The organism is Streptomyces sp. NPDC034043 (genome assembly GCF_055575675.1).
This window is the reverse complement of record NZ_JBVISF010000013.1, coordinates 55805-109696: the sequence shown is the minus strand read 5'-3', so window position 1 is coordinate 109696 and position 53892 is coordinate 55805. Positions and strand designations below refer to the sequence as shown.

At 69.8% G+C, this 53892-nt stretch carries 59 protein-coding genes and 5 pseudogenes (2 of these 64 only partly in view); 39 read left to right on the top strand and 25 right to left on the bottom strand.

What is annotated here, in order from left to right:
- The 5 genes from ACZ51S_RS27235 to ACZ51S_RS27215 all read left to right on the top strand — a co-directional run.
- Positions 1-221, top strand: partial view of a transposase gene (locus ACZ51S_RS27235; protein WP_468962233.1) — the final stretch only. It extends 433 nt beyond the left edge of the window; the window shows 221 of its 654 coding nt (coding positions 434-654); the start codon falls outside the window, past its left edge; its stop codon occupies positions 219-221.
- The gene (locus ACZ51S_RS27230) at positions 167-490 is read left to right on the top strand and encodes a hypothetical protein (RefSeq protein ID WP_468962326.1); all 324 of its coding nucleotides are present in this window, start codon (positions 167-169) and stop codon (positions 488-490) included. Before ACZ51S_RS27235 ends, ACZ51S_RS27230 begins: the two co-directional genes overlap by 55 nt.
- A 230-nt stretch (positions 491-720) precedes the next feature.
- On the top strand, positions 721-1365 hold the full coding sequence (locus ACZ51S_RS27225) for a ribonuclease FAU-1 family protein (RefSeq protein WP_468962231.1): 645 nt from the start codon (positions 721-723) through the stop codon (positions 1363-1365).
- Positions 1366-2412: 1047 nt separating this feature from the next.
- Complete coding sequence (locus ACZ51S_RS27220) at positions 2413-2556, top strand: hypothetical protein (protein WP_468962229.1); 144 nt, start codon at positions 2413-2415, stop codon at positions 2554-2556.
- Positions 2557-2596: 40 nt separating this feature from the next.
- Positions 2597-3271 carry a hypothetical protein gene (locus ACZ51S_RS27215; protein WP_468962228.1) on the top strand — a complete coding sequence of 225 codons (675 nt, stop codon included), beginning with the start codon at positions 2597-2599 and terminating at the stop codon, positions 3269-3271.
- Between the two features lie 157 nt (positions 3272-3428).
- On the opposite strand, the gene ACZ51S_RS27210 is transcribed toward ACZ51S_RS27215, so the two are convergent.
- Positions 3429-3734, bottom strand: a complete 306-nt coding sequence (locus ACZ51S_RS27210; protein ID WP_468962226.1) for a hypothetical protein — start codon at positions 3732-3734, stop codon at positions 3429-3431.
- A gap of 871 nt (positions 3735-4605) precedes the next feature.
- On the opposite strand from ACZ51S_RS27210, the gene ACZ51S_RS27205 reads away from it, so the two are divergent.
- From ACZ51S_RS27205 to ACZ51S_RS27150, 12 genes are all read left to right on the top strand, one after another.
- Positions 4606-6000: an alanine racemase gene (locus tag ACZ51S_RS27205; RefSeq protein ID WP_468962225.1), complete on the top strand. Its 1395-nt coding sequence runs from the start codon at positions 4606-4608 to the stop codon at positions 5998-6000.
- Between the two features lie 50 nt (positions 6001-6050).
- Entirely contained in the window at positions 6051-7031 is a 981-nt protein-coding gene (locus ACZ51S_RS27200; RefSeq protein ID WP_468962223.1) for an ornithine cyclodeaminase, read from the top strand.
- On the top strand, positions 7028-8491 hold the full coding sequence (locus ACZ51S_RS27195) for an MATE family efflux transporter (RefSeq protein WP_468962221.1): 1464 nt from the start codon (positions 7028-7030) through the stop codon (positions 8489-8491). The genes ACZ51S_RS27200 and ACZ51S_RS27195 overlap by 4 nt, the downstream gene beginning before the upstream one ends.
- 92 nt (positions 8492-8583) lie before the next feature.
- Positions 8584-9630, top strand: coding sequence for a histidinol-phosphate transaminase (gene hisC / locus ACZ51S_RS27190; protein WP_468962219.1), 1047 nt, complete (start codon positions 8584-8586; stop codon positions 9628-9630).
- Positions 9627-10610: a PLP-dependent cysteine synthase family protein gene (locus ACZ51S_RS27185; RefSeq protein ID WP_468478556.1), complete on the top strand. Its 984-nt coding sequence runs from the start codon at positions 9627-9629 to the stop codon at positions 10608-10610. Before hisC ends, ACZ51S_RS27185 begins: the two co-directional genes overlap by 4 nt.
- A 211-nt stretch (positions 10611-10821) precedes the next feature.
- Positions 10822-11829, top strand: coding sequence for an ABC transporter substrate-binding protein (locus ACZ51S_RS27180; protein WP_468478555.1), 1008 nt, complete (start codon positions 10822-10824; stop codon positions 11827-11829).
- 83 nt (positions 11830-11912) lie between these two features.
- The gene (locus ACZ51S_RS27175) at positions 11913-12941 is read left to right on the top strand and encodes a FecCD family ABC transporter permease (protein WP_468478597.1); all 1029 of its coding nucleotides are present in this window, start codon (positions 11913-11915) and stop codon (positions 12939-12941) included.
- Positions 12941-13756 carry an ABC transporter ATP-binding protein gene (locus ACZ51S_RS27170; RefSeq protein ID WP_468478554.1) on the top strand — a complete coding sequence of 272 codons (816 nt, stop codon included), beginning with the start codon at positions 12941-12943 and terminating at the stop codon, positions 13754-13756. Before ACZ51S_RS27175 ends, ACZ51S_RS27170 begins: the two co-directional genes overlap by 1 nt.
- 228 nt (positions 13757-13984) lie before the next feature.
- Complete coding sequence (locus ACZ51S_RS27165) at positions 13985-14377, top strand: hypothetical protein (RefSeq protein WP_468478553.1); 393 nt, start codon at positions 13985-13987, stop codon at positions 14375-14377.
- A gap of 368 nt (positions 14378-14745) precedes the next feature.
- Positions 14746-15003: a hypothetical protein gene (locus tag ACZ51S_RS27160; protein WP_468889470.1), complete on the top strand. Its 258-nt coding sequence runs from the start codon at positions 14746-14748 to the stop codon at positions 15001-15003.
- Positions 15004-15773: 770 nt separating this feature from the next.
- Positions 15774-16352 (top strand): TetR/AcrR family transcriptional regulator, encoded by a 579-nt coding sequence (locus ACZ51S_RS27155; protein ID WP_468478551.1) that lies wholly within the window; start codon positions 15774-15776, stop codon positions 16350-16352.
- Between the two features lie 80 nt (positions 16353-16432).
- Positions 16433-17215 carry an SDR family oxidoreductase gene (locus tag ACZ51S_RS27150; protein WP_468962217.1) on the top strand — a complete coding sequence of 261 codons (783 nt, stop codon included), beginning with the start codon at positions 16433-16435 and terminating at the stop codon, positions 17213-17215.
- 126 nt (positions 17216-17341) lie between these two features.
- Here ACZ51S_RS27150 and ACZ51S_RS27145 read toward each other — a convergent pair.
- Positions 17342-17541, bottom strand: a pseudogene (locus ACZ51S_RS27145) (helix-turn-helix domain-containing protein); the annotation flags it as partial.
- A 133-nt stretch (positions 17542-17674) separates the two neighbouring features.
- Here ACZ51S_RS27145 and ACZ51S_RS27140 point away from each other — a divergent pair.
- From ACZ51S_RS27140 to ACZ51S_RS27130, 3 genes are all read left to right on the top strand, one after another.
- The gene (locus ACZ51S_RS27140; RefSeq protein ID WP_468803448.1) at positions 17675-17962 is read left to right on the top strand and encodes a hypothetical protein; all 288 of its coding nucleotides are present in this window, start codon (positions 17675-17677) and stop codon (positions 17960-17962) included.
- A 1085-nt stretch (positions 17963-19047) separates the two neighbouring features.
- A complete protein-coding gene (locus ACZ51S_RS27135; protein ID WP_468478547.1) occupies positions 19048-19416 on the top strand; it encodes a hypothetical protein in 369 nt (122 codons plus the stop codon).
- Between the two features lie 14 nt (positions 19417-19430).
- Positions 19431-19604 (top strand): hypothetical protein, encoded by a 174-nt coding sequence (locus ACZ51S_RS27130; protein WP_468478546.1) that lies wholly within the window; start codon positions 19431-19433, stop codon positions 19602-19604.
- 692 nt (positions 19605-20296) lie between these two features.
- Here the strand turns inward: ACZ51S_RS27130 and ACZ51S_RS27125 are convergent.
- On the bottom strand, positions 20297-20470 hold the full coding sequence (locus ACZ51S_RS27125) for a CsbD family protein (RefSeq protein ID WP_468173606.1): 174 nt from the start codon (positions 20468-20470) through the stop codon (positions 20297-20299).
- 171 nt (positions 20471-20641) lie between these two features.
- Between ACZ51S_RS27125 and ACZ51S_RS27120 the strand changes: the two genes are divergently transcribed.
- A complete protein-coding gene (locus ACZ51S_RS27120) occupies positions 20642-20827 on the top strand; it encodes a hypothetical protein (protein ID WP_468478956.1) in 186 nt (61 codons plus the stop codon).
- 27 nt (positions 20828-20854) lie between these two features.
- On the opposite strand, the gene ACZ51S_RS27115 is transcribed toward ACZ51S_RS27120, so the two are convergent.
- From ACZ51S_RS27115 to ACZ51S_RS27105, 3 genes are all read right to left on the bottom strand, one after another.
- A complete protein-coding gene (locus ACZ51S_RS27115) occupies positions 20855-21142 on the bottom strand; it encodes a hypothetical protein (RefSeq protein WP_468962215.1) in 288 nt (95 codons plus the stop codon).
- A 524-nt stretch (positions 21143-21666) separates the two neighbouring features.
- Positions 21667-22215: a DM13 domain-containing protein gene (locus ACZ51S_RS27110; RefSeq protein ID WP_468962213.1), complete on the bottom strand. Its 549-nt coding sequence runs from the start codon at positions 22213-22215 to the stop codon at positions 21667-21669.
- Positions 22216-22406: 191 nt separating this feature from the next.
- On the bottom strand, positions 22407-22592 hold the full coding sequence (locus ACZ51S_RS27105) for a hypothetical protein (RefSeq protein WP_468962212.1): 186 nt from the start codon (positions 22590-22592) through the stop codon (positions 22407-22409).
- A 561-nt stretch (positions 22593-23153) separates the two neighbouring features.
- Here ACZ51S_RS27105 and ACZ51S_RS27100 point away from each other — a divergent pair.
- On the top strand, positions 23154-23342 hold the full coding sequence (locus ACZ51S_RS27100; protein WP_468803537.1) for a hypothetical protein: 189 nt from the start codon (positions 23154-23156) through the stop codon (positions 23340-23342).
- On the opposite strand, the gene ACZ51S_RS27095 is transcribed toward ACZ51S_RS27100, so the two are convergent.
- From ACZ51S_RS27095 to ACZ51S_RS27080, 4 genes are all read right to left on the bottom strand, one after another.
- The gene (locus tag ACZ51S_RS27095; RefSeq protein WP_468478541.1) at positions 23296-23523 is read right to left on the bottom strand and encodes a hypothetical protein; all 228 of its coding nucleotides are present in this window, start codon (positions 23521-23523) and stop codon (positions 23296-23298) included. The genes ACZ51S_RS27100 and ACZ51S_RS27095 overlap by 47 nt on opposite strands.
- Positions 23524-23525: 2 nt before the next feature.
- Complete coding sequence (locus ACZ51S_RS27090; protein WP_468803453.1) at positions 23526-24188, bottom strand: aminotransferase class V-fold PLP-dependent enzyme; 663 nt, start codon at positions 24186-24188, stop codon at positions 23526-23528.
- 416 nt (positions 24189-24604) lie between these two features.
- On the bottom strand, positions 24605-25261 hold the full coding sequence (locus ACZ51S_RS27085) for an ankyrin repeat domain-containing protein (protein WP_468962210.1): 657 nt from the start codon (positions 25259-25261) through the stop codon (positions 24605-24607).
- Positions 25262-25873: 612 nt separating this feature from the next.
- Entirely contained in the window at positions 25874-26797 is a 924-nt protein-coding gene (locus ACZ51S_RS27080) for a TetR/AcrR family transcriptional regulator C-terminal domain-containing protein (RefSeq protein WP_468478538.1), read from the bottom strand.
- Between the two features lie 127 nt (positions 26798-26924).
- On the opposite strand from ACZ51S_RS27080, the gene ACZ51S_RS27075 reads away from it, so the two are divergent.
- Positions 26925-28103, top strand: a complete 1179-nt coding sequence (locus tag ACZ51S_RS27075; protein WP_468962208.1) for an FAD-dependent monooxygenase — start codon at positions 26925-26927, stop codon at positions 28101-28103.
- Positions 28104-28689: 586 nt separating this feature from the next.
- On the opposite strand, the gene ACZ51S_RS27070 is transcribed toward ACZ51S_RS27075, so the two are convergent.
- The 3 genes from ACZ51S_RS27070 to ACZ51S_RS27060 all read right to left on the bottom strand — a co-directional run bounded on the left by ACZ51S_RS27070 (position 28690) and on the right by ACZ51S_RS27060 (position 30927).
- The gene (locus tag ACZ51S_RS27070; RefSeq protein ID WP_468478536.1) at positions 28690-28851 is read right to left on the bottom strand and encodes a hypothetical protein; all 162 of its coding nucleotides are present in this window, start codon (positions 28849-28851) and stop codon (positions 28690-28692) included.
- 369 nt (positions 28852-29220) lie between these two features.
- A complete protein-coding gene (locus tag ACZ51S_RS27065) occupies positions 29221-29556 on the bottom strand; it encodes a hypothetical protein (RefSeq protein ID WP_468962206.1) in 336 nt (111 codons plus the stop codon).
- 777 nt (positions 29557-30333) lie between these two features.
- Complete coding sequence (locus tag ACZ51S_RS27060; RefSeq protein ID WP_468962205.1) at positions 30334-30927, bottom strand: GNAT family N-acetyltransferase; 594 nt, start codon at positions 30925-30927, stop codon at positions 30334-30336.
- 112 nt (positions 30928-31039) lie between these two features.
- Here ACZ51S_RS27060 and ACZ51S_RS27055 point away from each other — a divergent pair, with 112 nt between their 5' ends.
- The 4 genes from ACZ51S_RS27055 (at position 31040) to ACZ51S_RS27040 (ending at position 35564) form a co-directional block, all read left to right on the top strand.
- Positions 31040-31459 carry a hypothetical protein gene (locus tag ACZ51S_RS27055; protein ID WP_468962203.1) on the top strand — a complete coding sequence of 140 codons (420 nt, stop codon included), beginning with the start codon at positions 31040-31042 and terminating at the stop codon, positions 31457-31459.
- Positions 31460-32170: 711 nt separating this feature from the next.
- Positions 32171-32968 (top strand): ABC transporter ATP-binding protein, encoded by a 798-nt coding sequence (locus ACZ51S_RS27050; protein ID WP_468478532.1) that lies wholly within the window; start codon positions 32171-32173, stop codon positions 32966-32968.
- Positions 32944-34521 (top strand): transporter, encoded by a 1578-nt coding sequence (locus ACZ51S_RS27045; RefSeq protein ID WP_468888601.1) that lies wholly within the window; start codon positions 32944-32946, stop codon positions 34519-34521. Before ACZ51S_RS27050 ends, ACZ51S_RS27045 begins: the two co-directional genes overlap by 25 nt.
- Positions 34522-35429: 908 nt before the next feature.
- On the top strand, positions 35430-35564 hold the full coding sequence (locus ACZ51S_RS27040) for a hypothetical protein (RefSeq protein ID WP_468888598.1): 135 nt from the start codon (positions 35430-35432) through the stop codon (positions 35562-35564).
- A gap of 79 nt (positions 35565-35643) precedes the next feature.
- Here ACZ51S_RS27040 and ACZ51S_RS27035 read toward each other — a convergent pair whose 3' ends face one another.
- The 4 genes from ACZ51S_RS27035 to ACZ51S_RS27020 all read right to left on the bottom strand — a co-directional run bounded on the left by ACZ51S_RS27035 (position 35644) and on the right by ACZ51S_RS27020 (position 37055).
- Entirely contained in the window at positions 35644-35877 is a 234-nt protein-coding gene (locus ACZ51S_RS27035; RefSeq protein WP_468478529.1) for a hypothetical protein, read from the bottom strand.
- Between the two features lie 99 nt (positions 35878-35976).
- Positions 35977-36174, bottom strand: coding sequence for a hypothetical protein (locus tag ACZ51S_RS27030; RefSeq protein ID WP_468478528.1), 198 nt, complete (start codon positions 36172-36174; stop codon positions 35977-35979).
- A 131-nt stretch (positions 36175-36305) separates the two neighbouring features.
- A complete protein-coding gene (locus ACZ51S_RS27025) occupies positions 36306-36656 on the bottom strand; it encodes a hypothetical protein (RefSeq protein WP_468962201.1) in 351 nt (116 codons plus the stop codon).
- A 123-nt stretch (positions 36657-36779) separates the two neighbouring features.
- Positions 36780-37055: an isoamylase early set domain-containing protein gene (locus ACZ51S_RS27020; protein ID WP_468478526.1), complete on the bottom strand. Its 276-nt coding sequence runs from the start codon at positions 37053-37055 to the stop codon at positions 36780-36782.
- A 206-nt stretch (positions 37056-37261) separates the two neighbouring features.
- Between ACZ51S_RS27020 and ACZ51S_RS27015 the strand changes: the two genes are divergently transcribed.
- Positions 37262-37456: a hypothetical protein gene (locus ACZ51S_RS27015; protein WP_468478525.1), complete on the top strand. Its 195-nt coding sequence runs from the start codon at positions 37262-37264 to the stop codon at positions 37454-37456.
- A gap of 362 nt (positions 37457-37818) precedes the next feature.
- Entirely contained in the window at positions 37819-38235 is a 417-nt protein-coding gene (locus ACZ51S_RS27010; RefSeq protein ID WP_468962199.1) for a CBS domain-containing protein, read from the top strand.
- A 111-nt stretch (positions 38236-38346) separates the two neighbouring features.
- Here the strand turns inward: ACZ51S_RS27010 and ACZ51S_RS27005 are convergent, their stop codons facing one another.
- On the bottom strand, positions 38347-39093 hold the full coding sequence (locus ACZ51S_RS27005; RefSeq protein ID WP_468474669.1) for a 3-keto-5-aminohexanoate cleavage protein: 747 nt from the start codon (positions 39091-39093) through the stop codon (positions 38347-38349).
- Positions 39094-39768: 675 nt separating this feature from the next.
- On the opposite strand from ACZ51S_RS27005, the gene ACZ51S_RS27000 reads away from it, so the two are divergent.
- Positions 39769-40047, top strand: coding sequence for a hypothetical protein (locus ACZ51S_RS27000; RefSeq protein WP_468474465.1), 279 nt, complete (start codon positions 39769-39771; stop codon positions 40045-40047).
- A gap of 14 nt (positions 40048-40061) precedes the next feature.
- On the opposite strand, the pseudogene ACZ51S_RS26995 reads toward ACZ51S_RS27000, so the two are convergent.
- Positions 40062-40906 (bottom strand): annotated as a pseudogene (locus tag ACZ51S_RS26995) (IS5 family transposase).
- Positions 40907-41087: 181 nt separating this feature from the next.
- On the opposite strand from ACZ51S_RS26995, the gene ACZ51S_RS26990 reads away from it, so the two are divergent.
- Both ACZ51S_RS26990 and ACZ51S_RS26985 read left to right on the top strand, forming a co-directional pair.
- The gene (locus ACZ51S_RS26990) at positions 41088-41609 is read left to right on the top strand and encodes a MarR family winged helix-turn-helix transcriptional regulator (RefSeq protein ID WP_468474464.1); all 522 of its coding nucleotides are present in this window, start codon (positions 41088-41090) and stop codon (positions 41607-41609) included.
- A gap of 194 nt (positions 41610-41803) precedes the next feature.
- Complete coding sequence (locus ACZ51S_RS26985) at positions 41804-42220, top strand: hypothetical protein (protein WP_468962197.1); 417 nt, start codon at positions 41804-41806, stop codon at positions 42218-42220.
- Between the two features lie 525 nt (positions 42221-42745).
- Here ACZ51S_RS26985 and ACZ51S_RS26980 read toward each other — a convergent pair.
- A complete protein-coding gene (locus ACZ51S_RS26980) occupies positions 42746-43621 on the bottom strand; it encodes a polysaccharide deacetylase family protein (protein ID WP_468474462.1) in 876 nt (291 codons plus the stop codon).
- A 176-nt stretch (positions 43622-43797) separates the two neighbouring features.
- On the opposite strand from ACZ51S_RS26980, the gene ACZ51S_RS26975 reads away from it, so the two are divergent.
- From ACZ51S_RS26975 to ACZ51S_RS26965, 3 genes are all read left to right on the top strand, one after another.
- A complete protein-coding gene (locus ACZ51S_RS26975; RefSeq protein ID WP_468474461.1) occupies positions 43798-44412 on the top strand; it encodes a TetR/AcrR family transcriptional regulator in 615 nt (204 codons plus the stop codon).
- A gap of 518 nt (positions 44413-44930) precedes the next feature.
- Complete coding sequence (locus tag ACZ51S_RS26970) at positions 44931-45335, top strand: STAS domain-containing protein (protein WP_468474460.1); 405 nt, start codon at positions 44931-44933, stop codon at positions 45333-45335.
- A gap of 321 nt (positions 45336-45656) precedes the next feature.
- A complete protein-coding gene (locus ACZ51S_RS26965; RefSeq protein ID WP_468474458.1) occupies positions 45657-46391 on the top strand; it encodes a hypothetical protein in 735 nt (244 codons plus the stop codon).
- 17 nt (positions 46392-46408) lie between these two features.
- Here ACZ51S_RS26965 and ACZ51S_RS26960 read toward each other — a convergent pair.
- Positions 46409-46886 (bottom strand): annotated as a pseudogene (locus ACZ51S_RS26960) (IS5 family transposase); the annotation flags it as partial.
- Between the two features lie 1137 nt (positions 46887-48023).
- Complete coding sequence (locus ACZ51S_RS26955; RefSeq protein ID WP_468888579.1) at positions 48024-48758, bottom strand: dienelactone hydrolase family protein; 735 nt, start codon at positions 48756-48758, stop codon at positions 48024-48026.
- Between the two features lie 1150 nt (positions 48759-49908).
- Between ACZ51S_RS26955 and ACZ51S_RS26950 the strand changes: the two genes are divergently transcribed.
- Positions 49909-50082, top strand: a complete 174-nt coding sequence (locus ACZ51S_RS26950) for a hypothetical protein (protein ID WP_468962195.1) — start codon at positions 49909-49911, stop codon at positions 50080-50082.
- A gap of 132 nt (positions 50083-50214) precedes the next feature.
- Here ACZ51S_RS26950 and ACZ51S_RS26945 read toward each other — a convergent pair.
- Positions 50215-50671 (bottom strand): annotated as a pseudogene (locus ACZ51S_RS26945) (transposase); the annotation flags it as partial.
- Between the two features lie 35 nt (positions 50672-50706).
- Here ACZ51S_RS26945 and ACZ51S_RS26940 point away from each other — a divergent pair.
- A complete protein-coding gene (locus ACZ51S_RS26940) occupies positions 50707-51117 on the top strand; it encodes a VOC family protein (protein WP_468474455.1) in 411 nt (136 codons plus the stop codon).
- Between the two features lie 59 nt (positions 51118-51176).
- On the opposite strand, the pseudogene ACZ51S_RS26935 reads toward ACZ51S_RS26940, so the two are convergent.
- A pseudogene (locus ACZ51S_RS26935) lies at positions 51177-51476 on the bottom strand (transposase family protein); the annotation flags it as partial.
- 376 nt (positions 51477-51852) lie between these two features.
- Positions 51853-52731 carry a LysR family transcriptional regulator gene (locus tag ACZ51S_RS26930; protein WP_468803490.1) on the bottom strand — a complete coding sequence of 293 codons (879 nt, stop codon included), beginning with the start codon at positions 52729-52731 and terminating at the stop codon, positions 51853-51855.
- 267 nt (positions 52732-52998) lie between these two features.
- Here ACZ51S_RS26930 and ACZ51S_RS26925 point away from each other — a divergent pair, with 267 nt between their 5' ends.
- Together ACZ51S_RS26925 and ACZ51S_RS26920 are read left to right on the top strand one after the other, a co-directional pair.
- Positions 52999-53640 carry a mycothiol-dependent nitroreductase Rv2466c family protein gene (locus tag ACZ51S_RS26925; protein WP_468962194.1) on the top strand — a complete coding sequence of 214 codons (642 nt, stop codon included), beginning with the start codon at positions 52999-53001 and terminating at the stop codon, positions 53638-53640.
- Positions 53641-53699: 59 nt separating this feature from the next.
- Positions 53700-53892 carry the start of an EamA family transporter gene (locus ACZ51S_RS26920; protein ID WP_468962192.1) on the top strand. It continues 761 nt past the right edge of the window, so only the first 193 of its 954 coding nucleotides appear in the window; it begins with the start codon at positions 53700-53702; its stop codon lies off the right edge, out of view.

Here is a 53892-nt window from a genome sequence, read left to right as displayed (position 1 = left end):
GGCTGCCGGGCCCGGCCGAACTGCGTGCGGGGGACGCCTATGAGCGGAAGTTCGATGTACTGGACGCTGCTGTTCACCCCGGCCGGCCGCGGCGTGGATCGGGGACTGCCGGGCGTACGGCTGGCGGGAGAGCGCCGGGCTCACCCTCTGGAGCGATGACGAGACCATGGGCAACCGGCTGCGCAGGAACGGCGGTGCGGCAGTGCAGCTCGTGGCCGTGAGACGCGACAACTGGTTCCGGCTGGGGCTGGCGCAGGCCTCGTGCGCGACGTGCCGGCAGGTACAGGTCCCCGCGGAGGTTCCGTTGGTGCTGCTGGTGTCCGACGGGGTCTCCGACCAGGTGCCCGCGAAGATGCTCGCCCGGCTCTGCCGCGAGCACGCGGCTGACCCGCAGGCTGCTCGCGGACGCCTTGGTCGCGGTAGCCGGGCAGGACGAGAGGGGGACCGCGACGACGCCACCGTGATCGTCCTATTCCGGGCAGAGGGCTGAGGGCCGCCCTGTCCGGGACGCGGCCGCCCGGTAGATGGGCCGTGGCGGCCGATCCTCCGCCCACCGCTGCGGCGTGTTCGGGATCGGTTGGCGCCGGTAGCCGTGGGTAAGCCCGGAGGAAGCCCGGGCAAGCGGTGCTCGCCCGCGGCTTGCCCCCACCTCCGACGCCGCGCTGGGGTGGATATGCCCGGGTTGGAGGTTCCGGCGGGGGACCTGTGAGGGAGGGCTTGATGCGCAGCTTCGAGACGGGCCAGACGGTCGTGCGGCGCGATGTGCACCGTATGGGCCGAGTGTGGAGCGAGCACGCGCTGCGGGTCATCGCCGACACGAGCGAGGCCTTGGTGGCCGCGTGCGCGCCGGGAGCGGAGACCCGCTGGCCGGCCCTGTACGTCAAGGCCCGTACCGAGGGTGACCGGTCGGTGCGGACGGAGGCGTTCGACGCGATGGCGGCCGGCGTGTGGGAGCTCGCGGACGCGGTGTGGCAGGAGACGGAGCTGCTGCTGTGGAAGCCCCCGAAGGCGTGGTTCAGCGTCAACGCCTTCTACGTCCCGGACGGGGACGGGCGGCGGCTGCGGAACTGGTACGTGAACTTCGAGCACCCCACCCGCCGGACGCCGGACGGCTTCGACACCTTCGACCTCACCGTGGACCTGGTCGTAGACCCCGACCTCACCCGCTGGGAGTGGAAGGACGAAGACGAGTACGCGCACGTGCGGCGGCTCGGCATCGTCACCGACACCGAGCACCAGGCCGTGGATGAGGCCCGAGACCAGGTCCTCGCCATGCTCACGGAACGCTCCGGCCTGTTCGCGCACGCGCAGCGGTGGGCAGCCTGGCGCTGGGAGCCGGCCTGGCCCGCACCGCGCCTGCCGTAGCCCGCTGCGAGCGAGCAGAGGGTCGCACCGAAACATGGAGCGGACCGCCGCGGGGCCGGCACGGTACGGCTTCCGCGGCCCTGTCGATCGTGCTCGCGGACCGGAGGTCGCTTCTGCGCTTGCTCGCGCTGCTGTTCCTTGATCCGGCGCTGGGGCCGGTGGTGGTCAGCGCGGACGTCCGAGCGCAGGAGCGTTTCGGCGTGAATCGGAAAACCCGCGGGAGTGAACTACCGCTTCCGGTCCTGTCACCGGTGTGAGGGTGGCCGGTAGAACCGCCGCATGATGATCTTGATGAGGGCCGCGGCAGCGGCCGCTCTCGCTCTGTCCTTCCCCGCGACGACCGCGCTCGCCACCGAGCAGCCGGCCGCCGTGCCGCAGGTGCTGCTGATGGGGGTGGCGGTCTCCGCACGACCAGGATCCGGCCCAGTGGCTGCCGCCGTCGCCGGATGCGCTGTGCCGGTACGGCGCGGAGGGGACCGCGACGAAGCTGCGCTGGGGCCTGGCAGTCGACGAACTGGAGCGGGAGCGACTGCGGGACATCGCGGCGCGCTGCGGCGGCACGGTGGAATTCACACCTGCGCCGTGACCGTGGGCCCGGGCCAGCCGAATGCTCCTGCCCGCGTTACGCCGGACTCGAGCCGGCCGCGCCCTGCGCGGCCTGGCTCGGACTGCACATGCCTGACGAGCCCAGAAGGAGCATCCATGCCTGTTATGACCTGCCGCGCGTTGACGGTGGTGGCCGCGGTGGTCTGTTCGTCGATCCTGCTGTGCGAGGGGCCGGCCGCGCATGCTGGGGACCCGAGCCCGCACGACGACGGGGACCTACTGGTCTATTCCCTGGCACAAGGTGAACTGGTCCGTTCGGGACTGGGACGGCAACGACATCCCCACCCGGCACGGGACCAGCGACTTCGGCTGGCTGCACGCGTCCTCCAAACACGATATGCGCAGCGAGAAGGCCATCGATGCCCCGTACCGCGGAACCGCCGACAAGGTGACGGGCACGCGGGCCGAGTACTGGGGGTGGTGGCCACCAACAGTGGGCAAGTGCGCATGCGCACCGTCTCCGTCGCAGAGCGGGGAATCAGGGGCCCGGCCGGCGCCCGGACGCCCGACGGGCGTCCCCTGGGCACGGTGACCGCGTACTGCCTGGGCCAGACCCTGTGCCCCGACTGGGTCAACGACCTGTGACCGCCCGCGCGGCCGGACCGGGAGAGGGAAGAGTACGGGCATGGACGACCACTTCACCGATGCCCTGCTCACCCTGCGCAGGTTCATCGGCGTACCCCTGCCCGGCACCGACTGGCGCATCCGCGCGATGGTCCGCCCGGACCCGGACACCATCCGGGTCCGCCTCGCGGACTCCACGGGACAGGCCGTAACGGTGGACCTGCCCACCCGGTACGGCCGCGAACACGGCACCTGGTGGTACACCGGCGCCCTGCGCCACACCGCACGATGGCTTACCGAAGGAACGATCCCCAGCGCCGGGGTAGACGGGCTCACGCACCTGGATGTGGCAACCCTTGTTGGCACGGTCGTTCCCGAAGCGGCCGAAGTCACCCTCGACGACGGCATCGACTACCTGATCGCCGACCTCGCCGGCGACCCGCTCTGGCAGAACTCCCCGCCCTCCATCGACCCCGACCTCTACGTCCTGACGGGCTTCGACCACCACCAGCCCGACACCGTCCGCGTCTACCTCGCCCACGACAACCACACCATCGGCATCGACCTGGCCGTACGCGACGACACCGGCACCCCCCGCACCATCGGCTGGTGGGCCGCCCCCAAACTCATCACCCTCCTCCGGCCCGAAGAGCCCACCACCCTGGCAGCGCACCGCGTCCAGGACGCGCGGGGCCCGCTGTGCGACGCCGTCTACGATCTCACCGACTGGTCCTGATTCCTCCGCCGCGACCGCCGGCCATCCCCACGCCGAGAACTGACCGGACGCCGGGACCGGGGCGGGGAAGGCCCGGCCGCCGCCCCGGTCGGAACCTCAGGCTGCTGCGAGCTACCGCTGGCTGAGCCCCGGCACCGGCCGCGGGGCAGGGCCAGTCCTATGGGGTGATGCCTCCGGAGATGAGCAGGGGGAGCAGGACGGGGACTGCTTTGCGGGCGAGGGTGTGGGTGGCGTGCTTGAGGCGGTGGGCGTCTGCCAGGGGCATCGCGAGGGCGAGGCTGCCAGCTTCGGTGCCGGTCCCGACCGGCAGCCCGCACGCCCACGCTACAGACCAACGGTCCCTGTTGCCGGGCATGGGGTGTTGGGTGACCAGGTACCGCAGGCCGTGCTCGGCGGACCCGGGCCGTACGACGGTGCCGTCCTCGACCAGCTCGGCGTCGAAGACCTCCAGGTCGGCGGTCACGGCTCCTCCGGGGTGGGCTGGAAGTCGTGTGGGGCGCGGTGGGGCGGGGCGGAGAACAGGTCCATGACGGCGTCGAAGAGGCCGCGCCTCATCGGCTGTTCGGTCCCTTCAGTCCCTGCCGGCTGGCAACGGCGTCCGCGGTCGCCCTGACGCGTCGGGCGGCGGCCGCGGGCGACTCGGCGTACGGCTCGATGCGCGCGGCGAGCAGCGTCAGGGTCTGGTAGAGGACTCCGGCCCGATGTGCCCAGTCCTGGGCGAGTCGGCGGCCCCGATAGGGGCGGGGGAGCCGTCCAGGGCCAGGCCGATCCGACGGAGGCTGCGGGCGGCGTCGTCCAGCGCGAGACGCAGCGCCGCCGGACCGGGCGCTACCTCGGTTGCCGGGGCACCCGTCGGCCCCGCCCCGTGGAGATGCTGGAGAGCGCGGGCTTTATGGCCCGCGCCGTCGCGTCGCATCGGGATACCCGGCCACCAGCCCAACTGGCCACGCCGGCAGGTCCCTCCACAGAGCGGTGCCAATCTGATACGCCAGCACGGACCACGTGGCATCAGTCCCCGCCGACCTCGTAGGGGTGCACGGCGACCTGCAGCCGCCCGCCGACCCGAGAGCCGTATGGAGCGTTCCCCCGCTGACGCCGGCCGTGCAACGGTCGCGATGAGCCATGACACATGCTGCCGAAGGTCCGACTTGGTGGAAGACCAGCAGCGTCGGCGTCCCCCAGCGTTGGTTTGTTTCAACCGCTCGCGTCGCAGCTTGACGGATCCATCGAACCGCCATCCGGTTTATGACGATACGCGCCTTTTGAACCCCACGGCCCAGCCTGTCGATGAGTTCGTATTGAAAATGAGTGTCATAATCGTATAGATATACGGGGTGCTTACTTCACAACAGGTGCTGGAGCGCCCGATGGCCGGAGTCCGGCCGTTCGCGCTCACCGCACTCCGGCATCCCACGGTCTCCACGCTCCTGACGGATCACCGCGTACTGCTGGCCGACCTTCTGGACGGCCTGGGGTCACCGCTGCACATCGTGCTGCCGGAAGTCTTCGCGGAGAACGTCGTTAGACTCCGCCAGGCCTTCGCCGACGCGGGTGCCACGGCGGACATCCTGTTCGCCAAGAAAGCGAACAAGGCCGACTGCTACGTCACGTCGGCCGCTTCGCTCGGTATCGGGATCGACGTGGCCAGCGCCCCTGAACTGGTCAAGGCCCTGGCCGGCGGGGTTCCCGGACACCGGATCGGGATCTCCGGCCCGGAGAAGGACGACGCGCTGCACGCCCTCGCCGTGCAGCACGGCTGCCTGGTTGCCGCCGACTCGATCAGTGAACTTCGCCGGCTTGCCGCGACCGCGCGGCTCGCGGGACGGCAGGCGAGTGTGCTGCTGAGGTCCCGGACAGTCGGACAGCAGACAAGTCGCTTCGGAATGTCCGCCGCAGAGCGTGAGGCCGCTGTCGGTCTGTGCGCGGAACTCGCCGACACCATCAGTCTCCGTGGATTCTCGTTCCACCTGAGCGGCTACTCCGTCGCGGAGCGCGCGACGGCGGCGAACGAGATGATCGAGCACTGCCTCGACGCCAGGCGGCGCGGCTTGCTCTCCGCCGAGCTGGTGAACATCGGCGGCGGATTGCCGGTCGGCTATGTCGAGCCGCGGCTCTGGGACGCCTTCCTTGCACAGAACCGGCCAGCCCACTACCACGCGGCCAAGGACTTCAAGGACTTCTATCCGTACGGGGGACCGTCCGCCGCCCAGGCCGTGCGCGCGATCATGGCGCACCCGGTCGACGGGGGCGAGAGCCTGGCGGCGAAGGCAGGCCGCAACGGCGTCCGGTTCGTCGTCGAGCCCGGCCGGGCCGTGCTGGACCAGGCCGGATTCACCATGTACCGGGTACAGCAGGTCGACGACCGACGGGACACCGACGGGTACGCCATCGTCACCGTCACGGGCAGCAGCTTCAGCCTCTCCGAACAGTGGTTCAACAGCGACTACCTCCCCGACCCGCTGCTGCTGTCCGCCCAGCCCACCGGGAACGAGCTTTTCCCGGCCTGTGTCGCGGGCTCAACCTGCCTCGAAAGCGACATGGTCACCTGGCGGAAGATCGGCTTCCCCAGGCCCGTACGGCTCGGTGACCACTTGGTCTACCTCAACACCGCCGGCTACCAGATGGACTCCAACGAGTCACCGTTCCATGGCGCCGCACTGCCGTTGAAGGCCGTGGTCCGACTCGGTGAGGGCGGGGCCCCGCCGAGCTGGCGACTGGACGGAATCTGATGCGACCTCGAACAAATCCGATGCGACCGCCAATGAAGGAGAAGCCTCGCATGTCCCAGAGCTACGCCCCATCCGGGCGATTGTGGCTGTTGCCGCAGTCCCAGCAAGAAGGGCTGGACCTCGACCGCCGACAGGTGATCGCGGTCGTCGAGCAGGCCTACCGCGCGCTGCGCGAAGGCGGCTCGGACAACCCGGTCAAAACGATCATCGACGATCCCGGGCACCGTTCCCTGAGCTATTCGATGGTGGCAAGGGACGCCGGTAGTGGCACCGTCTGCTTCAAGGCGGTCTACGAGTTCGATCCGCGCCGCACCCGTGACAGCTACCGGTTCCACTCGTTCGTCTTCCTCGTCGATGACACCACCGGCGCTCCCATCGCGTTGATGGACGTGGTGAAGCTCGGACCGCTGCGGTCCTCGGCGACCACCGCGCTGTTCGCCCGAGCGGCCTGTTCCGACGCGCGCAGCGCGCTGGTCGTCGGCACCGGCGTCCAGGCGCAGGCGGCACTGCCGATGCTGGTCGCGGCCCTGCCGGAGCTGGAGCGGCTGCAGGTGTTCGGCACCTACCCCGAGGGTCTGCGCGCCGTCCAGGACAGCGTCGAAGGCCGCGAGGTCGAGATCGTCAAGGACCTCCGGGAGGCCGCTGGTGAGGCAGACATCGTGATCGGCGCCGCAGGGCTGTCTGTCACCGAGGAGGTGCGACGGGACTGGATGAAGCCGGGCTCGGTCGCCGTACTCCTTGGGTACGGTGTGCACGCCGACGTGTGCCACGGCGCCGACTACCGGATCGCCACCGACACCGCCCAGATGCACGCCACCTGCGACGACCTGCGGGGCGAGGACGGCTCCCTGCCGCAGGTCGACGCCCAGCTGCCCGACATCCTGCTCGGCCAGGCGCCCGCCCGCCGCCGTCCGGACGACGTCGTCTTCGCCTACAACAGCGGCATGGCAGTCACGGACGCCGCGCTGGGCCGGTACATAGCCGATCTCGCGCTGGCGGACGGGCGCGGAGAGAAAGTCAACTTCTGGTGAGCAGTACCGAAACAACCGGAACCACCGACACGGCCGGCACCACCGCCGCCTCCGATGCCGCACGGGGCGGTGTCGGCTGGTGGGCCGGGAACTCGCGGACGCTGCTCAAGCTCGCGCTCCCGCTGATCCTGACCAACTTCGCCTATGTCGCGCTGACCACGGTGGACATCGTCATGCTGGGCAGGCTCGGCGCAGTGGAGATCGCCGCCGCCGGTCTGGCCATCGCGCTGTTCAACCAGCTGCGTACCACCGGCACGGGCCTGGTCACCGGGGTGAGCAACCTGGTCGCCGAGGCGCGGGTGCGGGACGACCGCGAACGCGTCGGGGCGCTGCTGTTCGCGGGATTCTTCTGGGCGACCGTGTGCGGCGTGGTGTTCTGTGCGGCGCTGCTGCTGATCGGTCCGCTGCTCGTCCTCCTGGGTCAGGACCCGGCGGTGGTCGACGAGGCCGGCGAGTTCCTGATGGTCCTGGCACCGGGCATGCTGCCCTGCCTGTGGTTCCAGAACCTGCGGCACTTCACCACCGGCCTCAAGCGGCCCGGCCCCCTGCTGGCCATCACCCTGGCCTCGGTCGGCCTGACCATCGGCCTGAACTACGCGCTGATCCACGGTGAGTTCGGTTTGCCCGCGTTCGGCTTCGTCGGTGTCGCGATCGCCACCCTCACCGTGTTCCTGCTGTCCTTCCTGGCGTTCGTCGCGGTACTCCTCCGCGACAGCGTCCTGCGCCCGTACCTCACCTCGCCCGGCGCGCGGCGCTGGAACGGGGACGCGGTACGGTCCGTCTGGCGCCTGGGCCTGCCGATCTCGGGAACGTACGCGTCGGAGGCCGGGTTCTTCAGTGTGCTCACCCTGGTCATCGGCTCCCTGGGCGTCGAGGCCCTGGCCGCGCAGACCGTGCTGAACCAGATCGTCTACATCGTCTTCATGATCTCCGCCGGCTTGTCGCACGCCGCCTCGATCCACATCAGCGAGGCCGACGGCGCCAATGACTACCTGACGGCTCGCCGAATGGGACTCCTCGGCACGGCCTGGGGCGTGATCGCGACGCTGCTCGTCGCCGTCGTGTACCTGGCGGTTCCGGACACAATCGTGGCCCTGTTCGTCTCGGCCGAGCACGCCGGCAACGCGGACATCGCCGCGCTGACCGTGACCGGACTGCTGATCGCCGCCCTCATGCAGGTTTTCGACGCCACGCAGAACATCGGCAACGGCATCCTGCGCGGCATCGGTGACACCGCCGGGCCGTTCCGGATCTCCCTCGTCGGGTACTGGCTGATCGGCCTGCCCGCGGGTTACCTGCTCGGAGTGAGTGCCGGCTGGGGCGTCGAGGGCGTCTGGATCGGCCAGACCATCGGCCTCGCGGCCACCGCAGCCGTCCTGCTGGCCGCCTTCCTGCGCCGCGTCAACCGGCTGCACCGGGCGACGTCCGGCGCACCCGCCCCGGAACCGGAGTCGTCATGAACCCTGCCCTCGCACCGGCCACTTCGGCCTCTTTGATACGTCGGGAGGTGGCGGGTCTGCCCAGCTACGATCCCGGCGCAGACCCGGATGAGGTGGCCGCTCTCAGCGGCTCCCGTCGCGTCATCAAACTCTCCAACAACGAAAGCCCGTTCGACATCTCTCCGGCGGTCGCCGAAGCCGTACGACTGGGCCTGGCAGGCGGAGTGTCCCGCTACCCCGACCCCACGGGGAAGCGGCTGGCCGAGGCCATCGGGAAGAGCCTGGACGTGCCGGCCGAGCGCGTCGTGCTCGGCAACGGCTCGGAGAACATCCTGGAGTTGCTGTGCCAGGCCGTACTCGATGCCGGCGACTTGGTGATCACGCAGGCACCCGGATTTAGCCTGCACGAGATCTTCCCCCGGGTCATGGGTGCCCGGGTCCGGAAGGTCCCTGTCACCGCCGGCTTCGGGTTCGACACGGCAGCCTGGCGTGACGCGCTGGCCGCCGGCCCGAAGCTCGTCTTCCTCGCCAACCCGTGCAACCCCACCGGTGCGATGCTCAGCGCCGGCCAGCTGGCGCAGGTCGTCGAGGCCACACCGGAGTCGGCCCTGCTGGTGCTCGACGAGGCCTACGGCGAGTTCGCCCGCACCGACCCTGAGTACCCCGACGGGCTGGAGGCCCTGCGCGGGCTGGACCGGCCGTGGATCGTGTTGCGCACCTTCTCCAAGGCCTACGGCCTGGCGGGTGTACGGGTGGGGTACGGCATCGCCTCCGACACCGCCCTGATTCAGGCGTTGGACCGGGTCCGCACTCCGTACAACGTCAACCAGCCGGCCCAGGACGCCGCCATCGCCGCCCTGGGCGACCCCGCGCATCTGGCGCACACCGTGCGCCGTACCGCCGAGGAGATCACCCGGGTAACCATCCGGCTGCGCGGCGCGGGGCTGAGCGTGGTTTCGTCCTCCACCAACTTCCTCTTCATCGACACCGGCCGCCACTCCGACTGGGTCGCCCAGGAGCTGCACCGCGCCGGAATCATCGTCAAGGCGTGGCGCGAGCCGGGATACGAAACCTATATCCGAGCCTCACTGTCCACCCCCGAGGACAACGACGTCTTCGTGCGGTGTCTGACGGAGATCTGCGCGAAGGACATATCATGATCAAATCCAAGATATCCGACCTGATCGGGCGGACGCCCCTACTGAAACTGTCGGTTGCGGACGGTTCGGCAGCCGTCCTGCTGAAGATGGAGCAGTTCAACCCCACGGGCACCGCCAAGATCCGCATGGCCAGGAACATGGTGGACGAGGCAGAGGCTGCGGGACTGCTCGCCCCCGGCGGGTGGCTGGTCGAGTCCACCTCCGGCAACACCGGACTCGGCCTGGCGCTCATCGCCGCCGAACGCGGATACAAGTTCACCGCCGTGGTCGACAACCACTCCAGTACCGACAAGCTGCGCGGCATGCTCGCCTACGGCGCCGACATCCTCAACGTCGCCGGGGACGAAGATGGCCTCGCCACCGCCGAACGCGACACCGTCGCCGAGCGGCTTGCCGCCGAACAGGGCGCGTACTGGACCGCCCAACACCGCAATCAAGGCAACCCCAACGGCTACGGGCCCCTCGCCCGCGAGCTCCACGACGACCTCGGCGACAACATCGACTACCTGTACGGGGCCGTCGGCACCGGTGGTTCGCTCTGCGGCACCGGCCGGGTCCTGCGTGAACGCATCCCCGACCTGAAGATCATCGGCGTCGAGCCGGTGGGCTCCGTCGTCTTCGGCGGCAAGGGCGCGCCGTACCACCAGTCCGGCACCGGTACGCCCGAAGGGTCGGAGATCGGCGGCGTCGTCGACTACGAGCTGTTCGACGAGGGGGTCAAGGCCAGCGACTCGGAAGCCTTCGAGACCTGCCGTTACCTGGCCCGGAACTTCGGCATCCTGATCGGCGGCTCGGCGGGCGGCGTGGTCTACAAGGCCCTTGAGCAGGCGCAGTGCTCCGGACCGGGAACCACCATCGTCGTGCTGGTCTGCGACGGCGGGGACAAGTACCTCGACACCGTGTTCAACCACGACTGGATGGCGGCCAACGGCCTGTTCGACGAGCAGGTCGTCCGCCGGCTGGCCGCGATGCTGCGATAGCGCCCGCCGCACGAATGCTCTGAACACCCGGCGAAGCCGCCCGGATTCGCTGACGTGCCGTACGCGGCGCTGCGCGTCCGCGTCCGCGGACGCCGCTCTCGTGCAGTGTTCTTCCATCGGGTCACGCCAGGCGATCCACCTGAGCTGCCAATGCCCCTACACCCCAACCTGAAACTGGTACCTTCCTGCCATGAAAATGAAAACGATAACCATGACTATTGCGGCTCTGGGGGTACTCGCGGTCACGGGATGCACAGCCGACCCGGCTGCCGATACCGGTGAGCGGGCAACGACGACGGGGGCGCCCGCAGCGACGGCCTACCCGTTCACCCTCAAGAACTGCGGCACCGATGTGACGTACAAGGCCGCGCCCAAGAAGGCCGTCACCCTCAACCAGACCGCCGCCGAGATCCTCATCCACCTCGGTGTGGGTGACCGGATCGCCGGGTCGGGCTACGAGATCGAGAAGGCGCCGGCCGTGATCGCCGAGCAGTACAAGAAGATTCCGCAGCTCTCGGCGCCCGGGCAGGAGATCAAGCACGAGAAGCTCCTCCAAGCGCAGCCCGACTTCGTCTACGGCTCCTTCGCCAGCATGTTCACCGCCGAGCAGTCCGGCGACCGCAAGCAGCTCCACGAGCTGGGGGTGCCGACGTACCTGACGGAGTTCGACTGCTCGTCCCACGAGAGCGTGGCGGGCGCCAACTTCGACATGCTGTACGCGGAGTACCGCCGGCTGGGCAAGATCATGGGCGTTCCCGCCGCCGGCGAGAAGCTGGCGGCCGAGCAGAAGGCTGTGGTGGACAAGGCCTTGGGCGACGTCAAGAAGCGGGACAGGCCGCTGAAGGTGATGTGGTTCTACTCCACCTATGAGGGCACTCCGTGGGCGGCGGGCCCCGGTGGTCTGCCGCAGCACATCTCCGAACTCGTCGGGGTCCAGAACATCTTCGCCGACGCGAAGACCAAGTGGGCCGAGGTGAGCTGGGACGAGGTCGCCGCCCGCAACCCGGACGTCATCATCCTGGCCGACCTGACCCGGGGCGAGCCCAACGACACCGCGAAGGAGAAGATCGACCTGCTCAAGAAGGACCCCCTTACCAGCAAGCTCGGCGCGGTGAAGGGCGAGCGGTTCATATCCATCCCCGGTTCGCACATGGATCCCAGCTACGGCAGCGCCTCTGTGGTGCCCGCGCTGGTCGACGGCCTCAACCGGCTCGGCTGACCCCGCACACCATCATGACGACGAGTTCACACAAGACCGCCGCGCCCACCGGAACCACGATCACCAGCCGTGAAACCGTTCCGGTGCGCCGGCGGCGCGCCTCGACGGTGGCGCTCTTCTTCCTGGCCGGGGCCGGCCTGCTGGTATCGGTCGTCGCCGCGTCGCTGTTCGGGAGTGCCGACATCCATCCCCTGGATGTCGTCTCCACCATCCTTCGCCATGCCGGTCTGGGGGGCCTCGCCCCCACCCCGCCGCTGCCGCCACTGCTGGACGCCCTGATCTGGGAGTCACGCTTCCCGCGGGTGCTGCTGGCCGCCGCCGTCGGCATGGCCCTGGCCGTCTCGGGCGCGGTCCTGCAAGCGGTCACCAGGAACCCCCTGGCCGACCCCTACCTGTTGGGAGTCTCCTCCGGCGCCTCCACCGGCGCGGTCGCCGTGCTCCTGCTGGGCATCGGCGGAAGCATTTCCCTGTCGACCGGCGCTTTCGTCGGTGGCCTGGTCTCCTTCGGCCTGCTGCTGGCCCTGCTCGGCGGAGGGCGCGTCGCCAGCCCCTCACGCGTGGTCCTCACCGGCGTACTCGTATCCCAGTTCTTCGCCGCGGTCACCTCCGTCATCCTCATGGTCAGCGGGGACGCGAACTCCACCCGCGGCTTCACCTACTGGCTGCTCGGCACCCTCGGGGGAGCCCGGTGGGAGGGGGTGACCGTCACCGTCGTGATCATCCTGGCCGGGGTAATCGCCGTGCAGCTCTTCGCGCCCGCCCTCGACGCCTTCACCTTCGGGTGGGACTCCGCCGCCGCCCTGGGGATCAATGTCACCGCGGCCCGCATCTGGCTGATGGTACTGACCTCGGTCATCACGGCGGCCGCCGTGGCGGCCTCCGGCGCCATCGGATTCATCGGGCTCCTCATCCCGCACGCCGTCCGTATCCTGGCCGGCCCGACGCACCGCACCCTGCTTCCCCTGTCCGCGATCACCGGCGCCACCTTCCTCATCTGGGTCGACGCGTTCGCACGGACGGCGTTCTCTCCCCACGAGCTGCCCGCCGGCGTCATCACCGCACTGCTCGGTGCGCCCGCCTTCGCGCTGGTCCTGAAGCGTCTGGAGTCCTGATGGGCCGCATCACCGCCACCCACCTCTCCTGGTCGGTCAAAGGCCACCGGCTGCTCGACGACATCGAGATGGCGGCCCACGACGGGAAGACCGTCGGCCTCCTCGGCCCCAACGGCTCGGGCAAATCGACCCTGCTGCGCCTGCTCGCCGGACTGCGACGCCCCGACACCGGAACCGTCCGCTACGACGACACCAGCTTGGACGACCTGGGCCGCCGGGTGCTGGCCCGACGGCTCGCCGTCGTCGAACAGGACGTGGCCGCCCACCACCACGTCAACGTGCGCCAGGTCGTGGAACTGGGCCGCACCCCCTTCCGTGGCCGCTTCGACGCCCTGACCGAGCACGACCGGCGGATCATCGACGCGGCACTGGAACGCACCGACCTCACCGGCAAGCAGCATCGCAGCTGGCACACCCTCTCCGGAGGGGAGAGGCAGCGCACCCAACTTGCCCGCGCCCTGGCTCAGGAGCCGCGGGAGATCCTGTTGGACGAACCCACCAATCACCTCGACATCCGTCACCAGCTCGAGCTTCTCGATCTGCTGGCTTCACTGGACGTCACCTGCGTCGTCGCCCTGCACGACCTCAACCTCGCCGCCCGGTACTGCGATCACATCGTGGTGATGGAGCACGGGCACGTGGCCGCCGCGGGCGCCCCGGAGGCGGTGCTGACTCCGGAGCTGATCCAGTCGGTCTACGGCGTCAACGTGCTCGTCGACCGAGAACACACCACCGGCGCCCTCCGCATCACCTACCTGGCCGCCGCCGCCCCGCGGACGGTTGCCGGAAAGGCGGTGTCAGTCGATGCCCGGTAGAACTCATCTGCTGACGGCTGCAACGGCTTCGGCACTTCGTGACTGCCGGCCGCGGCGGTCGGGAGGAGGGTGATCGCGGACGGTGCCTATTTCAGTGCTCGGCCGCGTCCGGGCCTGTGCCTAGCTGGCGGCGGCCGGGGGAGCGGGGGGCGGCGGCGGGCTCCTCGGCGGCCGGGTGTGGCACTTCGTCCGTCTCGGCGGCGAGGCGGGCCCGGCGATCAGGTGCGGATGGTGCAGGGGGAGTTGCGGGGCGAGGGCCGGTGCCCAGGGCGCGGCGTCCGATCATCTGCCTCGCTTCCCGGCTCGGCGCCGGGGTTCGGACCATCGAGGGCCGCCGACGAATACGCCCGCGCCGCCGCCACCCGCCCCGCCGAGACCTACGCCCGTATCGTCGCCCTGGACCTGGTGGCCGGCGCGGAGATGCTACTGAAGCGCGGCAGCATCGAGCAGGCATGCTCAACCTGGGGCCAGGCGATGGACCACATGGACGGCGTGCGTTCAGTCCGCACCCGCAAAGCCGTCAGGGACATGCGCGGAGGCCTCGCCGCGTTCAGGACCCGTGGCCTGCGGTGCGCGGCCGAACTCGATGAACGTGCCATCGACTTCCTCGCCTCTGTCTAGGCGCTTATTCGCCTCGCTCAGCTCCTGCCAGCGTCTCTCCGCTCGGCCTGGTAGTCGGCGCAGGTGCGTTCTTCTGCGGCGGCGAGCCGGGCGGGGGTGGACGGCGAACCCCGGCGCCGCTGGACGGCATGGCCTGAGCCGGCCGCCCGTGCGCCCCCGCCCGCCGCCCACCGGAGGGGTGTGCTCTCGCGAGGCGGACCGCCGAGGCCGTCGTCTCGTTCGCTGCCCCGGAGGCGGATGGCCGCGAATAGACGTGATCGGCTGGCTCCGATGTCGGTATCTGACCGTGCCGGGCCCAGCCCCAGTGGTGGGCGCTCAACAACATCGTTCTGGCCGGGCAGGGCCTCACCAGGGAGGAGGTCCGCGCCTTGGCCGTGCCCTACGGCATGGGCGCCCAGGTGATGGTCCACGCCTCCGACGCCCTCGTCCACCGGGGCTGGCTCGGCATCGGCACGGACGGCCGGCTGATCCTCGCGGCGCAGGGTCGCGAGGGCCTGGTGACGGCGAAGGAACACATGGACCGGGTGCGCGCGGAGCTCCTCGGCGACATCACGGAGGAGGAGTACACGACCGCGGTCTCCGTGCTCCAGCGCGTGACCGGCAACCTCGTCCGGGGGCTGTTCTGAACGCGCCCGTCACAGCCATTCCTTGGTGGCCGTGACCAGCACGGTCGCGCGCCGACCGGGTGACGGTGGGGAGGGGCGGGAACAGGCTGGGCGCATGGCTGCCAAGACCAAGGCTCCCCTGGGCAAGCTCACCGGACAGCAGCTTGCCCGGCCTGACCGGCGGCCCCCTGGTCACCGTCCCCGGCGCCCGGCCGCCAGCGTGCGACCCCAGGGGCCTCCGACAACGGCTGCTCCCAGCGTCATCGCCGGCAAGCCCAAAGGCAGCCTGAGCAAGACGCCCCGGTTTGACGGCCAATCCCGGCCCACTGGTACGGCGAAGACCTCCCGCTGGTCGCGCGGGCACCGGCGTGCGCGACCAGCTGCGGGGGCGGCTGCCGCACTGGTTGGAGAAGCCGGCGGACCGCCGGCCCGCATCTCCTCCGGCGCGCGCTTCGGGGGAAGGCCACGCCAGCCAAGACGCCCGCCGCCGGGCCGCGCCCGAGTGCCCGGCATCAGTCCGCCGCTCCTCGTCCGCGGCCCGTATGGGCGACGCCGCCCGCGGCCGTGAAGCCAAGGCGGGGCTACGCGAGCGGCTGAAGACCGGGCCGGCGGACATCCGCGCCTGGCAGCAGGGCACCGCCCGGCGAGCTGCCGGCCCGCATGGCCGGCCAGGCTCTGCGCGCTGTGCCCCTCCCTCCTAGTGCTGACCGGCAGCCTTTACCAGGTCGGCACCCAGTGGCGGCGGTGGGCTCTTTTGACCTCAAGGTCAAAAACAGTGTTACGGTGGCGTCATGGGCAGGCCGAAGCAGTTCGATCCGGACGTGGCGGTGGAGCGCGCGATGGGCGTGTTCTGGCGCAAGGGGTACGCGGCGACGACGCCGCAGGATCTCGTGGACGAGATCGGCATCGGCAAGGGCAGTCTGTACAACACCTTCGGCAGTAAGCATGCCTTGTTCGAACGGGCGCTTGCGCGCTACCGCGATTCACAGGCCGCGTGGCTGGAGGCGCTTCTCGATCACCCCGGTTCAGCGAAGGATCGACTGAGGGGTGCACTGGAGGCACTGGTTCAACTCGACTTGAGCGACCCGGACCGGCGCGGCTGCATGGCGGTCAACACTGCCGCCGAGCTGGCCACTTCGGATGCCGGGACAGCTGACACGGTGCGCAAGATGTTTGCCCGTACGGAGAGCGCGTTCCGGGCGACCGTCGAGGAAGGCCAGCGGGCCGGCGAGATCGCCGGTGACCGCGACGCGGCGGCGACGGCCGCCTGGCTGCTGGCAACGGTAATCGGCATGCGGGTGCTGGCGAAGACGGCTGAGGACGCCGGGCAGTTGAGGCGGGTCGTGGACGCGGCGATGGCGTCACTGTAGACCGGCGCCGCCGCTGGGCGTCGCCCTCTTTTGCGGCCTAGTTTTGTACCTGTAATTCAAATACATTCGAGGAGTCTGACATGGAGCTCGATCTCGCTGGTAAGACCGCGGTCGTCACCGGGGCCAGCCGAGGCGTCGGCCTCGCGATCACCCGGCAGCTCGTCGCCGAGGGGGTCCGCGTGGTCGGTGCGGCCCGCACGATCACGGCCGAACTGAAGGAGGCCGGTGCCCACCCCATAGCGGTGGACCTCACCACGCCGGAGGGTGCCGAGGAGTTGGGGGCACAGGCCCTCGCGGAACTCGGCGGTGTGGACATCCTGGTCAACAACCTTGGCGGCGGCGACGCATTCACCCTGAACGGGTTCCTCGACACCGACGATGCCCTGTGGGCGCAGGCCTTCGAGGTCAACCTGTTCGGCACGGTCCGGGTCACCCGCCGGCTGATGCCGAGCATCTTGCAGCGCCGCGGTTCGGTGGTGAACATCTCGTCGATGAGTGCCCGCCTGCCGGGCACGGGCCCGATCGAGTACGGCACCGCGAAGGCGGGTCTCAACGCGTTCGGCAAGGCGCTGTCCGAGGAGTTCGGCCCTCAGGGTGTACGCGTGAACACTGTCTCTCCCGGCCCGACGCGTACCGGTATGTGGGAAGACGCCGACGGCTTCGGTGCCCGCCTCGCGCAGGCGAACGGCGTCGGGCACCGCGAATTCGTAACCGGGGTGCCCGCGATGATGGGCATGACCACTGGCCGCATGGTCGAGGCCGACGAGGTCGCGGCCGTCGTCGTGTTTCTCTCCTCAGACCGCGCGACAAGCGTGACCGGCGCCGATTACGTCATCGAGGGCGGCGGTATCAAGACGGTGTGAGGCGGCTGCCGGGCTGGGGCGGCAGGAGACGTCCGCCCCGGCGAATGCCCTTCTCACTGCGAACGCGGGCACGCTCGCGCCGCTGGGCGGCCAGCACGTCGGGGTGCCTGGCGTTTGGGTTGCGCACGCCGAAGCGGCGGCGCCTCTGGAAGTGTGGCGGTACGCCGTGGGTGAGACGCCGATGGCGGAGTGTAGATGTTCGCGCAAGGACGTGCCGGTGGCGAAACCGAACCGTCCCGCGATGTCGTCGACTCAGGTCCGTGGTCTCCAGCAGGTGCTGGGCCCAGGACACGCGCTGCCAGCCAGCGTCCCGGGCTCATCCCGAGGGCGATCCGGCCGGACGCTGCGGGGTCGCTCGAGAAATGTGTGCACGCGTGCTCGTGCACACGCCTGCATGCCAGGGCGGAGCGATGCGTGCGCTGGGGGAGTCGTCGGTGTGGTTGGGTCGCTGGGCTGGGCATGGAGAAGCAGGAGCGGTTGCCGTTCCGGATGAAGGCCTCTGTGGCGGTGACGTACGTCCGGTGCACGGTGTGCGGAGCGATGGGGGAGGTGGTCCTCGAGGACCAGCTGCTCGCGCAGGCGATGGCGACGGCCGGCGCGCACGTCCGCCGGGCTCACCACGGCGTCAGCCTGGCGGTGCTCCAGGTCGTGCCCGACGTCTGTTTCCCCCCGGCGGGATGCGATGTCGTGGAGTGGGTCGCTGAGTACAACGCCCGGACCGACATCGGCATGAGCGTTGACGCCTGACACGTCAGGACGGGCGCTGACCTGCGTCAGGGGCGGGTTCTGGTGGCGGGCAGCGGTGTCAGCACGGTCCTGTGATTGCGGGTGGCCGGGCTGTGTCACATCGGGCCTGTGTCACACGGCTGACCTGGTCAGGGCCCCGTCCCTGGCCCCGGTTGTCACACCGAAGTCCGCCACCGCCGTGCGGACCGCCCAGCCACCGCCACGGCCTTGGCCTTGTGGTGGTGCCCCGGCGGTGGCTGGACGGTCCGCACGGTGCTGGGGGCCGTGGCCGTAGCGTTGCCTGATCACGAGAGCACGTGTCTCGTCGAGGATCCAGTGCTGCTGCGGTCGGCGCCGATGGAGCGCGGCGGCCGGACCTGGCTCGGCCTCGGTACCACCCGGGGTGTCGTTCTCGTCGGCGGCGAGGCGGTCGCCTACACCCAGGACGACATTCCGGCCCCGGTGGCCGAGGGTTTCCGCTGGGACGCCCGTGCCGCCGGGCCCGTCTACCGCTGGTTCCGGAGCCGGCCGGCGACTGTCGAGGCGTGGCATGAGTACCCCGAGTTCCCGGACCGCCGTCTGATGACCGACGGCGTCTGGGTGGCGGGGGCGGCGGAGGGCCTCCGTCAGCGGTCGTCGTCTGGGGTCCTGCCTCCACGCCCTGTTGCCGGACATTTGTGCCGGGCCTCCAGCCGGCTCGGCGTCACCGTCCTGGAGGACGTCACCGTCGAGGCGGACCGGGTGGGTGCGCCGACGGTATGTCCCTGGTGTCCGACCGACCGTGTGTACGGCGGGGTTCACGGAGCCCTTTCCGACCTCAGCTCGAGGCGTGGTGAAGAGCGAGTGGAACGTTCAAATCGCTGTCACCGCAACGAAGTTGGGGAAGGGTCGCTGCATCCCAGAGCAGCGTGAGCGCCCCGAAAGACCGTCACGCCATCCTTTGGAACTGCGTCTCCAAGTTGACGTTGGCTCATTTGGCGCGCCCAGCTCAGAAGATCCTCAAATCTCTTCCTGTGTCGGATGCGCGAAGTTAACGTTCTAGGCGACCGAGGGGCGCTTCCTGACCAGAACAGCCCCTCACTAACGAGAATCGGGGAAATTCAATAATGAAGCGCGTTATTGCAAGCACGCTGTCTGCCGCCATGCTCGGCGGTGTGCTTCTTGTAGGCGCCGGCACGGCTTCGGCCGCTACCGTTCCGCAGCCTGACGTTCAGGATGGGCCGGCCGTCGTGATGGTCGACCCCATCGGCGACCAGAGGGCGATGTGCACCGTCTACAAGAGCAAGAACGCCTGCGCTTCGCTGATGGGTAGCAAGAAGATGACCAAGCTTGCTAAGGACTGCCTGCTCAAGGCGGGTATCGGTGGGGCGGGTGCGTTCGTGGTGGGCAGGTACGTCAGCAAGGACGTCGCCAAGGACATTGCGGCGAAGGTCGTTGCCGGTGGAGCGACGGCCTGCCTGTCGGGTCTCGTCTAAAACTGGGGAATCGAATGACGGCCAAGGTCATTATTACGCTCCTCTGGGCGGGCGTGCTTGTCGGAGTGAACCGCCTGCTGGGCGGCAATGAATGGGCGCAATACGCCGCCACGTTTGTCCTGGGAGGCGTTTACGTTCTGTTGCTGAACAAAGTGAGTTCGACTCGTTCAGGGGAAAATCAGAACTAGTTCGTGGCCGTCACCATGTCTGGTGCTCTGGTTGAGAGCGCACCACATGGCGGCGCACATGACGACAGGGCCTTGGTGACCAGTCGGCCTACTGCTGAGCCCTTTCCAGCCTGACGGCAGCAGGGATGTTGACGCGGGAGGGCTATACGTAACGACGAAGCTCCTGGTGGACGGATTCTCAACCAAGATCACCTGTGTCCCCCAGGAGCTTCGCGTGTTTGTCTGAAGCGGACGTCGACCGCTGCTGGCAGTCCTTCCTCCGCCGCTTCGGCATCGAGCACACATTCCGCCTGTTCAAGCAGACCGTCGGCTGAACCAAGGTCCCGCAGCTCGGAAGCCGTCGACCGGTGGACCTGGCTGGGCGAGTCATGCAGCCGACCGGCACACCACAAAGTCGGCACGAAACCCAGCCGCTCGAAGGCAACGAACGCCGTGGCCTGACCAGGCGGCGAGGCGGGGCTGCGCGAGCGGCTGCAGGCGGTCTGACGGACGCCCGCGTCTGGCAGCAGGGCCCGCCTGATGAGCTGTCGGGCCGGCGACCTCTTCCGGGTCGTGGACAGCGTGGAAGAGGCGCGCTTGCTGTAGCCGCGGCGCGGGGCCCGACGGCTGCGGGGTGCCCCCGGACACGGCCGGGCCCCCGACCCAGGGGGAGGGGGTCGGGGGCCCGGCCGGGCAAGGGCACCTGCGCCGGATCAGTGGCGGAAGGCGTCCTTGGTCTTCTCCTTGGCCTGGCGTGCGTCGCCCTTGGCCTGGTCGGCGCGGCCCTCGGCGACCATACGGTCGTTGCCGACGGCGCGGCCGACGGCTTCCTCGGCCTTGCCCTTGGCCTGCTCGGCGTGTGCCTTGGCCTTCTGTTCGCCCGACATGGGGACCTCCTCGTCGATGTACCGGCTCGGTCGTGAACGCTCTTTTGCTCGCGTCCGGCGACCGTAAACCCCCGGTTGTGGAACGAGACCGGCCCGCGGGCGACGTGCATGGGCCCCGGGGCTCGGGGCACCGGCCTGTGAGGACGGTTCGTCGCTCAGGAGGTGGTGGCGGTGCGCGCTACGAAGGTGCTGGACTCCTTTCCCGCCGGTCATCCGCACGGAAGCTGGTTCGCCGAGGAGTACGCGGCCCGGTGCCGGGAGCGGGGCGAGCGGGCGACCGTGGTGATGGACCTGGAGAGGGACGCCTTCCTGGTCGTGGCCCCGGACCCGGAGGCGGCGCGGAACCCGGCCGCGTAATGGGCGTCTCCGGGCCGCCCCGCCACGTTACCCGGCCCAGTGCACCCGCCCCAGATGGATCAGGCGGAGCTGGCGGCGGGCCGTGCCGAGGGCGGCCGCCCAGTCCTCGCCCCGCAGCGAGGCGGCGAGGAACGCCGACGCCGTCATGAACATGTGGTCCACCAGGAGCCGGGAGAGCATCGTCACGTCGTCGGCGTCCCAGTGCGCGCTCAGGGGATCGGCCCCGAGCGCGGCCCCTGTCTCCTCGGCGAAGGCGTCGAGTTGCCCGGCGATGGCCTCGCGTACCGCCGGTACCCCGCCGTGGCGCTCGCGCACCAGGAAACGGACGTGGGCGGGCCGGCGTCGCAGGACGTGATCTGCTCGGTGGTGCGGCTCAGGTGGTCGGTCACGTCGCGGAAGTACGCACGGATGTCCGGAGCGAGGACATGCGCAAGATCACCGCTTGGGCGGCGATCATCGCCGTGCCGACCATGGGAAACCGACGGGTTCCCGGTTCCTGGCGCACTCTGGCGACGAACCCGCGGCTCATGGTGCCGGAACACCCCGGTCCGCACGTCGCGTTCACAAGCCTCGGTACTCGGCCCGCGGTCTCTGTGGTGGTGCCAGGAGAGGAGTTCGGGGGGGCGACGGCACCAACGATCCGGAGATGGGCCCGGGCCCCATGATCGACAGCTCGCAGGCGGTGGCGACGTCTTGGCTGCACCCTGACAGTGGCACCCGACGTCAGCACCGCGGCAGCACCACCCCGCGGCCGCACCCCGGCAGCCCGGTTGCCGAGTGGCGGACCATCCCGATGGCGGCGTCCCGACGGTGGTCGGGCCCTCGGGCCGCCGGGTCGGTCAGGCCAGGCCCAGCTCCGCCGCGCCGAAGGAGACGTCGAAGCGGTCGCACCAGATGGTCACGCTTGTGTAGTCGGCGAGCTGTACGTCGGCGGGGATCGGGTAGTTCTGGTCGCCCTTGTTGCCCTTGAGCTTGCCGAGGCTGACGTATTTCCCGTCGTCGAACACCCGCCAGCCCGCTACGCCTTCCTTCACCGGGGCATCGGTCAGCCAGACGTGAAGGTCCGGGCCGTTGCTGGTGTCCAGGTTCTCCAGGCGCAGCGTCCGTGACCCGTCGGGGAGCTGCACGATCTTGACCGTGCCGGTGGTCGTGTGCTCGTGGCTGATCAGCCCTCCCTGGGCGAGGGTACGGGGGCCGGCGGGGGCGGACGGCGCACCGGTGGAGCCGGGCGACGGCGCGGCCGCCGACACGCTCGGGAACGACTCGTCCACCCTCTCGTCGGTCCACAGCTTCCACGGTTGGAACCAGTACGCTCCGGCGGCCGCCAGCACCACAGCCAGCAACAGCGCGCCGAGCACCAGCGTCCGCCGCTTCCCGTTCCGTGCCACCACGTCACCCTTCCCTCGGCTGAACTGCGATCTCTTCCGATTCAACCCCGCCCCCGCCTTGGCCCCCAGCATTGGCTGATGACGATTCCCTTACGTGCCGTTGCACGAGGGAAGTGACGTCCGCGGGCGGCGGGGCGGCGTACGGACCGCGTCGAAGGCCGTTGACGTGCCGTCCGGCGTGAGCGAGGGGGTCAGCCCTGCTCCGGGTGGCCGTGATCGCGGGCGAAGGCCGCGAAGACCTCGTGTGCGGTTCCCCCGGTGTGCAGGAAGTGGTTGTCGAGGATGACGGCCAGGTCCTCCAGGGCTGCGCGCAGCACGGCCGCCGACATCCTGACGTCGGGGTGCCGGGCGACCGAGGCCCGGTCAGCCAGGTTCACGGCGCCTGTGATCGGCCTTGGTACAAGGGAAGTGCGGTTGGTTCTAAGCATTCGGTCCGCCAGCGCGGTCAGCTCGGCGGCCTGTCGGCCGGTGTTGGTGGAGGCTTCAGGGCCGGTGGATGCCGTTACCCCTCCACGGGGTGTCCCACCGGCCCTTCGCCGTGACCGGAGCCGTCGCCGGGGGCGTGGGGTGAGAGACAGCGGGGTCTGGTGTGTTGGTGCTGGTCGGGGCTGGTTTCGAGGTCTGGTGTCACCGTCTTTTACCTGCGCCCGCCGACTGGCGAGGGCGCCTGACGCCGGTTGGGGGACGCTGCGAGAGACTGTGGTTGTATACGACGACCACGGTTCCCGTGCCCGCCGCCTTCTCATCGCCGCCCTGATCCCGCTGGCTGCGGATGCCGCGGCTCAGCAGAGGTGGCTGAGGTCGTTCCCCATGGCCACGGACGATCTGCTGTACGACTTCGAGAACGCTCTGCCGGTGTTCGTGCACGAAGAGGGGGATGAGATTGACGCCGTGGCTGTGATGGGGGAGCTCCGCATGATTGGGATTACTTCCAGGAGATGTGCGGTGACCGGCCGGCTTACCCGTGGGCCTATGAGGCTCTGGCTACTGATCCCGCCTGGGCGGCGGTACGGGACCTGGCGCGCGAGATCCTCTTCGTCCTCACCGGCGACCGCGTCCTGCCCATGCCCGGCATCGGCGTCATCTCCGGGCGGCCGAGGCAGGATGAGGGCACGTTGGCCTTCTGACCTGCGTAGTTCCTAGGTTGGGGGCTCTGCGCAGGTTGGTTGAGTGCTGTCGCCGGCCGGTCCGTGCACATTCGCCTGCCGCCCGGGGGCCGGCCATCAGCACCACCAGCTGCTCCCTGTCCCGCACGTGCCGGTACAGGGACATCGCCGAGACCCCGAGCTCCGCGCCGAGGCGCCGCATGGTCAGGGCCGCCAGCCCCTCCGTGTCCGCGATGCCGATCCCCGTGCGGACGATCCGGGCGCGGTACGCCGAATCGTCCGCCGGGTGGCGGCCCGCCGGCCCGGCCGCGGGGGCGGCCGCGACCACCGTGCCCACCCCGGCACGGCCCGTACCAGGCGCTGGAGGGTGCCGATTTCGTTGCCGGCGTGCATGACGGAGACCAGGACGGTGTTCGGGGTGAGGGCGGCGGCGATGTCACCGGGGGGGACGCGTCCGTGCGCGTCGACGGCTACGCGAGTGCTGGTGTAGCCGTGGTGGTCGATGAGCCGCTGGATGGCGGCCAGGACGGATTTGTGCTCGATCGCGCTGGTGACGATGTGCCCGCCGTGGGGCCGTTTGGCGAGTGCGCCGCCGATGATGGCGAGGTGGTTGGCCTCGGTGGCGCCGGAGGTGAAGACGACTTCCGCGGGGTTGTTCGCGCCGATGAGGTCGGCGACGCGTCGGCGCGCGGTGGCGACGGCCTTGGCCGCTTCCCGGCCGTAGGCGTGGGCGCTGTTGGGGTTGCCGTACGCGGTGGTGAGGAACGGCCGCGCCCCCGCCGGGCCACCCTTCCGAGGCAGCGACCGTGCTGTGCCGCCGCGCCGACCGGCGGCCGTTGCCGGGGCCGGACCGTACGCCTTGCCCATGCCCTCCCGGTCCAGGCCTCACGGTCGGCTGTGCCCTGCTGCTGCGGGCGCTCGTTCCTGGGGTCCTCCACTGCCGAGCTGCATCAGCGATGGATGCGGTGACCGTACGCCGCGGTGAAGATCCGTCACTTCCCTGCCGCGGGGCCTCAGGGAACATGAGCTGGCGCAGGGGCGAAGGACCGCGTCGTCGTGAAGCCAGCCTGGCGCGGGTTCGGGCTCGGCCTGTGCTCACCGGCGATCCGCCGGCTGCCCGAGGGGTGCGTGCCGCGGTCGCCTGCCGGCCTGCACCAGCCGGCCACCCGCCGTGCACTGTGCAGCGGACGTGATGTCCCCCGGGTGGAGCTCACCGAGTGGCGCCCCGAGTTGGGCCACCGACTTGCCAGCGTGTGTGTACGGGCGGGCACCGACCTGTCGGGTCAGTCGAACCCCTCGGCGACCAGCTCGGTCGACCGGACGGTGATGCGGTGACGTCGGCCCGAGCCGCCGACGACGCGGCTGGAACTCTCGGTGACGAGGCTGTCTCCGTCCAGCCGGTAGCGGAAGCCGCCGTACATGCCGGGAACGGGGAAGTACATCTGAGGTTCGGCGAGTTCGATCAGGACGGCAAGCGTCGGCAGCCTCAGGCGGTGCTGGTCCGCGAGGCCGTGGCTGTCCGCGCGGATCAGCGCGTGCAGCCGGCCTTCCAGCGCGTTCAGCGTCGGGGACGGCACGGGGTGGCGCACCACGGGCTGGAGCAGGCCCGACACCTCCTTGTGACCGCGGGCCAGGGCGATGTCCAGGGCTCGCTCCCCCGCCGCGGTCGGCAGGGTACGCCAGGCCCCGCAGCCGACGAGCACGGCGGCAGCGGCCTCTGCCCCGTGCCAGGCCGCCTGGTGCAGCGGTGTGAACCTGCTCGGGCCGCCCACCCTGGTCGCGTTGACCCAGTCGGGGTTCTGCGCCAGTTGCTCGAACACCTGCGGCCAGTCGCCGTCGCGGGCCGCGTCGGCCAGCAGGTCCCGCCGGGCGAGGACGTCCTCGGGGTACACGTCGCGGCTAGTGACGCCGTCCCACCGCATGCGCTCTGTATTCACCATGCCCCGATCCTAAGGAGGACTGCACAACTGCGCGATGTCCACCTGCGCTGCCCCTGCGGGCTCTCCATGCCGGACCGGCAAGGGCAGGGTGGCCAGCCCGTGCGGAGTCGTGATCAGGGGCAGGGTGGTAGGTCCCGATGAGGGTTGATCTCGTCGGCCAGCCGGACCTGGGACCAACCGTGAGCCCCTCGTAGCTCCCGGATCAACTCCCCGATGTCCATGCGCCCCAGTCTGCCCCTACCAACACCCCTGCATGGGATCTTTCTTCGGGCCGAAGGTAGGGGTACCTGCCCACCTGAGAAGGGGTACACCCATACCGCACACCCCACCCCCCGACCACAGCAACGCTCGCCACAGCCTCAAGCTCTTCCCCCTGGTGCTCCTCGACCCTCCGCCGCACTGTGCCCGCTGCCAGGACCATCCGCCGCCGCCACAGGCCCCCTGGCTTCCCGTCTTGGCCCATTGCGTGATCGCGGCGGCATTCAGGTATGTCGAGATGTCGTGTGATGTTCAGGGGTGTGGGTCGACGGCTTTCACTGGTGGCGGCTGTGACGGGCGGCTGCTGTGCTGCCTTGGAGCTGTTCCGCTGGTGAAGGCTGGGGCGCAGGGTGGTCAGTTGGGCGGTGTGGTGACGCGGGCAGCGAGTCCGTCGAGCAGGGCGGCCAGGCCGTAGCGGAAGAGGGATTCGGGGGAGAGGTCGGCGTCCGTCCGAGCGGCGGCGAAGGCGGGGAAGGCACCGCTGTCGACGAGGGCCGCCAGCCGGTTTTCCTGGACGTGCATCCACTGCTGCCCGCTCACCCCGCTGGACTGCTCGGCTGCCGACTCCGGTTCCAGGTCCACGGCGTGGCCCCGGACGTACCCGAAGAGGGTCACGGCGGCGTGCATCCGGGCACCGGCGTCCAGGCCGAGGCCGTCCAGGGCCGCGAGGGCCCAGTCGATGTGCCGGATGCCGTTGGGGATCAGCAGGGGGCGGTTCAGGTTCATGGCGCCGGCCAGCCAGGGGTGGGCCCGGTACAGCCGCCACTGCATGGCCGCCGACAGCTCCAGCCGCTCCCGCCAGTGCGGCGGCGGCCGCTGCGGCAGGGTCTGTTCCCCGAAGGCCGCGTCGGCCATCAGCACCACGAGCTGTTCCTTGTTGCTGACGTGCCGGTAGAGGGACATGGCCGAGACCCCGAGCTCCGCGCCGAGCCGGCGCATGGTCAGGGCGGCCAGTCCCTCCGCGTCCGCGACGGCGACCGCCGCGCGGACGATACGGGCGCGCTGTGCCGTGTCGTCCTCGACGGCGGTGCGGCGGTCCGGTGCGCCCGTCACGGGCCGGGCCGCGACCACCGTGCCCACCCCCGGCACCGCACGGACGAGCCCCTGCTGCTTGAGCGCGGCCAGGACCTTGCTGGCCGTGGCCATGGCGACCCCCCACCGCTGGGTGATGGCCCGCGTCGAGGGCACCCGGTCCCCGGGGCGGAGTTCTCCGCGCTCGATGCGGCCCCGCAGTTCGGCCGCGATCCGCGCATACGGTGCCTGCTCCCGCTCCGTCATCCCACCCCTCCTGGTGCACTAGTACGGGTGCACTGTAGTGCACTAGGTCGATTTCCTCAACTCACCAACTCAGTTACGGTGTTTCCGGCTGTACGTTGTACACATCACCCCGAGAGAGGAACCAGAAGTGAACGCGCCCCAGCCTCAGACGACGAACCGGACCGTGCTGATCTCCGGCGGTAGCGTCGCAGGCCCGGCCCTCGCCTACTGGCTGCACCGCCACGGCTTCACTCCCACGATCGTCGAGCGGGCCCCGGAGCTGCGCGACGGCGGCTACGCGGTCGACTTCCGCGGCGAGGCCCTCGACGTCCTCGACCGCATGGGCCTCCTCCACCAGATCCAGGCGCTGGACACGCAGATGGGCGACGCGGCCATGGTCGACGCCGAGGGCAACCAGTACGCCACCCTCCCGGCGGCGGCATTCGCCGGGGACCTGGAGGTCCTCAAGGGCGACCTGACCCGGATGCTCTACGAGGCCACCCGCGAGAACGTCGAGTACGTCTTCGGCGACTCCATCGCCACCCTGGACCAGGACGAGGACGGCGTCCTCGTCACTTTCGAGCACGGCGCGCCCCGCCGCTTCGACCTGGTCGTCGGCGCCGACGGCCTGCACTCCCACACCCGCGCCCTGGCCTTCGGTCCCGAGGAGGAGTTCGTCCGCCACCTCGGCATCTACACGGCGATCTTCAACCTGGACAACTACCTCGGCCTGGAGAACACCGGCCACCTCTACGCAGCCCCGGGCAAGGCCGCCAACATCTTCACGGCCCGAGACAACACCGAGGCCCGCGCGGCCTTCCACTTCGCCGCCGACCACCTGGAGTACGACCGCCGCGACCACGCCTCCCACAAGCGGATCATCGCCGGACGGTTCACCGGCGGGGGATGGGAGATCCCGCGCCTACTGAAGGAGATGGACGCCGCCGGGGAGTTCTTCTTCGACGCCAACGCCCAGGTCGTCATGGACACCTGGTCCACCGGCCGCATCGTCCTCCTCGGCGACGCGGGCTACTGCGCTGGCCCCACCTCTGGCCGCGGCACCTCCCAGGCGCTGATCGGCGCCTACCTCCTCGCCGGCGAACTCGCCACCCGCGACGGCGACCACACGGCCGCCTTCGCTGCCTACGAGCAGCAGATGCGCCCCTACGTCGCCGAACACCAGGCCCTGGGCCGCGAGGGCGCCGAACGCTTCTTCCTGCCGGCCCCCACCCAGGACATCCTCGACATGCTCGCCGCCAACGCCCCCGAGAACACCCGCACCGAACCCATCCGCCTCCCCGGCTACGCCCCCACCGGCGCCGCCTGAAGGACGACCGCGCATGGACACCGGGCCCCAGCCGCCCGGAAGTCTCGGCCAGCCGGGCCGAGACGACCTGCTCGCTGCCCTGGACACCGACACCGCGGGCGGTTGTCCAGCAAGCCGCAGACAGGCGTCCTGTCGTGCGGTGTCGGTTGGGGGTGGCCAGGAGGGCAGAAGGGCGGCTCGCGGGGCAGTCTGGTGCGGTGCAAGTGGTGTCACCGGGATGAGCTGAGCTGGACAGGGAGACGCGGTGTAGCAGGTTCTGTGCAGCTTCACTGATCGCCGATGTCGCTGATCAGTGGGTCTGCGAAGGCGTCATGCTTCCGACCTGGGGCTGTGCAGGTTGGTTGAGGGGGTTGCCGACTGACTGGCTCACTGAATTTGCGCAGGTAGTGGCCCTGCAGATCGTCTGGCCTGCGGAGTTCTTGGAACCCGTTGTTGTTCCGAACGTGGTAGCTGGATTCCTGCTCGTGGGAGTGGGTTCCGTTGTGGTGAGGCAGGGATAGGGCGCACCCACACGCTCGATGGAGCAACGGGTTCTGAGACGGCGAAACGCCGCGGCTTGCCGGGGCGTTTCGTGCGTGCGCTCAGTTCAGCGCAAGCCGTCTGTGTCGTCGTGCTCTTCGCCGACCGGGAATGGCCGACGGTCCTCCCCCGGGTCATCGCTGTAGATGACCGCGGAGACCGCGCTGTCGTAGGCATCGTCGAGGCCGTTACCGCTTGCGCCGAGTATGTTCTCCCAGTCAATTCCCATACCTACAAGGCTACCCGTAGTGTTCGAGGAGCCGAGCGATGTGGGCGTTGAGCTCGTCCGCCTGGGCAAAGATCGCAGCTTCCTCTCCTGGGAGGATGGGCCGCGCGGCCAGCCTCGTCATCGGGCTAGGGTCCGTTCACTCGTGGCGGTGACTATGGCTGTTGAGTTCTCCACGCTGGCAGCCCAGCGCCCGATCGCGGACTCCTGGCGCTGGGTACGTCGCCTGGACGTTGGGCCAGCCCGACGCGTGGGGCCATGTCCATTTCGCGCCAGCTGCCATCTGCCCAGTGCCTCGCTGGCGTGGTGGGCTGATCAGCAGCGCCGACCTGGCCTCACGCGGTACACCGTCTCGGGCCTGCGCGTGGTAGTTCACCCGTCGGGGCTGGTCAGCTTCTCGACGTTCCGTGCCGCCTTCTGCTGCTGGGCCTGCACCTTAGCCGCCGCTCCCGCGGCTTCCCGCGAGCGGGCCGCTGCTTCCGCGCTCGCCGTGGGTGCCGTCTCCAGCCGCGCCCTCGCTTCCCGTACCCCATCGTCGGCGGCTGCCAGGGCGGCCGCCGTGGTGTCGGCCCGTTCCCGTGCCGCGGCCTGTTCCGCCTCCAGCCGTTCCGTCTCGGCCAGCCCCGCGCGGGCCGCCTCGGCAACAGGGTCTCCTGGAGCTGCTCGGATGGGGTCGCACCCCGAGCTACCAAGAGGCCCTACCTTCATGCCCGGACCACCCGAACATCACCCAACCCAGAACCCTGTTCGAGCCGAAACACCCACACGCTCGATAGAACAACGGGTTCTGAGGGTGACGTTCGGGGCGCCCGATCTAGGTTCCCCTGTACCGGGCCGCCGACGTCGACCGGATCCCCTCAGAAACACCCCGGGGTGGACTGGCCGCCCGTCCGCTCTCTCAGCTAGGGCCGGTGTCTCCCCTCGCCCGCAGCGCCCGGGGACCCGTTCGGCAGGACTGACGTGGCTCGCGGCCGAGCCGGTACCCCTTTCGGTCCTGTGCTGGTGAGGCTCCGGCCAGGAAACATGCTTCCTGGCCGGAGCCTCAGGACCGGCTTGCTGGCCCTACCTCTCGATTGCGAAGTAGATGTCGCGCCGTTCGTGGATGGCTTCTGGCGCGGCGCCTGGCCGGGTGGAGGTCCGCAGCGTTTCCGGTGAGAAGACCGTTGACGTTCACCTGGCTCCGTGGCGATGAGCCGCCTGCGGCCAGCGGGGACCGCGGCGGGGCGCCATGCCTGGTTCGCACGGTCTGGGCGGCCTGCGGTGGCCAGCAGTGTGGGTCAGGTGTGGCGGTGGCGGTGGCGAGGGTGAAGCAGTGGCGGGTGCCGGTGCTGTCGAGCAGGAGGTGGGGGAGCGGGCCGGTGAGGATGAGGTCGTGTCCGATGCGTGCGTCCAGGAGAGCGTGTACGAGTGCGGAGTCGGCGAAGGAGACCCGGCTGAGGTTGATGAGACCCGCTGGCACGGTCCGACCGACATGTGACCGGATGCTTACGGCCGCCCACGATGCTGGGACCATTCTGGCGCCAGAATCGACATCACCGCCGTGTCCACCCGTTTGCCATCCCACAGCAACGCATCGCGCAGTACTCCCTCGGCGACGAAGCCAACCTTCTCGTAGACGCGGCGAGCCCGCGGATTGAACGCGTAGACCTCCAGCGAGATGCGGTGCAGACCCAGTTCCTCGAAGCCGTATCCGACGATCAGCCGGGTCGCCTCCGTCCCTAGACCGCGCCCGTAGGTGCCGGGCACGAGGCAGATACGGAAGCTGCAGCTTTCGTTGCCCGGGTCCCACTCGTTGAGCACCGCCTCGCCGATAACGCTCCCCGTCGCCTGCTCGACCACGGCAAGATCCAGCCGGTCATCCTGGTCCCCTCGCGTCTCGTACCAGGTGCGTACCCGCGCCTCATCGGGCTCGCCGTCGTCATGGCTGCCAGTCAGCCGTGACGCCTCGGTGTCCCGGAACATCGGCAGCAGCGCGGGCACATCATCCACCGTGACCGGCCGGAGCAGCACCCGTTCTCCCCTCAGCGTGGGCTTGCTGAGAAAGTCGGGGCGCGGAGCACTTGGAACGTGATCAACCATGGCCGCATTGTGTGCGACCTCCCCGCTCGGTGTCCCCCCGTTATTCGTCACATGACCAGGTCACCTCTGAACGGCGATGCCTCGAAGCTGCGGTCATCCGTCCCGTCCGTCCATGGGACGCTGGCACGCGATCGAGGAGGGCACCGTGGAGAACCTGCCGGTTCACGAGCTGGGGCTGTCGCGCGGGGCTGTTGAGGGGCACGACACCGGCTACTTCGGCTCGCTGCTCGCGCTCGGCCGGCATGCACACCTGATGCTCCAGGCCGGTCTGATCGCCCCGATCCCGGCAGGCGCGCAGCGAGACGACGGCTGCCAGTTCTACGAGGCCACCGCAGCAGGCCGCGACTTCTACGCCGCCCACCTTTCCGGGCTGGATGAGCGCGCCAATGGCCGAGCGAACGCCTGGGGCGGCCATCCGCAGCTCGTGGCTGCGGCGCGGGCGCTGGGCCAGCTGTTGCATGCGGTCGAGCATGCGGCTGACTCGGCCGGGGTCCCCAACGGTCAGCGGGCCTGGCTCCCCAGCTCCGAATAGAACAGTCAGGGCGGCTATCTCTGCGCCCTCTGCCAGGCTCTGCGTCCTGAACAGCGACAAGTCCCGGCTCGAGGTGCCCTGAAGCCCGCACTTCACGACATCCCGCCGCCGCACTCGTCCCGGCGGCGCCGACCCGGCCCGGGGCGGGCGGGGCGTGGGGGTGCGCGGTGGCGGGCGGCGGATGACGCTGGAGGTCTCCAGCGGCCAGGTGAGCGCGCCCGTGCGCGACCGGTCAGGGGGTCGTGATGTCGAATCCGTACCCGCCCCCGGGTGAACAGCGGCCGGGCTGGGCCCCCGCGCCGGCAGCCCGCCCCGGACTCGAAGCCGCCTTGGCCCGCGACCCCTGGTGGTGGCTGGCCGCCGGCCGCCGCCGTCGGGTGCTGGCGGTCGTGCTCGCGGCGATCGGCGCCTTCGTCGTGGCGGTGGTGGGAATCGCCGTCCTGTTCGCTGCGGCGGGATGGGACCTGTCGCTGTGCCAGTCGGATACAGCGCGCCCATCTGCGGGTTGCAGGAACCAGCCGCACAGGGGCCGCCTCCGGTATCGACTGCCTCGGCGGCATCCGCATGCCGCATACCGCTCGCACAGCGCCCAATACCCAACGGCTAACCTGGCCTTTCCGGCCGTCCCGGCCCGCCGAGCGCGCTGCCCCCCCGCCGATCCGACCGTACGCCCCATGCCCCACATCCCCTACCCCGGAGGAAGACAGCACCATGCAACACCCCCCTGAAGGCGACGCGGTCCCGTCGGCCGTGGAAGTGCGCGGACTCCGCAAGGAGTTCGACGACAAGGTCGCCGTCGGCGGAGTCGACCTCACCGTTCCCCGGGGCAGCTTCTACGGCCTGGTCGGACCCAACGGCGCGGGCAAGACCACCAGTCTGTCGATGATCACCGGCCTGCTCCGGCCCGACGCGGGCACCGTGCGGGTCGCCGGGTACGACGTCTGGCAGGACCCATACGAAGCCAAGCACCGCATCGGCATCCTGCCCGACGGCCTGCGCCTGTTCGAGCGGCTGTCGGGACGGGAACTGCTGCGCTACACCGGACGGCTGCGGGAGCTCCCCGCCGCCGACACCGAGGCGCGCGCCGAGGAGTTGCTCGACGTGCTCGGGCTCACCGAGGCCGGCGACAAGCTGGTCGTCGACTACTCCACCGGCATGCGCAAGAAGATAGGCCTGGCGGCCGCGCTGCTGCACAACCCTCCGGTCCTCTTCCTCGACGAACCCTTCGAGAGCGTCGACCCGGTATCGGCCGAGGCGATCCGCGAGGTGCTGCGCCAGTACACCGCGACCGGCTCGACGGTGGTCTTCTCCAGCCACGTCATGGAGCTCGTGTCCGCGCTGTGCAGCCACGTCGCCATCCTGGCCAAGGGCCGTGTGGTCGCCGACGGCACGCTCGACGAGGTACGGGCCGGACGAAGCCTGAACGAGCGCTTCATGGAACTGGTCGGCGCCCCGGCCGGGAAGGCGAAGGGAGGGAGCCTCGCATGGTTGGGGTCTTCGTCGGGCTGAAACTCGCCCTCCTGCGCAGCAGTCTGCGCCGCAGTACCGCCCGCGCCGTGGGCTTCGTGGCCGGGGCGGGCATCAGCCTGGCCGGGTCCTGCTACGCGGCCATCGGCCTGGCCCGCGCCCAAGGCGAGCCGGACGCGCCCGGCTTCGCCGTCCTGGCCTTCGCCGGGCTGGCCGTCGCATGGCTGGCGCTGCCGCTGTCCTTCGGCGCGGGGGGCGACGAGAGCTCCGATCCCACCCGCCTCGCCGTGCTGCCCGTCCGGCCGCGCCGGCTGATCGCCGGGGCCACCGCCTCCGCGCTCATCGGCCCGGGGCCGCTGTGCACGCTCATCCTCATCACCGGAGCGGTCGTCGGCGCCGCCGAGGGCGCGTTCAGCAGCTTCCCCGCCGCGGTCGTCACCGTCCTCGCCGTACCGCTCATGCTGCTGCTGTGCGTGGTCGCCTCCCGGGCCGTACTCGCCTCCTTCGCCCGCGCGCTGGCCGGCCGCCGCGGCAAGGACGCCGCCGCCCTCGGCGGCGTACTGACCGCAGTCGGCGGCTACGCCACCTACATGCTGCTGACCACCGCCAGCTCGGGGCTCGCTCTGCCGCCCCTCGCCGTACGGATCCTGCGCTGGACCCCGCCGGGCTGGCCGGCCGACGCGATCAGGGCCGCCGCCGACGGCAGGACCGCCGCCGCCCTGCTCGAACTGGCCGGGACCGCCGCCCTGATCGGCCTGCTGATGGTGTGGTGGCACGGCTCCCTGACCCGGCTGATGACCACGACGGACGCCTCCACGGCCCAGGCCGTCAAGGTCCGGGCGGGCCGGACGACAGGCCTGCGGGCCCGGCTGCTGACCTCCAGCCGGACCCTGCTCGTAGCCCACCACCAGTTCAGCGCCTTCGCACGGTCGCCCAGGCACCGGATGACGATGATCGCGGCGCTGGCGTACGCGCTGCTGTTCCCGGTCGTGATGGCCGGAGTCGGCATGCGGACCCCGTACGCCGCCGTCGGCGGCGCCTGGGTCTTCGGACTGACCGCCCCCGGAGTGCTGTTCGCCCTCGACGGCTCCGCGCTCTGGAGCAACGTCGCCACGCTGCGCACCGTGGCGCAGGCCCGCGCCGAACTCGCCGGCCGGCTGATCCCCCAGCTGGTGGTCATCGCGCCCTGGCTCACCGCCGTCGCCACCGGCGCCGCCCTCGTCACCGGGCGCACCGACCAGCTCGCGGCCGCGCTCGGCGTCAGCTTCGCGCTGCTCGGGGTGACCTTCGCGATGGGCATGGTCATCAGCGTGTTGCACCCCTACCCGTACCCCGAGGACCCGTGGAGCGTGAGTGCGCCCGGCCAGAGCGGCGGCTACCACTTGGCGAACTTCTTCAGCTCCATCCTCGGCGTGGTGGCGATCGCCCCGGCAATCGCCGGCGCGATCGCCCTGAACGGCTCCGCCTCCTTGTGGCTGCTGCTGCCTCTGGGTACGTCGTACGGCCTGCTCGTCGTCCTGGTCACCCTGCGGACCATGGGACAGCGGCTGTTCGACAAGGCGCCCGAAATCCTCACCACCCTGCGGATGTCCTGACCCACCGACCGGACACGATCACCCGGTCGAAGGGATCGGGTCGCTCCTGCGACGCGGTGGCTGGGCCAACCCGCTCGCGCCAGGCGTTCGGGGCCCGGGAAGCGGATATCGCCGCGTCGGAACCCCGGGGAACGATAGGGGGCGAACTACGCCTGGCTATGGGACAGTTCATGATGTCGTGTCACCGGCTGCTGGGGGAAGGGCGGAATATGGCGGACGAGGGGGACGGCTGGTTGACGGAGCGCCAGGTGAGCACCTTGTGGCTGGGCGTCGGTACTAACTCGGTGTATGTGAATGCGCTGGCCCATGGGGTGCGGACCCGTACGGAGAGCTGGATGACCACTACGGGCTATGCCGGCAAGATGTGGTATCACGCCGACGACGTGCGCCGAGTGGCCCCCCAGGTAGCAGCCGAGCCACTCAAGGGGCCGTCCCAGGTACCGTGCTGTCTGGTGCTGATCGTTCTGGCAGCGGCACCGCTCGTTTGGCTGGCGATACAAATAGAAAGCGCAGGCGGGTGGTGAAGGTCAAGTGTGTGGCTGCGCGGCCGGCCACCCGCGAGATGCTGGGGTGTCCACTGCATCATCGCTGGCTCGTTGGGCAGGGCGCTTCCGAGCCTCAAGGAGAGGCCGATCAGATGCCTACACGCGTGGGTATGGCGCCCGCACGTCCGTAGCCGAGCACCTGGGTGAGGACTTGTCGGAACGTGATGAGGCCTTCGGCCGGCGCTTCGATGACAGCCTCGATCTCACTGTCGGAAGGTGGCACTTCGCGCACGGCCCGGTTTGACTCGGGGACCAGATGGCGGGCTGTCCCTGTCAGCGGTCAGCCGGCCGCCGCGGCCGGTCCTTTCCCGAACCCGGCGACGTCGTCCACGGTCATGTCCAGGCGACCAGAAAAGCGAACATGTGATTGAGGTCGGTGAGCCAAGCTGCCGCGTCCACGTCGTCCAGGACGGCGAGGCCCAGCCGGCGCAGGCCGTGCTGATGACCGACGCCGAAGCCGCTGACTGGATCACGGCCACGGCGGCCGGGGCGGTCTGATCTCAACGCACCAACGGGCCCCGGGGGATCAGTCCCCGGGGCCCGGGTCGCACCATCCAACGCGTTGCGACCCTCGCCGTCACGCGGTGGCCGGCTGCGGCTCCTCCAGCACGCGGGCGACCTTCCTCGCCAGCTCCGCGACGTGGGCTCCAGCGAACCCTCGCGGCAGCGCCGCCGACTGACCGCAGCCCCACAGCTTGGTGTGCTCACCCGCGTCCTCGACCAGCGGCAGCACGCCGCGCGCCCGGGCCGAGTCCAGGAGGCCATCCGCTTGGTCAGCGTGCTCTCGCCCGCCCGCAAGGATGCGCCTCATGGAGAGCAGTTTCCCCATCAGGGCCGTTCAGGCCGTGATCACTCCATCTGGCAGCGCTCCTCGTCACTGCACTTCTTCCAGGAGCTGGTCACCGGGGCGTCAGTAGCCAGGCCAGGGGCTGCGGCGTACGAGGATCGTCCATTCCTCGTCGTGCCGGCCCGGCACGAGGCGCCCCTCAGCCGCCCACCGCCGCGCGAGGTCGGTGAAGATCGGCTCCAGGTCAGGGCGCGGAACCGTTTCGCCACCGCTTCGCTGAACGCCGATGGCCGGACCGAACCGCATCGTCATCGTGCTCATGGCCGTTCAACGCTGCCGGCTTGTCCGGGTTACCCGCGTGCCGGGGTCTATCTCCTTCGGGTGGGCGCGGATGTGCCGGCGTCGAGGAGGACCGGTAGCTGGCCTGGGGGTCGCTGGACGTCGGCAGATTGTCAGGAGGCGAGCTCGTGGCTTCGGGCGTGCAGGACGGCTTCCGCCCGGGTCTCGAAGACGGTCGGGCCGCGGGTTCCGACGGCGGTAGCCATCAGGTGCCTGGCCTCGGGCGCGGCGGTCACCACGGACAGGGCCGTCCCCGAGGCCTGGCACAGACGCTGAGCGCGCAGTACCAGGCTCACCACCACGGGCGTCAGCGTCTCCGCGGCGATCTCGACCACCACATCGCGGGCCTTGTGGAGGGTGATCAGGTATTCGGTGTGCGCGGCGGCCGCTGCCCGGTCGCTGATGCTGATGCCGGCGGGGAAGGAGACGGTCAGGACTCCGTGGTCGATGACGTGAGTGAGCATCGTGTTCCCTTCCGCGGCGGCCGCGACTCGCAGACGTCGGCCCCTCTGGTGTACGCCCGCCGCCAGACGGCCAAAAGCCGGTCGGAGGAGTGCCTGGGCCCGGGCAGGGGGTGCTGGGGGGCTTTAGGTGTGCAGGCGGCTGTTGATGCCGTCGTGGCTGTCGGCGTGTTCGTCGTCGAACCAGTAGTCACCGGCGGCCAAATACCTGAAGGAGTGCACACTCTTGCCGGGCAAGGTCACGGTAACCGCGCGCTTGCCGTCCTTGCGGGGCTGAAGGGTGTGGGTGCCGGGCTGCCAGTCGTTGAAGTCGCCGACCACGCTGACCGGCCCGGGCGGGGTGTCGGCGGGCAGAACGAAGGTGACCTCGGTACGGCCCTCGCGGCTTTTGCGTTCCAGCACGGGACGGACTCCTCATCAGGATCAGGCGGGCGGGCGAATGTGACCGGCCCATGCTGAGGCAAGCCCTGCGAGGTCACGCCCGACACCGCCCAACAGGCGCAAGGAAGTCACCCGTATGCCACGCTCCGTTACGAAGACCGCGCCGCCTGTCGCTTTCTGTGGCAACTTGACGGAGAGGAAGTACCCACACTGAAGGAGTCGCCGTCATGGGTGGTACCCCGGACAAGAACCGGCAGTCGGGCAAGGGACGCCAGGAGCATGAACGCCGGCAGCCCGGCCAGGACCCGGTCCATCCCGAGGCCGGCCAGCCGGGGCGTGGAAAGAGCCCCGAGGAGCTGCGGCAGCGCCGCGAGGACGACATGATGCGCGACGAGGACGTCCTGCGCGACGACGAACTCTGACAGCATCGCCTCCCCCGACGCAGAGCCCGGCCGGCCACCTGTAGTCACCCCGGCCGGGCTCTGTCACGCCCGGGGGCCAGAGGGCAGGCACTGCCCCGAGGCCACGCGACCCCTGGGTAGCCGAGGTCTGGGGACCGTCGCGCAGCGAGAACCTCGCCGCGTCTGACGGTTACCAGTCACATTCGTCGTGCCCACGACCAGGGTGTACGACGAGGACCACGCCGACGGTCACGACGGAACCAACAGCCGCCTGCGCACCTGATTCGGATACCCCGCAGCGGGCACCCGGCTCCATGTCCCTGCGCCCGGCCGACAACCGTGGCGGGCGGGCACCGACGACATTGCGTGAAAGGAACCAGTTGATGACGAAGGCACGCGAGATCATGACGGGCGGCGCGGAGTGCGTCGGCGCCGAGCAGACGGTCCTTGAGGCCGCGAAGAAGATGACACAGATGGGAGTCGGCGCGCTGCCGATCTGCGGGACGGACGACAAGCTCAAGGGCATGCTCACCGACCGCGACATCGTGGTGAAGGTCCTCGGAGCCGGCAAGGACCCGGCCCAGGTCAAGGCCGGCGAACTGGCCCAGGGCGAAGCGGTCACCATCGGCGCCGACGACGACGCCGCCGAAATCCTGCGCACCATGAGCGAGCACCAGGTACGGCGCCTGCCGGTCATCGACGGCCACCGCCTCGTCGGCATCGTCGCCCAGGCCGATGTCGCCCGCGCCCTGCCCGACCCCCGGGTCGGCGACCTCCTCCAGGCCCTCTCCACCGACTGACACCCACAGGCTCGGGGGGCGCCTCAGTGACGGCGCCGTCGCCGGAGCGGTATCGCCTGCCCGGGCGGTGCCGCTGCGGCGACGGCCGGCACGGCGGTGATGAATGACCCCTCAGCTGCCCGGATTCGCGGGCCCCTGGTGCTGGTCAAGGATCTTCCGCGCGGCCTGCACAAGCGTCGCGTTGCCTGCTGCGACCGAGCCATTCGGCAGCATCAGCACGTCCTCCAAACCGATCCTGGTGTCCAGTCCCAGGCCGGCTGCCGCTCGCAGCACGGGCCAGGCCCCGCCGTCTTCGCCGTGCAGCAGCACAGCCACCGTGAGTCCATTTCCGATCTCCCGCACCAGGGCCGCGGCCGTGGCCGCTGCTGTGCCCGGGCCGGTATCGGTTACCTCCGCGAGCACACGCAGCACCCGAGGGGCCAGCGGCGAGGCACGGAACCGGCGGGCCCCATCTGTACCCGACCAGATACCAGCCTCGATACCGATGCCACGCTCCAGCAGAACACCGGCCACTGCTTCAGCGCCGTCCTCGTGCCAGTTCACTGAGGCGTGGTCGGGCAGCACCGTCCAAGACCGGATCAGCTCGACCCGCCGCCCCGGGTCCGGCAACGCCCATGCCCCGGTAGTGACCCCGACGCGCACCCTTTCCGGCACGACGGCACGCACCGCGCTCACCGCCGCGCCCACTAGCTGGGGCTCCAGCGAATCGAGACCATCGGACCCCTTGGGGTGCAGGTGAACGTCCTCCGCTCCAGCCGCCACCGCACGCGCAGCCTCGGCCGCCAACTCCCCAGGGGTCACGGGAACCCATCGGCTGCCGCTCTGGCTCCGTGCTCCGTTCAGACACACCTGCAACATGGCCAGAACTCTGCCAGACATCACTGGCACCTCTCACGGCCCGCACTCAACCGAGCGCAGAACGCCCACGGGCTAGGAAATTCACGTTCTGAGCCTGTAGCGAAAGTGCTGGTCACAGCCGCCCGCGAGGATTGTGACCAGCATGGTTGCCCTGATGCGCGTTGATTTCCTCACATTTCATGGCGGCGGCGCCACCGCGTAGAGCTTCTGAGCGGTGTGGCCCCGGTCCGCCGCGGCGCCGAGGGCGTGCCGTGATACCGCCGAACCACACGCGGCTAGGCCGTTTCCTTCGGATCGGGTAGGGCTCAGGAGGCGGCGCCCCAGGAGCCCGCTGCAGAGCCGCTCCTCGTAGATGGGCGCTCGGAGAAGGCGCACTGCGCTGTGTGGGTGGCGGAATGAAGGGTGGGACATGCGCGGGACGGACGCGGTGGCGGCACTTGCCGACCTCATGCCGGTGATTGACGGGGTCGACGAGCGCGTCGACTGGGGCGACGTCGAGGCAGTTTGGGGGACCCGGTTCCCCTCGGACTACGTCCGCTTCATGGAGGTGTACGGGGCGGGGGACATCAGCGAGACGATCAGCATTCTGCTGCCGGCACCGCATGTCGAGGGGTGCCTTACCGGGCTGGCCCGGGCCTGCAGGACGAGACCGACGTCGCCCGCGAGATGTGGGAGATGCTCCGCGACGAGACCGACTTCGACGTGGACCCTGGGTCCATCGTGGCGTGGGGCGTGACCTCGGGCGCAGACATCTACTCCTGGGTGACCGCGGACGACGACCCGGATCGATCGCCGGTCCTGATCTTCTCAAGGGGCAACGACGTTATGCGGTTGGTCCCTCTGGGGATGGCGGAGTTCCTTCATCGGCTCCTGAATGACGCGGTGTTTCGAAAGGGAAAGATCAGCATCGCCCTTCAGGGTGAGGTGTCCTTCGTCAACTGGCGGAACCGATAGGTCGCAGATTCGGATCACCTTGCTGACCAGATGAAGATGGCGGCGAGGTGGAGTCCGGCGAGGTAGATGGTGGCGGTCTTGTCGTAGCGGGTGGCCAGGCCGCGCCACTGCTTGAGCTTGTTGATGCACCGTTCGACGGTGTTCCGCTGCTTGTAGGCCTCGCGGTCGAAGGCCGGCGGGCGGCCCCCGAGCCGACCGAGCCGCTTGCGGTTGGCGGCCTGGTCCGCAGGTTGCGGGATCACGGCCCGGATCCCGCGCCGGCTTAGATGACGGCGGATCGCCCGGGACGAGTACGCCTTGTCCGCCAGGACCGCGTCCGGCGTGATCCTTGGACGGCCGATCCGGCGCGTCACCCGTAATCGGGCCATGACCTGCGGGAATGGCAGCGCGTCTCCAGCCTGGCCGGGGGTGATGAGGAACGCCAGCGGACGGCAGTGACCGTCCGCGACGAGGTGGATCTTGGTGGTCAGCCCGCCGTGGGAGCGTCCGAGGGCATGGTCGACCGGCTAGCCTGCCGGGGCCCCATTTGACGGGCCCCGGCGGTGTGCTGGTGAGCGCGGACAATCGTGGAGTCGACCGCGACGACCCAGTCAAGGTCGCCTTCGGCGTCGGCTTGGGCCAGCAGGGCGGTGAAGACCCTCTCCTAGGTGCCGTCGGCGGCCCACTTCCGCAGCCGGTTGTGGGCGGCCCTTCCACGAACCGAAGTGCTCTGGCAGGTCCATCCACGGCGTGCCCGTGCGGTACTTGAACGCGATCGCGTCGATTACCTGCCGGTGATCCCGCCACCGACCACCCGCTTCGGCGACCTGTCCGGCAGCAACGGCTCAATGCGTGCCCACTGGGCGTCAGTCAACGACACACATCAACCAACGATCCGATGATCTGAGGGACACGCCCTAGCGGGAAGCCGTTGCGCAACTCCAGCAGATCCCTCGGGATACCCCCACCGCATGTGCACCCAGCGGCGCTGCACCGTGGCAGCCGTGATGAGGTGAACCAGCCTTGACATCAACCGCAGTAGAGGTTCTAGCTTAGCGATCGTGACGACCGTAAGCACCGCGCAGAACGGCACCACCCCGCTCGGCCAGCGGCCCATCGCCCTGGTCGCCTGGGGCGCCACCGAGGCGATCCTGCGGCACTCGCAGGCCGCCCTGGCGCGCATCGACATGACCCAGCCCCAGTGGTGGGCGCTCAACAACATCGTTCGGGCCGAGCACGGCCTCACCAGGCAGGAGATCCGCGCCTTGGCCGTGCCCTACGGCATGGGCGCCCAGGTGATGGTCCACGCCTCCGACGCCCTCGTCCACCGCGGCTGGCTCAGCACCGCCACGGACGGCCGGCTGACCCTCACAGAGCAGGGTCGCCAGGGCCTGGCGACGGCGAAGGAACACATGGCCCGGGTGCGCGCGGAACTCCTCGGCGACATCACGCAGGAGGAGTACGCGACCGCGGTCTCCGTGCTCCAGCGCGTGACCGACAATCTCGCCTGGGGGTGTTGTGAAGGCGCCGGTAAGCCGTTGGTTGATGGCCGTGACCAGCACGATCGCGCGCCGGCCGGGTGACGGTGGGCAGGGGCGGGAAAAGACTGGGCAGCGATCAATGCGCGATACCGCCACCTGAAGACCAATGAACATCCTCAACCGTTCAGTAATCGCGCACTGCGTTCGCTGACTGGTGGCGGATGCGGTGAAGACCCTGTCAGGCCGATCACACGGCACGGATCGGCAGCCTCCGCCGGGAGCATAGGGTGTCGGGCATGGGGATGAGGACGCTGATCAAGGACCTGGTGAGGGAAGCCGAAGGGCTCATCCGGGATGACGTGTGGGTTCTGACACCCGCCCATCGCAGGGTCATCGCGAAGGCCGCCGTCGACCTGCACGCCGCCGTCGGCGCTCCCCAGGTCCAAGAAGCGCTGCCCGTGATCGACCGCCTGGAGCACCTGCGGGAAGCACTCGCCGCCGTGGCCATCGCCCTTGCTCACGTCCACGGGCATACAGCCTGGTTCCTCGGCGCTGCCGCCACGGCTCTCACGCCCGTCCTGCACTGGCGCGCCCTGCCTGGCGAAGACGGCCACACCTTCGGCGCCGTCGCACCGACGCCTCAGCAATATGCGGAAGCCGAGGATGCCGTCCGTCACCTTCAGAGCGCCCTCGCCTGCTTCGCCTCCGTCTGAGACCATCCGCCCCATCGGGACCAGAGGTTCCGATGGGGCGTTCGGGCCGGTGGTCCGAACTGGGTTGTCTGATCGCCCGACAAGTCTTAGGTGGCCGCAAGCGACAACGGCATTGACGTCCAAGTCCAGACCAGCTCCTTCAGACGGCTGTTGTGGGCCTCGCCCGTTCTGCCCGGAGCCACCCATGATCTGACCGGTCGGTGCGGACGGAGGCGTTCGACGCGATGGCGGCCGGCGTGTGGGAGCTCGCGGACGCGGTGTGGCAGGAGACCGAGCTGCTGCGGTGGTCTGGGCACCGGTCCATCGGATCGCTGAAGCGCTCGATGAGACGCTTCCGTGGCTGTTCGCACCTGACCATGACCAGTGGCTTGAGGCGCTCGTCGGCGACTTCGGCCGGAAGACTGACCGAGCGGTCTTCGGCCGTGTCATTCCTCGGACCGTTCATCGGGCTGCGCCGCTGCCCCGGGCGGTGTACGGCGGGTGAAGCGCGGCCGGGCCAGGGCCTTGGAGCCGCTGGCCTGCCGGTCAGGCGGCGGTACTGGGGTCGGTGGTGGTGCGGGCGTAGTGTTCGGCGATGTCGTCGCTGGTCGTGGTCCACACTCCGGGGTGGTTGACGACGTATTCGAGTGCCTGGTCCAGGTACTTCATCCGGAAAGCCTGGCCGGTCACGAAGGGGTGCAGGGCCAGTGCCATCACACGGCCGCTGTGCGCGGAGTCCGCGTACAGCTGGTCGAGCTGGTCCTTGACGATCTGCACGAAGTCGGGACCGCTGATGGAATGGGCGGTGAACAGCCCCAGGTCGTTGAGTTCGAGGGTGTAGGGGACGCTCAGGAGCCCCGGTACGTTCAGCGGGAACGGCTGGTCGTCGGCGGTCCAGTCGAGCACGTAGCGCAGGCCGAGTTCGGCGATCAGCGCCGGGGTCTGGAACGTCTCGCTGAGGGCGGGTCCCATCCAGCCGCGGGGACGCTGCCCGGTGGCCTTCTCGATGGTCTCGACGACCTCGGTCAGGTAGGCGCGCTCGTCCGCCTCGACCTCGGCCTGCAGGGTGGAGTTGTTCTTGCCGTGCGCGAGCCAGGCCCAGTCGCGTGCCCGGCCGGCCTCGACGATCTGTGGGTAGTGCTCGGCTACATCGGAGTTGAGCAGCACGCTCGGGCGTACGCCGTGCCGGTCGAACGACTCGATCATGCGCCAGATCGCCACCCGGGGGCCGTAGTCGCGCCACCCGTGGTTCAGCGGGTCGGGCACGAGCGCCGCAGTGCCCTGGTTGATGCTGGTGGACGGCTTGCCCAGGAGGAAGTGTTCCACGTTGAGGCCGACGTAGAAGGCCACCCGGGCGCCGTCGGGCCACTGGACGGGCGGGCGTTCGGTGATGGGGCTGTAGTCGTACAGGCCGTTGTGCATGGGGTTCCCTTCGCAGGAGCCGTCCATGGGACGGCAGGGGAGCTGGACGCTAGGAGACGGTCCGTGTCGTGTCGCGAACCGATACGGATCGTGTCGCGGCATCGGGCTGGTGTCAACACGAACCGGATCGTCTCCCCGGTGCGGTAGCGTGAGCTCGTCAACACCATGGAGGCGACATGAGCACGACGCGTGCGCCCGACCCCGCCCGGCGCAACCCGCAGGCAACCGCCGCGATCCTCGATGCCGCGCTCGACATGGCCCGCGAAACCGGCTTGGCCCGTGTCACCATCGAGGGGATCGCGGCTCGCGCGGGCGTCGGCAAACGGACCGTCTACCGCTGGTGGCCTTCCAAAGGCGCGGTCGTCCTCGACGCGTGGGCGCAACAGCTCGAAGAGCGCCTGCACCGACGCCTCGAAGCCGCCCAGACCGGCGACTTCGAGGCCGACCTGAAACTCATGGTCAAAGACGCCTGGATCGACACGATCGGCGACACCCGCAGTGTGCTCGCCTCGATCGTCGCCGAGTCCCAGCACGACCCCCACCTCGCCGCGGAGTTCCGTAAACGCCTCATCGATCCCGCCAGCACGCTCGTCGCCGAGCGCATCCGCCGCGCCCAGGCGGACGGGCAGGTCGCCGCCGACATCGACCCGTACCGTGCCATCGAGCTGGTCTACGCCCAGCTGTACTACAGGCTGCTCGTGGTACGCGGACCGAGCGACGAGGCATACGTCGAGGACGTCGTCGAACTCGCCATCCGTGGACTCAGACCCCCTCGCCAGAACGGGGCATGACCCAGCCGGAACCCCCGTGGTGCCCGGCAGCTTGGATGCCGCGACGTCCCCACGAACCCCCCCGCACGTCAACGCCACCGTGACGGGCATGCAGGTGTCGCCACCGGTCCCCTGACCCCAGCAGGGCGCTGCCGCGCCAGCGGCCGGAGACGCGACCACGGCCGGGTTTCCGTCGCCCGGCTGCGCCCGCGCCCCCGCACCCACACCCGTACGCGGCGCCCCCCGCCCCCCCGCCCGCTGCTATCGAACGGAGGCCCACGTGTGAGGCCGCTGACCGAAGGCCTGACCCTTCCGAACGACCTGGACCTGTCCGGCCGGACCGTGATGAGCGTCCTTGAGGGACCGGCACGACAACGGAACTGGAGCGGCTCGGCGTGGGGCGGCGGCGAACAGCCGGCTGGTGACCATCAGGCCGGGTTGGTGCCGGAGCTTCAGCGAGCCTCACACCCGTCCGAGGGAACGCCGCGCCAGGATGGAGAGCCCGAGGGCCCCGGCGCCCCGGGCGGGAGGAGAACACATTGATCACCACGAACATCCAGCGCCACGGCACGGTCCTGGTCAGCGTCACCGGGGCACTCGACGAAAGCACGGGCCCGGCGCTCCAGCGGGCGCTGGATGACGTCACCGCCGACGAGCGGGACCTCATGGTCGACCTGCACCGCGCGCAGTCCATGAACGCGGACGGGCTGCTCCACCTCCTGGCCCTGCACCGTCGGGCTGAGAGTCTGGGCCTGCGCGTCCTGGTCGTCGGCTGGCAACCCCAGCCCCAGCAGCTCATGGCCGATGTCGCGGGCATTCGCGGGCGCCACTCATCCACCGGTGAGCGGTACGCCGTGGCAGGATTCCGTCGGCTGATCGAGGAACGGGCGCAGCGGGCACGCGACCTCCCGGATTTCGAGGCCGGATGGCTGTCCGGCGTCTAGTGCTCTGACCGGGAAGGTTCACCGGGGGTCAGTACTCAGAGCCCGGCTGTGGTGGACGAAGAGGCGGGGCATCACGCGGAGACTGCCGAGGCCAGACGGGCGGCCGTCCCGCCCTGGCACCCTTCGGCAACAACGGCGCCAGCACTGTCCACTGCTCGTCCGTGAGATCTCCCCGCCCCATAAACCGTGATCATTCACAGTCAAAGATCCACTTTCGACACACGGCTAGGCCGTCTCTTCCGGATCTTGTAGGTCAGGCAGGATTCAAAGACGACGGCTCAAGCTGGGTTCCCGTCGGCGGGGTGCCGTAGCGTCGGCAGCATGATCTCCGAGCCGACGAGCCAGGCCAAGGGCCCCTACGATGCAGCCTTCCTGCCGCGGCTGCGCATGTCCTTCCGGGCTGCACCCGGGCCGGTCACGGACCCGGTGTCGAAGTTCGGCGGGCAGCCGGTCTGGTTGGACGGTCCGGCGTGGCCGGTGCATCCGGGAACGGGAGAGCCGCTTGTGTTCATCGGCCAATTCCGGGTGCCAGGGAACGAGGTACGCCTCGCCTCCTTGTTCCTGCACGAGGACGGCATGGACATGGGCGGCAACGCAGCGGAGGACGGCGAGGCTGTCGTTCTGGTCCAGCCGGGCGGGCGGATACCCCCCTTCGCGTCGATCGGGTCTCCCGGCACTCAGGGGCGAACCCTGTGGCGTTGGGGTCCGGACGATACGGAGGTTCCCGTCGAATGGCTGACGGACCTGACTCCGATGCCACCGGAACTCGGCGAGGCGGCGAACCAGGCCGCTGCCTGGTCCCGGTGGCTGCGAAGCGAGGGACGAGAGGTCGAATACCCCGACGAGGAGCGACCCAAGGACTTCCTGGGGGGCGAGGCCCTTTACCCAAACCACCGGTTCTTCGGCATCGATTCCTCTTGGCTGTTCCTCTGCCAGTTCGAGGACCGGGGCGAGGCGGAGTCAGACCCATTCTTCCTCAACTTCGGCTACGGGAGTGGCTTCCTCTTCCTCAGCTCCGACTACCTTGAAGGCCGGTTCATGTGGGACTGCAGCTAAAGGCCGCTTCTGACGGATCACCTCGCCGACCAGATGAAGATGGAGGCGATGTGGAGCCCGGCGAGGCAGACGGTGGCGGTCTTGTCGTATCGGGTGGCCAGACCGCGTCACTGCTTGAGCTTGCTGATGTACCGCTCAACCGTGTTGCGCTGCCTGTAGGCCTCGCGGTCGAAGGCCGGCGGACGGCCACCGAGCCTGCCAAGTCGCTTGCGGTTGGCGGTCTGGTCGGCGGGGTTGCGGGATCACCGCCCGGATTCCGCGCCGTCGGAGATGGGTCCGGATCGCGCGGGACGAGTAGGTCTTGTCGGCCAGGACCGCCTCCGGCGTGGTCTTGGGCCGGCCGATCGGCCGCGGCACCCGTAAGCGGGCCATGACCTCGGGGAATGCCGGTGCGTCGCCGGCCTGGCCGGGCGTGAGGACAAACGCGAGCGGGCGGCAGCGGCTATCGGCGGCGAGGTGGATCTTGGTGGTCAGCCCGCCGCGGGACCGTCCAAGGGCATGATGGTCCGGCTCGCCGACCGGAGCCCCTTTTGACGAGCCCAGGCTCGCCCGCGACCCGGCGCTGTGGTCGGCGGCATTTGCGGGTGCCGGTGGCGGTGGGCGGTCGGCTGCAGGCTGGTCCCGCCGGCCGACGCGGGCTGGGGGTTGTGGTCGTGGGCGGTGGTGGAGGCCGCCGACCCGGAGGCGGTACGGGCGGCGTTGCGGGGCTGGTGGGTGCGGGGTGGGCGGCGGAGCGGTTGACGGAGGCAGATCCGGCGCCGTACCGCGCCGGCCCGGTAGCGGCGCCGACCACCAGTCGCGGAGCGTCTGCGTACGGCGCTGGGCGCCCGCCCGGCCACCGTTTCTTGCTCCAGTCGTCGTCGCTCAGCCTCCCCGGCCTTCCGCGCCCGCTCCTGCTCCTCCACCTCCTGGCGGCGCCGCTCCGCAGCCTTCTCCTGCTCCCTTTGCCGGGCCTCCCGCTGCGCCCGCGCGGCGTCCTGACGCCGCCGCATCACCTCGTGCTTGCCGTGGGCCGGGTCCTTGCCGACTCCGAGGACCTTCACGACGATGTCGCGGTCGGTGAAAAGAAGAGATGGGAGTCGGCGCGCTGCCGGTCTGCGGGACGGACGACAAGCTCAAGGGCATGCTCGGCGCCTGCCGGTCATCGACGGCCACTGGCTGGTCGGCATCGTCGCCCAGGCCGATGTCGCCCGCGCTCTGCCCGACCCCCAGGTCGGCGACCTCCTCCAGGCCTCTCCACCGACTGACACCGACGGGCTGGATCGGGGCTGGCGTCACCTCAGGGACGTCGCCGTCGTCGGAGCGGTGTTTCCTGCCGGGCGGTGGCGTTCCGTTGACCGCCTGCCACGGCGGTGATGTCTGGTCGCTCGGACGCGCGGGCCCCGGGCCAGGCTGCGGGTTCCCTGGTATCCCGTCTGTCCTGCCGCAATGCGGCTGAACAGCTGGTGGGCCGCTGACGAGCCGGTATGCCAGGTCGCTTGTGACCGCGGAGGGTCGGGTTTCTCAAGCGACCTGGCTTTTACAGGACTCTCGTTCGTGATGGAGGCAGGCCACGGCTATGGAGACATCGGTGTGGCCCGCCGTGCCGTCTGTTGGTCGTGGCCGCTTCAGTTTGCTTTCCGGGGTGGAGCTTCAGCTGTTGGTCAGGGTGCGGTCCAGGAGGGGGAGCAGGCGATCCCAGTGGCGCTTCAGGCCGGAGGCGCTGAAAGCGTCGGTGTCGGACATGGTGAAGCCGTGGGTGGTGCCGGGGTAGATCTCGGAGGTGTAGTTGACGCCTGCCGCATCCAGGGCGTAGTTGAGATCGCCGAGGGCCTCAGGTGTTATGTCCCCTTCGGCGTGGGCCAGGTGGACCTGTGCGGTGAGTTTGGAGAAGAGATCGACCCCATCGACACCCACGGGGCCGTGGTACGCGGCGACGGCCGCCACATGGTCGGGGTGTGCCGCGGCGGTTTGCATCGCGTAGAGGCCGCCTATGCAGTAGCCGGTCGCCGCGACCGGTCCGGCGCCGACCTCGGGCTGGGCGGCGAGGAACCCGAGGTAGGCGTCGGCGTCGCTCAGGACACGTTCGGCGGTGTGTGCCTCGATCAGAGGCATCAGCTGCGTGAAGAGCGCAGGGCGGACCTCTTCTCCGATGTACTCGGGCAGCTCGACCAGCGGTGTCGGGCCGTGCCGGTAGTAGGAGTTGGGGACAAGCACGTAGTAGCCGTGCCCGGCCAGTTCGCGGGCCATCTCCCGCAGCACTGGGCGGATGCCGAAGCCGTCCGCGTACATCAGCACCCCTGGGTGCCGCTCGCTGTGGTCGGGGAAGGCGACGAAGGCGTCGGCCTGGCCGTCCGCCGTGGGAATCTGCAGGGTCTTGGTGGGCATGAATGCTCCTGTCGTGGTTGATGTGCAGAGTCTGCGATCAACACGACGGAGGCGGAGCCCGCGCGGCAGCGCAAGAGCCTCGATCGAACAGCGGGCCCCAAGCAGCCCGTACGGCGCTCAGAAGAGCACCGGGTCACCAATCCGTGTGTGGCGCAAGGCCGTCCCGGTATTCATAGCCGCACAGCGTAGCCCATCGGATATGAGCCGAGGCCAGCACTCCCGCCCGAGCGTATGCCTCGATTGGCTGAGAACCGACACGCGTCGTATGCGGCATAGTGAGAGTCCAACGGCTTAAGTGACAGGAGACTGTCAGCCGCCCTGAGCGGGAACGCCTGCGGACTCCGCACTGGTCGCCGATAGCGAACGCCTCGCGCGCCGCGAGACGGAACCGGCGGCAGCCGTTGCGGCCGAACTTCCGGCGGCCAACGCTGCGGCGTGTTCGGGACGTTGCCGCTGGTAGTCGCGCGTAAGTCCAAGAGAAGTCTCGCAAGCCGTGCGGATGTCACCGGCCGCGCCCCGGCCGTCGCCGGGTCTGCCGCTGCCGGGCCGTACGGCGCCGGCCCGGCAGCGGTACCTACCACCACCGACCGTGCCCCGCCCGGGGAGACTTCAGTCCCTCCAGGCCCCGTCCCGTCGGCCGGACCGGTGCCCGCCAGCCGACCGGAGACGGTTTTGGCCCGCTGTGACACCGGAACCTGAGGGCACCGTTGAGCGGGCGGTCTGCGGGAGGCGGCCGCGGTGCTGCGCGGTCAGCTGTCGCGGCCGGCCCGCCTGGGCAGGGCCGCCAGCTTGGAACGGTGGGCGGCCGCAGCGCCTGACTTGGCCCTACCGCCCAGGAGGCCGACCAGGTCCTGCCCGCGGGCACCGGCGCCGAAGAGATCGACGCAATGGCGAGCCGCTCGCGTCCTGGTCTGCGCGTGTGGAACTGGTTGCCGGTCCTGCCCGACCCGCTGCTCACCGCCTTCGCCCCTCTGCTGGCCAGTTCCAGCAGTTCCCCCGTCTCCAGGAGGACGGAGGAGCGGGCCGGTACCGGACGGACGGCGGCGCGCCGATGCCGGCCCGCTCGCGGCCGCCGCCGTGGGACCGAGGACGCGGGCACCGGCGGCTACGCCATCGCGCTGGACCGCCTGGTCCAGGCGGCACCGGCCGCTTGGACCGCCGACATCCCCGCGCTGATCACCGTCCTGGCGCGCCCGGCGCCCTCGCCGCTGGCCCGGCCGCCCTCGCCGCCCTCACGCTGCGCCGCGCCCCCGCCGCGGCCGGCCGTCGGCCCTTCACCTCGGTGCTGTTCACCGACCAGGAGCTGTCGACCTGCTCGGCATGATGGGGCGCGCTGGCGGCGACTTCGGAACGGAGCTGACGGCCGTCCTGGGTCACCTGCACACCCTGGCCAAGCCCCCATCCGCCGCGCGACCGCCACCACCCGCACAAGGTTCCCGGCCCCGCATAAGCTGTCGGCAAAGGCGTCCTCGACGCGGGCCCTGACGCGGTGGTGTTCGGCGCTGTCCTCTGCCTGACCTCGCAGACATGATGAGCCGTCTGGGCCTACTGTTGTGCGGGCCGATCAGACCGGTGACCAGGTAGACGCCCCCCGCGATGACCGTCGTCCCGGCCGCCGCGGCCGGAAGCTCCGACTCCCGCCACACGTACGCATCGGCCTTGGTCCCGGCACCGACCGGGCCGAGGTGACGACCAGCCGGGTGTCGGTGTCAATGATGACCTCCATGTTTGCCGAGAACCGGTAGTTTGCGGCTCGAGGTACCGGCAGTGCGGCCGCGGACCGGGACCGGGGTGTGCCCGCGATCCACAACCGCTCGAGACCGGCGCCGCGCCGCGGGGCCGGCTCCAGCGCGAGCAATGACCGGGCAGGCGGTGGCCGGGAAGATCCCGCAGAGCGGGGCGAGCTGTCGCAGGTGAGGCTCATTTGATCTCGTGGCAAGATCGCGGGATGCTACGACTAACCGATTTCATCATCGATTGCCCGGACACGATGAAGCTGGCAGCTTTCTACTCCGAGGTGACGGGGCTTCCGGTCAAGGAGGGCAGTAACGAGAACTGGGCCGGTATTCAGTTGGGCGACATCGAACTGGCCTTCATCCAGGTGGAGGACTACCGCGCCCCGCAGTGGCCCGACGGCGAGCACCCCAAGCAGTTCCACCTCGACTTCGAAGTCGACGACATCGAAGCCGAAGAGCGTCGCGTGCTGGCCCTCGGCGCGACCCTGCAGCGGGACTGCGCCGGACCCGAGGGCTACGGTTTCCGCGTCTACACCGACCCGATCGGCCACCCCTTCTGCCTCTGCCGCAACAAGGGTGTCAGCTGGACCGATCAAGGCCCCATCTGGCCCGAGCGGAACTAAGGGTGTTGCAGGAGGTTGGTCTCGCGCAGGTGGCCTGAGTGTCGGCCGGCCTGCTGTTTTCATCCTGCCAGGGCGAGGTTGTGCATGGTGGCGACGGCCTGGTGGAGGCCGTCGCCCCTCTGGCGGCAGTCGCGCAGGATCTTCCAGGTTCTTCCTGCGGGCGAAGGTGGGCCCGACGCGGCCGCGGGCCCGGGGGTGCGGCGTTGTCTTCCTCCTGCCCGCGCAGGAAAGGTCATCCGGCTCTTCTGTGATGCGGCACGATCAGCCCGGTGCCCAAAGTAGGCGCCGTCTGCGACGACCTTCGTGCCGACGGCCTGGGCGGGCACGTCGGACTCGCGCCAGACATGGGCGTCGGCCCGCATTCTTCGCCCAGCACTCCGATCGCGGCTCCAACGCCGAAGACGGGCCAGGTGGCGCTTGTCCCGTCCGCGGCCCGATGTCGCGCGCCGCATCATCGACACCACCGCCCGCGCAGCCGGCGTGACACCCGAGGCCATCGCCCGTGCAGTGGCCTCATCCGCGGCCGGCCCCCGCGCGGTCCGCGGATCCGGACCCCGTCGATGCGCGGTCGATCAGGCTCGCATGGCGTCGGCTCCGCTGCCCGGGCCGGTGCTCTCCTCTGCCTTCGCTCTGCGCGACATGCCGGCCACCTGCGGGCGGCCCGTCGTCACACGTCCCGCTGGTTCGGGCCTGAGCCACTGCCGCAACGGTCGGGGAGGAGCTTGGGCGCCTGCTTCACTCCTCCTCGCTACTACCCAAGAGCTCCAGGAAGGCCTCGGCTGCAGGCGTGCGGTTCTCCCTGCCCCATATCACGTACTCGGCGCGGGCCGGTGCGTCCGTCACCTCGATCGTGGTCATCCCGGCCAGGCCCGCAGCGTATCCGGGCGGGAGCAGGGCTACGCCGAGGCCCGCTTGGACCAGGCGGGCCAGGTAGTCCGCGTTGGTCACCTCGAAGGCGACCTTGCGGGTGAGGCCGGCAGCGGAGAAGGCGAGGTCGGACTGGGCCCGGCCGGCGGTCTTCGCGGGAAGGTCCACAAAGACCTCCGAAGACAGCCGGCGCAGGTCGACTGAGGTCTCGTCGGCGAGCGGGTGGTCCGGGGAGACCACGGCGACCAGCCGCTCACGGGCCAGCTCCCGGGCCATGACCCCCCGGGGGCGGCCCGTGACCGGGACACCGAGGAAGGCCACCTCGAGCTCGCCCTGCCTGACCCGCTCGACAAGCTCGTCGCTCGCTCCCACGCTCAGACTGATCCGGGCCTTCGGATGACGCTGGTGGAACTCCTTCAGGACGTTGGGAACGTCCACGGCGGCGACGGTGGGGATCAGCCCGACCGCGAGGCGTCCGCGCACCTCCCCGACGGCCGCCGCGACCTCGGCTGCGGCCCGCTCCGCCGCGTCCAGGCACTGGCGGGCGGCGGGCAGGAAGGCCGCGCCCGCCGGAGTCAACCGGACCCGGCGGCTGGTGCGTTCGAAGAGCCGCGCACCCAGTTCCTTCTCCAGGCGCGCGATCTGGTGGCTGAGCGCGGACTGGACCACCAGACAGCGCTGGGCAGCCCTCGTGAAGCTGTTCGTCTCTGCCACCGCGATGACGTACCGCATCTGCTGGAGCTCCATTAATCCATCATGATTCGAGATCCATCACGTGACAAGCATGTGTTGGACTCATCGATACCCCGGCCCCGACACTGGTGACAACGCACACGGCAGGAACATCCCCGGCGCCAACTCCGCCCGGCGGGCCTCGATCCGATGCCTCTCCGGCATGCCCGGGAGCCGCTCCTCCGCATCCCCTGCCTTACCTCCCGCACCTGGGCGCACACCGCCGAGGCATGCCCGCGCACGCCCTCGCGCCCCCTGACGCCGAAAGGACGAGCGAGCACCATGACCACCACGCCACCGCGGACCGACACGACCGTCGCCGACATCTGGGTGGATCCCCGCTGCCCCTGGGCATGGATCACCTCACGCTGGATGCTGGAGGTGGAGCAGGTCCGGCCCCTGAAGACCCGTTTCCGCATCATGAGCCTGTCGGTCCTCAACGAGGGGCGAAAAGTCCCGGAGAAGTACCGCCAGGCCATGATCGACGGCTGGGCCTGCGTACGCGTGTGCGTCGCGGCACAGCACCGGTTCGGCAACGAAGTGCTCCGCCCCCTCTACCACGCCATGGGCCATCTGATCCACCACGAGAAGGCCGGGCTCGGCCACGACATGATCAGCGCGGCCCTGGAGGAGGCGGGTCTGCCCGCCAACCTGATCGAGGCCGCAGAGGACACCTCCTGGGACGAGCCGTTGCGGGCCGAGCACCACAAGGGAATGGACGCGGTCGGTTCCGAGGTCGGCACTCCCGTAATCCACGTGCCCGGTTCCGACGGCAAGCCGCTGGCGCTCTTCGGCCCTGTGCTCACCCCCGCCCCCCGTGGCGAAGCCGCCGGAACGCTCTGGGACGGCGTGCTCGCCGTGGCGGGCACCGACGGCTTCTTCGAGCTGAAGCGCGGCCGGAACCGCGACCCGATCTTCGACTGAGCCGACCGGACGACGCACGAACATCGCGAACCACGCTGTATTACGGGATTCGAGGCAAGATGACGAGCAGACAGAACGGACTCACAGCGGCCCTGACCGGCCTGGCTCCGGCCATCTGGGGCAGCACCTACCTGATAACGACCGAGCTGCTGCCACCGGACCGGCCGCTCCTGGCCACCACCATGCGGGCCCTGCCGGGCGGCCTGATCCTGCTGGCCCTCGGCCAGAAGCTTCCGGCCGGCACCTGGTGGT

What these genes read in the sequence shown, in the direction of transcription:
- ACZ51S_RS27080 (WP_468478538.1), bottom strand. Translation starts at nt 26,797, where the DNA reads ATGACGGAGCGGGAGCAGGCACCGTATGCGCGGATCGCGGCCGAACTG.
- ACZ51S_RS26925 (WP_468962194.1), top strand. Translation starts at nt 52,999, where the DNA reads ATGACCACCACGCCACCGCGGACCGACACGACCGTCGCCGACATCTGG.
- ACZ51S_RS26940 (WP_468474455.1), top strand. Translation starts at nt 50,707, where the DNA reads ATGCTACGACTAACCGATTTCATCATCGATTGCCCGGACACGATGAAG.
- ACZ51S_RS26985 (WP_468962197.1), top strand. Translation starts at nt 41,804, where the DNA reads ATGGGGATGAGGACGCTGATCAAGGACCTGGTGAGGGAAGCCGAAGGG.
- ACZ51S_RS27095 (WP_468478541.1), bottom strand. Translation starts at nt 23,523, where the DNA reads ATGCGGCGCCTCGGCGCGGAGCTCGGGGTCTCGGCGATGTCCCTGTAC.
- ACZ51S_RS27030 (WP_468478528.1), bottom strand. Translation starts at nt 36,174, where the DNA reads ATGAGCACGATGACGATGCGGTTCGGTCCGGCCATCGGCGTTCAGCGA.
- ACZ51S_RS26965 (WP_468474458.1), top strand. Translation starts at nt 45,657, where the DNA reads ATGATCTCCGAGCCGACGAGCCAGGCCAAGGGCCCCTACGATGCAGCC.
- ACZ51S_RS27060 (WP_468962205.1), bottom strand. Translation starts at nt 30,927, where the DNA reads ATGGTTGATCACGTTCCAAGTGCTCCGCGCCCCGACTTTCTCAGCAAG.
- ACZ51S_RS27085 (WP_468962210.1), bottom strand. Translation starts at nt 25,261, where the DNA reads ATGGTGAATACAGAGCGCATGCGGTGGGACGGCGTCACTAGCCGCGAC.
- ACZ51S_RS27200 (WP_468962223.1), top strand. Translation starts at nt 6,051, where the DNA reads ATGTCCCAGAGCTACGCCCCATCCGGGCGATTGTGGCTGTTGCCGCAG.
- ACZ51S_RS27000 (WP_468474465.1), top strand. Translation starts at nt 39,769, where the DNA reads ATGCTCCGCGACGAGACCGACTTCGACGTGGACCCTGGGTCCATCGTG.
- ACZ51S_RS27065 (WP_468962206.1), bottom strand. Translation starts at nt 29,556, where the DNA reads ATGAAGGTAGGGCCTCTTGGTAGCTCGGGGTGCGACCCCATCCGAGCA.
- ACZ51S_RS27130 (WP_468478546.1), top strand. Translation starts at nt 19,431, where the DNA reads ATGACGGCCAAGGTCATTATTACGCTCCTCTGGGCGGGCGTGCTTGTC.
- ACZ51S_RS27045 (WP_468888601.1), top strand. Translation starts at nt 32,944, where the DNA reads ATGGTTGGGGTCTTCGTCGGGCTGAAACTCGCCCTCCTGCGCAGCAGT.
- ACZ51S_RS27135 (WP_468478547.1), top strand. Translation starts at nt 19,048, where the DNA reads ATGAAGCGCGTTATTGCAAGCACGCTGTCTGCCGCCATGCTCGGCGGT.
- ACZ51S_RS27225 (WP_468962231.1), top strand. Translation starts at nt 721, where the DNA reads ATGCGCAGCTTCGAGACGGGCCAGACGGTCGTGCGGCGCGATGTGCAC.
- ACZ51S_RS27005 (WP_468474669.1), bottom strand. Translation starts at nt 39,093, where the DNA reads ATGTTGCAGGTGTGTCTGAACGGAGCACGGAGCCAGAGCGGCAGCCGA.
- ACZ51S_RS27070 (WP_468478536.1), bottom strand. Translation starts at nt 28,851, where the DNA reads ATGGGAATTGACTGGGAGAACATACTCGGCGCAAGCGGTAACGGCCTC.
- ACZ51S_RS27055 (WP_468962203.1), top strand. Translation starts at nt 31,040, where the DNA reads ATGGGACGCTGGCACGCGATCGAGGAGGGCACCGTGGAGAACCTGCCG.
- ACZ51S_RS26955 (WP_468888579.1), bottom strand. Translation starts at nt 48,758, where the DNA reads ATGCCCACCAAGACCCTGCAGATTCCCACGGCGGACGGCCAGGCCGAC.
- ACZ51S_RS27215 (WP_468962228.1), top strand. Translation starts at nt 2,597, where the DNA reads ATGGACGACCACTTCACCGATGCCCTGCTCACCCTGCGCAGGTTCATC.
- ACZ51S_RS27090 (WP_468803453.1), bottom strand. Translation starts at nt 24,188, where the DNA reads ATGGGCAAGGCGTACGGTCCGGCCCCGGCAACGGCCGCCGGTCGGCGC.
- ACZ51S_RS27125 (WP_468173606.1), bottom strand. Translation starts at nt 20,470, where the DNA reads ATGTCGGGCGAACAGAAGGCCAAGGCACACGCCGAGCAGGCCAAGGGC.
- ACZ51S_RS27050 (WP_468478532.1), top strand. Translation starts at nt 32,171, where the DNA reads ATGCAACACCCCCCTGAAGGCGACGCGGTCCCGTCGGCCGTGGAAGTG.
- ACZ51S_RS27150 (WP_468962217.1), top strand. Translation starts at nt 16,433, where the DNA reads ATGGAGCTCGATCTCGCTGGTAAGACCGCGGTCGTCACCGGGGCCAGC.
- ACZ51S_RS27170 (WP_468478554.1), top strand. Translation starts at nt 12,941, where the DNA reads ATGGGCCGCATCACCGCCACCCACCTCTCCTGGTCGGTCAAAGGCCAC.
- ACZ51S_RS26980 (WP_468474462.1), bottom strand. Translation starts at nt 43,621, where the DNA reads ATGCACAACGGCCTGTACGACTACAGCCCCATCACCGAACGCCCGCCC.
- ACZ51S_RS27180 (WP_468478555.1), top strand. Translation starts at nt 10,822, where the DNA reads ATGACTATTGCGGCTCTGGGGGTACTCGCGGTCACGGGATGCACAGCC.
- ACZ51S_RS26930 (WP_468803490.1), bottom strand. Translation starts at nt 52,731, where the DNA reads ATGGAGCTCCAGCAGATGCGGTACGTCATCGCGGTGGCAGAGACGAAC.
- ACZ51S_RS27015 (WP_468478525.1), top strand. Translation starts at nt 37,262, where the DNA reads ATGGGTGGTACCCCGGACAAGAACCGGCAGTCGGGCAAGGGACGCCAG.
- ACZ51S_RS26975 (WP_468474461.1), top strand. Translation starts at nt 43,798, where the DNA reads ATGAGCACGACGCGTGCGCCCGACCCCGCCCGGCGCAACCCGCAGGCA.
- ACZ51S_RS27025 (WP_468962201.1), bottom strand. Translation starts at nt 36,656, where the DNA reads ATGCTCACTCACGTCATCGACCACGGAGTCCTGACCGTCTCCTTCCCC.
- ACZ51S_RS27010 (WP_468962199.1), top strand. Translation starts at nt 37,819, where the DNA reads ATGACGAAGGCACGCGAGATCATGACGGGCGGCGCGGAGTGCGTCGGC.
- ACZ51S_RS27155 (WP_468478551.1), top strand. Translation starts at nt 15,774, where the DNA reads ATGGGCAGGCCGAAGCAGTTCGATCCGGACGTGGCGGTGGAGCGCGCG.
- ACZ51S_RS27100 (WP_468803537.1), top strand. Translation starts at nt 23,154, where the DNA reads ATGTGCGGTGACCGGCCGGCTTACCCGTGGGCCTATGAGGCTCTGGCT.
- ACZ51S_RS27165 (WP_468478553.1), top strand. Translation starts at nt 13,985, where the DNA reads ATGGTGCAGGGGGAGTTGCGGGGCGAGGGCCGGTGCCCAGGGCGCGGC.
- ACZ51S_RS27185 (WP_468478556.1), top strand. Translation starts at nt 9,627, where the DNA reads ATGATCAAATCCAAGATATCCGACCTGATCGGGCGGACGCCCCTACTG.
- ACZ51S_RS27230 (WP_468962326.1), top strand. Translation starts at nt 167, where the DNA reads ATGGGCAACCGGCTGCGCAGGAACGGCGGTGCGGCAGTGCAGCTCGTG.
- ACZ51S_RS27035 (WP_468478529.1), bottom strand. Translation starts at nt 35,877, where the DNA reads ATGAGGCGCATCCTTGCGGGCGGGCGAGAGCACGCTGACCAAGCGGAT.
- ACZ51S_RS27140 (WP_468803448.1), top strand. Translation starts at nt 17,675, where the DNA reads ATGGAGAAGCAGGAGCGGTTGCCGTTCCGGATGAAGGCCTCTGTGGCG.